We start from the raw sequence: 57,428 nt of genomic DNA on the forward strand, positions 1-57,428 counted from the left end.
AACGGGGTCGTATTGCGTTGTCCGAAATGGCATCAGGCCGGGTACGCGCGCTGCAGCAGCGCGGCGACGTCGATCGTGTGCGGATCGAAGCCGCCCGCGATGCGGCCCCAGTCGGGCGCGGCGAGCCGCGTCGCGATGAATGCGTCGGCAACGGGCGCCGGCGCATCGCGGTGCAGCAGGCAGGCTTGCGCGACCACCGCGAGCCGCTGCGCGACCACGCGGCCCGATGCCTCGAGCGTGTCGGCCGGCGCCGCGAGCATCGCGCGCAGCGCATCGAGCGCCGCGCGGATGCGCGGTTCGCCCGCGCCGAGATCGGCGAGTTCGGCAAACAGCGCAGCGGCCGCGTCGGGCTCGCGCGATATCGCGCGCAGCACGTCGAGGCACATCACGTTGCCCGAGCCTTCCCAGATCGAGTTGACGGGCGCCTCGCGGAACAGCCGCGCGATCGGGCCATCGTCGACGTAGCCGTTGCCGCCGAACACTTCCATCACCTCGCCGGTCAGCTCGACCGCGCGCTTGCACACCCAGAATTTCGCGGCCGGCGTGACGATGCGCTTCCATGCGCGTTCGCGCGGCGAGTCGTCGCGCTCGAACGCGTCGGCGAGACGCATCGACAGCGACAGCGCCGCTTCGCTTTCGAGCGCGAGATCGGCAAGCACGGTGCGCATCAGCGGCTGCTCGGCGAGCGCGCGGCCGAACGCGTGGCGCTGGCGCGTGTACGCGATCGCCTGCACGACGCCCTGGCGCAGCATCGCCGCGCTGCCGAGCACGCAGTTCAGCCGCGTGTAGGTGGCCATCTCGATGATGGTCGGAATGCCGCGGCCTTCGTCGCCGAGCATGATGCCCCACGCGTCGTTCAGCTCGATCTCGCTGCTCGAGTTGCTGCGGTTGCCGACCTTGTCCTTCAGCCGCTGGATCTCGACCGCGTTCTTCGTGCCGTCCGGCCGCCAGCGCGGTACGTAGAAGCACGAAGGGCTGCCGGCTTCGGTGCGCGCGACGACGAGATGCGCGTCGCACATCGGCGCCGAGAAAAACCACTTGTGGCCGCGCAGCCGGTATTCGCCGCCGCGGCCGCCCGCGCCGACGGCGGTCGCGAGCGTCGTGTTCGCGCGCACGTCGGAGCCGCCCTGTTTCTCGGTCATGCCCATGCCGAACCAGATCGAGCGCTTGTCGGCGACCGGCACGTCGCGCGGATCGTAGTCGTCGCTGTAGAGCTTGTCGCGCAGCAGGTCCCACAGCGCGGGCTCCTTCTGCAGTACGGGAATCGCGGCCTGCGTCATCGTCGCCGGGCACAGCGTGCCGGCCTCGATCTGGCCGTGCAGGTAGAAGCCGGCGGCCGTCGCGGCCCAGCGGCCGCGGCGCGTGTCGCGGAACGCGAGCGACACGAAGCCTTCGTGGCGGTACTGGCCGAGCAGCGTGTGCCAGGCCGGGTGGAAGTCGACGCGGTCGATGCGCCGGCCGCGCCGGTCGAAAGTGTGCAGTTCCGGCGTGTGGTGGTTCGCTTCGTCGGCGAGCCGTGCGGTGTCGGCGCTGCCGAGCCGCGCGCCGTAGGCGTCGAGCTGCGGCACGGCCCAGTCGGCGCCCGCGCGGGTGAGCGCGTCGCGCAGCGCGATGTCCGTCGTGAAGAGGTTATAGTCGACCAGTTCGTCGAACTGGTTCGTGACGGCGTGAGTCGATTCGGTCATCGAGGTGTCTCCGGTCTCATGCTTCGCGGGCGGCCGGCGTCATGCCGCACGGATGACGCTTCGGCGCCGGCTCCGGCCCCCGGTAAAACGCATGCCCTGCTGATTTCCAGAGTAGCAAATATGCCGCCGCGACATGTTCAGGTTCCGGCGCCGCCCGGCCAGCCGGCGGCGCAACCCGCGCCCGCCTTGCGCCGCCGGCCGCGCCAGTCGCGCGCGCAGGCGAGTTCCGACGCGCTGCAGCAGGCGTTCGTTCAGCTTTTGCTCGAACGCGGCTACGCGAAGGCGACGATCCGCGAGATCGCGGCGGTCGCGGGCGTGAGCATCGGCACCTTCTACGAATATTTCGGCGACAAGCAGAGCCTCGCGGCGCTCTGCATCCACCGGCACGTGCTGGTCTTGGCCGACCGGCTGCGCGACACCGTGGCGCGGCTGCACGGCGCGCCACGGGCCGAACTGGCGGCCGCGCTCGTCGACCTGCAGGTCGAGGCGATCGGCGCCGACGCGGCGCTGTGGGGCGCGCTCTTCGCGCTGGAGCGGCAGGTGTCGCCGCTCACCGCCTACCGTCGGCATTACGACGCGTACGTCGCGCTGTGGCGCGACGCGCTCGCGCACGCGGCCGATCCGCCGCCGGCCGCGCGGCTCGATGGGCTCGCGCGGATGGCGCACGCGATCTGCTACGGCGGCCTTTCGCAGGCGTTGCTGACGCTCGGGCCCGCGTTCGACATCGCCGCGCTGCGCGACGAACTGCGGGCCGTGCTGCTCGCCTACCTGGCGGCGGCCGGCCGGTAGCATTCCTAGGGGAAATGCCTGATTCGCATGTCGCTCCGGCAGGCTTGCCTTGCCGCTGCGTACTCCTCGCGGCGAGCCATGAGAAAAATGCATGGTCGCCATGACGAACTTTCGATTGTCCGCCGATATTGGCTCGGGCTAAATCGTGCGACGGATGCAGGCCGTGCGCGTCGCGCGCGGCCGCCCGAAGGACATCAGAAGGAGGAGTCATGCGAAGCGCCACCGCGCCCCGCTCGAAATTGCCCGACGTCGGGACGACGATCTTCACGGTGATCGGCCAACTGGCTGCCCGCCACGACGCGTTGAACCTGTCGCAAGGGGCGCCGAATTTCGCGCCCGATCCGGCGCTCGTCGAAGGCGTTGCACGCGCGATGCGCGACGGGCACAACCAGTACGCGCCCATGGCCGGCGTCATGGCGCTGCGCGAGCGGCTCGCCGAGAAGACCGAGGCGCTGTACGGCACGCACTACGACCCGGCCACCGAGATCACGGTGATCGCCAGCGCGAGCGAAGGGCTCTACGCGGCGATCAGCGCGCTCGTGCATCCGGGCGACGAGGCGATCTACTTCGAGCCGTCGTTCGACAGCTATGCGCCGATCGTGCGGCTGCAGGGCGCGACGCCGGTGGCGATCAAGTTGTCGCCCGAGCATTTCCGCGTGAACTGGGATGAAGTCGCCGCGGCGATCAACCCGCGCACGCGGATGATCATCGTCAACACGCCGCACAACCCGACCGCGACCGTGTTCTCGGCCGACGATCTCGAACGGCTCGCGCAGCTCACGCGCGATACCGGCATCGTGATCCTGTCCGACGAGGTCTACGAGCACGTCGTGTTCGACGGCGCGCAGCACCAGAGCATGGCGCGCCATCGCGAGCTGGCCGAGCGCAGTGTGATCGTGTCGTCGTTCGGCAAGTCGTTCCACGTGACGGGCTGGCGGGTCGGCTATTGCCTTGCGCCGGCCGAGCTGATGGACGAGATCCGCAAGGTGCACCAGTTCATGGTGTTCGCGGCCGACACGCCGATGCAGGTCGCGTTCGCGGAGATCCTCGCGCGGCCGGACAGCTACCTCGGCCTGTCGGCGTTCTACCAGGCCAAGCGCGACCTGCTCGCGCGAGAGCTGGCCGATTCGCGTTTCGAGCTGCTGCCGAGCGAAGGCTCGTTCTTCATGCTCGCGCGCTTCCGGCACTTCTCGGACGAAAGCGACAGCGATTTCGTGCTGCGCCTGATCCGCGACGCGCGCGTCGCGACGATTCCGTTGTCGGCGTTCTACACCGACGGCACCGACGCCGGTGTGATCCGGCTCAGTTTTTCGAAGGACGACGCGACGCTGATCGAAGGCGCGCGGCGGCTGCGTTCGCTGTAAGGCCCGTACGGAAATAGGCGACGGGCATCCGGCGACGGGAACGTCGCACCGACCAGACACAGGAGATCACGATGAAGCACACGGCCCCCTTGAAACTCGCGTTCGCACTCGCGTGCGCCATCGGCTCGGGCGCGGCGCTCGCCGAAGCGCAGACACTGCGCTTCGGCCTCGAGGCGCAATACCCGCCGTTCGAATCGAAAGCGCCGAACGGCGACCTGCAGGGCTTCGACGTCGACGTCGGCAATGCCGTCTGCCAGACGGCGAAGCTGTCGTGCAAATGGATCGAGACGTCGTTCGACGGCCTGATTCCCGCGCTGCAGGGCCGCAAGTTCGACGCCATCAACTCGGCGATGAACGCGACCGAGCAGCGGCGCCAGGCGATCGACTTCACGACGATCATCTATCGCGTGCCGACCCAGCTGATCGCCCGCACCGGCAGCGGCCTGCTGCCGACGCCGGAATCGCTGAAGGGCAAGCGCGTCGGCGTGCTGCAGGCGTCGATCCAGGAAACCTTCGCGAAGGCGCACTGGGAGCCGGCCGGCGTTACGGTCGTCGCGTATCAGGACCAGAACCAGGCGTACGCGGACCTCGTGTCCGGGCGCCTCGACGCGACGCTCGTGCTCGCACCGTCCGGCCAGCGCGGTTTCCTGTCGCGTCCGGACGGCAAGGGCTTCTCGTTCGTCGGCCAGCCGGTGCGCGACGACAAGATCCTCGGCAACGGCATCGCATTCGGGCTGCGTAAAGGCGACAGCGCGCTGAAGGCGAAACTCGATGCGGCGATCGACAAGCTGAAGGCGGACGGGACGGTGAAGACGCTCGGCCTGAAGTATTTCGGCGACATCGACATCTCGGCGAAGTAAGCGGGCCGCGCGATGCAGAACCGGAACACGGCCGCCACGGGTAGCGATCGGGGCGGCGCGCCGCTGCCGGGTGACGGGCTCGAAGCCGTGCTCGTCGCCGAACTGGGCGATGCGCTCGTCACGCGCTCGGCCGACATCGATCCGCGTTATTTCACCGCGTACAACGAGCCGGCCGGCGCGCGGCCGCGTGCGCTGGTGCGCCCGCGCAGCATCGACGACGTGTCGTGCACGCTCGCGCTGTGCACGCGTCTCGGCCAGCCGGTCGTGCCGCAGGGCGGCCTGACGGGGCTCGCGCGCGGTGCGGTCGCGCTGGGCGGCGAGGTGGTGCTGTCGATGGAACGCTTCGCGGGCATCGAGGCGCTCGACGCGGCGGCCGGCACGATGACCGTGCGCGCCGGGACGCCGTTGCAGACGGTGCAGGAAGCCGCGGAAGCGGCGGGTTTCACGTTCGGCGTCGATCTCGGTGCACGCGGCTCATGCCAGATCGGCGGCATGCTCGCGACCAACGCGGGCGGCACGCGGGCGATCCGCTACGGGATGATGCGCGAGCAGGTGCTCGGGCTCGAGGCGGTGCTCGCGGACGGCACGGTCGTGTCGTCGATGAACCGGATGCTGAAGAACAACGCGGGCTACGACCTCAAGCAGCTGTTCATCGGCAGCGAAGGGACGCTCGGCGTCGTCACGCGTGCGGTGCTGCGGCTGCATCCGTTGCTGGCCGCACCGGCCACGGCGCTCTGCCGCGTGCGCGACTACGACGCGGTGGTCGCGCTGTGGAACCGCGTGCGCATGTTGCCGGAGGTCGTCAGTTTCGAGGCGATGTGGCCGGCGTTCTACGACTACGTCGCGCGTCATACGCCGGGCGTTTCGGCGCCGTTCGTCGGCGACGACGGCTTCGCGGTACTGGTCGAATGCGCGACGAGCGCGCCGGGCGGTGACGCGCACCAGGCGCTGGAAACCGGTCTCGCGGCGGTGTTCGACGCGGGGCTCGTGGAGGATGCGGTGCTCGCGACGTCGGAGCGGCAGGCGCGCGACTTGTGGACGCTGCGCGAAGGCCTCGCGATCGACGCGCTGCCGCATCTCGTCAATTTCGACGTGAGCCTGCCGACGGGCGAGCTCGGCGTGTTCGCCGAGCGCTGCGAGGCGGCGTTGCGGGCGCGCTGGCCGGACGTCACGTGCCTGTTCTTCGGCCATGTCGGGGACGGCAATGTGCATATCGGCGTGTCGCTGGCGGGGATGACCGACGCGGACCTCGATGCACTCGATCACTGCGTGTACGCGGTGGTGCGCGACATGGGCGGGTCGGTGTCGGCCGAACACGGGATCGGCGTGCTCAAGCGCGCTTATCTCGCGCATACGCGCAGCGACGCGGAAATCGGATTGATGCGACGCCTGAAGGCCGCGCTGGATCCGCTCGGCATCCTGAATCCCGGCAAGGTGCTTTGATCGGTGCGATGCACGTTGCCGGCGGGAGCCGGCCAGCACGACGCGTCAGCCGTCCACCCAGCGCAGCGCGCCGATCTTCAGGTGTTCGACGACGCTGCGCGCCCAGTCGAGTTCGGCATTGAGCAGCACGAGCGCATGCTCGTTCTGCAGCAGGAACAGGCGCGGCACCTGGTCGGCCTGTGCGGTGGCGCGCAGCGTTTCGAGGCGCTCGCGCTCCGCGTCGAGCCGCGTGATTCGAAGCTCGAGCTGGTGGCGGGCATCTTCGGCGTCGAGCAGCGGCAGGAACGCGAGACCGGCGCCGAACGCCGGGAATTCACGCGCGGGCTCCGCGAGCAACGCATGCAGCCACGCCTGCCCAGCCGTGTGCCCGGCCTCGGTCAGCGCATACAGCGTGCGCTCCGGAAACGCACCGTCGCGCTCGGTGTCGTGCACGGCAATCATCCCGTCGCGCAGCAGCCGGTCGATCGTCTGGTAAAGGCTGGTGCGCTGGCGCACGTTGACGACTTCGTCGTACCCGCGAGCCTTCAGTTGCTGCAGCATCCCGTAGGGATGCATCGGCGTTTCGGTAAGCGTCGCGAGGACGGCCAGCGCGAGCGGGGACGGACGACTAATGGACATGAATAGTTATTCAAGATCTAGTAAGAATATAACTATTCTCAACCAGACTATCATATTTCACAAGGATTTCAGCCGAGGTGAGAGCGCTTCGCAGCCGGGGCGACGGTTTCCATCGTCGCGAGACCGTGCACGATGCCGCAATCCTCGACCGAATGTTCGCCGACGCACTGGCGGCGCAATTCGGTGAGCTGGTCGCGCAGATGCGTGAGTTCCGCGAGGCGCGCATCGACGTGTCCGATGTGCTCGTCGAGCAGCGAATTGATCGAATCGCAGGGGTCGGCCGGCGTGTCGGTGAGCTGCAGCAGCGCGCGGATTTCGTCGTGCGCCATATCGAGCGCACGGCAGTTGCGGATGAAGCGGAGCCGTTCGACGTGCACGTCGGTGTAGTTGCGGTAGTTCGAGTCGGTGCGCTCCGCATCCGGCATCAGACCCTCTTTCTCGTAGAAACGGATCGTCTCGGGTGTGCAGCGGGCCGCTTTGGCCAGTTCGCCGATCTTCATGCCTTTCTCCCGTGTAAGGGTTGACCTTGTAGTGGCTTCAGGGTGTTAACTCTACACCGTTAGCCATTGAGGAGGTTGTCATGACCGACGCCCAGCGTACCCACGACCCACGACACCGTCATGCCGGCGGCGCCGCTCCGTGCTGCGCCGACGCGCACGATACGGATACGGCCACCGTCGCCGAGGCGGCGCCGACGGCCGGCGAGCACGCGCATGGCAAGGCCGCCGCAGCGCGCGGCGCGCAGTCGCATGCCCACAGCCACGACCACGACCATGATCATGATCATGATCACGCGCATGCGGTTCGTGAAGAGGGCCATGCCCACGGCGCCGGTTGCAACCACGGCAGCGGCAAGGAACACGATCACGACCAGGGTCATGGCCCTGCGCACGAGCACGGCGACGGGCATGTCCATGGCACCGCCTGTGCACACGGCAGCGCCGCGCACGACCATGCCGGCCACGACCACGACCACGACCACGACCACGACCACGACCACGACCACGACCACGACCACGACCACGCGGCCGGCGATTGCTGCGCGCCTGCCGCGCTGACGCTCGCGCCGCTGCCGGTCGCGCAGGCGACCGCGTCGGGCCACGTGCGCTCCGCGTTCCGGATCATGCAGATGGACTGCCCGACCGAGGAAACGCTGATCCGCAAGAAGCTCGGCGGGATGAGCGAAGTGTCGGCGCTCGAATTCAACCTGATGCAGCGGATGCTGACCGTCGAGCACGTGCCGGATGCCCAGCCCGCGATCGAAAGCGCGATCCGCTCGCTCGGGATGACGCCCGAGGCGGCAACGGCAGGCGCACCGGCCGCCCGCGCCGCCGACGCGCCCGCGAAGCCGTGGTGGCCGCTGGCGCTGGCCGGCGTTGCTGCGATCGCGTCCGAGGGCGCGACCTGGGCGGGCCTGCCCGTGTGGCTCGCGGCGGCGCTCGCGCTCGCGGCGGTGCTCGCGTGCGGGCTCACCACGTACAAGAAGGGCTGGATCGCGATCCGCAACGGCAACCTGAACATCAACGCGCTGATGAGCATCGCGGTGACGGGCGCGATGGCGATCGGCCAGTGGCCGGAAGCAGCGATGGTGATGGTGTTGTTCACGATCGCCGAGCTGATCGAAGCGAAGTCGCTCGACCGCGCACGCAATGCGATCCAGGGCCTGATGCAGCTCGCGCCGGATACCGCGACCGTGCAGGACGCCGACGGGTCGTGGCGCACGATCGAGGCCGCACAGGTGGCGCTCGGTGCAGTCGTGCGCGTGAAGCCGGGCGAGCGGATCGGGCTGGACGGCGAAGTCGTCGCCGGCCGCTCGACGGTGAACCAGGCGCCGATCACCGGCGAGAGCCTGCCCGTCGAAAAGACGACCGGCGACGCCGTGTACGCGGGCACGATCAACGAATCGGGTTCGTTCGACTATCGCGTGACGGCCGTCGCGGCGAACTCGACGCTCGCGCGGATCATTCACGCGGTCGAGGAAGCCCAAGGTGCGAAGGCGCCGACACAGCGCTTCGTCGACCAGTTCGCACGCGTCTACACGCCGATCGTGTTCGCGGTCGCGCTGCTGGTCGCGGTGGTGCCGCCGATCGTCATGGGCGGTGCATGGCACGACTGGATCTACCGCGCGCTGGTGCTGCTGGTGATCGCGTGCCCGTGCGCACTGGTGATCTCGACGCCGGTGACGATCGTGTCGGGCCTCGCGGCCGCGGCGCGACGCGGGATTCTCGTGAAGGGCGGCGTGTACCTGGAAGAAGGGCGCAAGCTCGCGTGGCTCGCGCTCGACAAGACCGGCACGATCACGCACGGCAAGCCGGTGCAGACCGACTTCGACCTGCATGCGACCGACGCCGATGCGGCACGTGTGCGGCACCTCGGCGCGAGCCTGGCGGCGCGCTCCGATCATCCGGTGTCGCAGGCGATCGCAACTGCAGCGCGCGACGCCGGCACGACGGCATTCGCCGATGTGCAGGACTTCGAAGCGATCGTCGGGCGCGGCGTGCAGGGCACGATCGACGGCACGCGCTACTGGCTCGGCAACCACCGGCTCGTCGAGGAGCTCGAGCGCTGCTCGCCGGCGCTCGAAGCGAAGCTCGATGCGCTCGAGCGGCAGGGCAAGAGCGTCGTGGTGCTGGTCGACGAAGCGCGCGTGCTCGGCATCTTCGCGGTGGCCGACACGATCAAGGACACGAGCCGTGAAGCGATCGCCGATCTGCATGCGCTCGGCATCCGCACCGCGATGCTGACCGGCGACAACCCGCATACCGCGCAGGCGATCGCGCAGCAGGCCGGCATCGACGATGCGCGCGGCAACCAGTTGCCGGAAGACAAGCTCGCGGCGGTCGAGGAACTGTCGGCCGGCGGCACGGGCGCGGTCGGGATGGTCGGCGACGGGATCAACGACGCACCGGCGCTCGCGCGCGCCGACATCGGCTTCGCGATGGGTGCGATGGGCACCGACACCGCAATCGAGACGGCCGACGTCGCGCTGATGGACGACGACCTGCGCAAGATTCCCGCGTTCGTGCGGCTGTCGCGTGCGACGCATCGCGTACTGGTGCAGAACATCGGCTTCGCGCTCGGCGTGAAGATCGTGTTCCTCGGCCTTACGGTCGCGGGGCTCGGCACGATGTGGATGGCGGTCTTCGCCGACGCGGGCGCAAGCCTGATCGTCGTGGCCAACGGTTTGCGGCTGCTGTCGTCCTCGGGGGCGTTCGGCAGCGCGCAGGCCAAGCGTTGAGGAGCAGGCGATGAGCTTTCTGAAACGAATCCTGGGCGGCCATGGCGGCGGACATGGCAACAACAGCGGCCATGGCGGCGGGCATCACGGCGGGCAGCGCCAGGACGGCCACGGCGGCCACGGTGGCCACGGCGGCCACGAGGCGCGCGGCCGCGATCGTTACGGCTGGGGCTGGCAGGCGCCGGCCGACAGTCGAAGCGGCCAAAGCGGCGGCAACGTGCCGCTGAGTCAGGTTGCCTGCGCGGGCTGTGGTGCGCTCAACGCGTCGGATGCGCGTTTCTGCGCGCAGTGCGGCGCCGCGCAACGCGGCAAGTCCTGCAGCCGCTGCCACTCGGCACTGGCGGCCGACGCGCGGTTCTGTCCCGGGTGCGGGACGCAGGCTGCTTGAGTCGGTTGGTCAGCGCATTCGCGCTGGCGGCGTGCGAACGCCGGCCGGCGCGCTTCGTTTCAGGGCCGGGGCTGTCGCCACCGGCCTTTCGATCAGCGCAGCGGCAGGTAGATCTCGGTGCGCAGGTCGGCCGGCGCCGCGTCCATCGGCGTATTGAGGTACAGCTCGAACGGCGGCGCATCGGCGGCTTCACGGCCCGAATGCCGCAGCCAGTCGCCGTAGAGCCACTGGTAGGCCGTCTTCAGGTCCGCATACGGCCCCGTATGCAGCAGCACCGCGTATTCGCCGCCCGCCACCGTTACGCGCTCCACCGGCGGCGCGGGTTCGATGTCCGGCGCACCATCGGCCGGCATGAAGCACGCTTTCGCGCGCAACTGCGCTTCGGGCGTGGTGTCCGGATCGTCGTAAAAGATGCCGATCATCTTCGCGCCCGGCCCGATCAGCCCGCGCGGACCGACCCACGCGCCGATCCGGGCGAACGCGTCCCCCACCTTCAAGTACGAACCGGTGTGCGCCACCGCATAGCCGTGTAATTCCGGCAGCCGCCGGATCTCGACTTCATGCTTGAACATGTCTTCCTCTCCTCGTTGTAACGGATAGATGGGCCGGTGGCTGCCCGTGCGCCGGTGCTGCGCAGGCGGCACGCCGTACGCGTCGCGAAACGCCCGCGCGAACGCATGCGTCGAACCGTAGCCCGCGCGCCGCGCGATCTCGTCGATCGGCCGCGCCGTGCACACGAGATCCTCGGACGCGCGCACGATCCGCATCCGCCGCACCGTCAGCACGATCGACTCGCCGTACAGCGCGCGATAGACGCGCTGCCAGTGATACGGCGACAGGCACGCGACTTCGGCGAGCCGGTTCAGGTCGAGCGGGCCGTCGAGGTGCGCGCGGATGTACTCGTGGACGCGCGCCACGCTCGCTGCGTAGCGGATCCAGGCGGGCGGGTCGGGTCTCGTTTCGATGGTCATCGGCGTGTCAGGGCAGGAACCGATGCCACGGTAGCACGGCCCGATTTGATAAATCTTGCGGAAATGCACAGGAGGCCGACAAATCGAGCCCCATTTTATTTTGACGAAATGGGGTCTTGCCCCTCCCGGATCTAGAACTAAAGTTAAAGACGGTGAAATCGGGTGATCGCGTCATTTTTCTCGGGTAAGTTGCTCAGTCGGGGCAGCACGTTTTTCGAAGTACGCAGGTAGTTCGTCGATGTTCAATCGCAACACCACGTTTTCGGGAGAAGAAGAAATGGATGCTTCCAGCTTCATCACGTCGCTGCAGACCACGCTAGGGGGGTATCTGCCAAAGATCGCCGGCGCGATTGGCATCCTGGTGATCGGCTGGCTGATCGCCGTCGTGGTGCGGGCCGGCGCGCTGCGCCTGCTCAGCGCGCTGAAGGTCGACCAGCGGATCAACGAAAGCACCGGCCAGGGCGCCTGCGTCGAGCGCATCATCGCCGGCGGCCTGTTCTGGCTTGTGCTGCTGATCACCGCGGTCGGCATCTTCAACGTGCTCAACCTGTACGCGGTGTCCAACCCGTTCTCGCTGCTCGTCACGCACATCGTCAACTACCTGCCGAACCTGATCGGCGGCGGGGCGCTGACGCTGATCGCGTGGCTGATCGCGTCGATGCTGCGCAGCCTCGCGAACCGCGCGCTGAAGGCGAGCAAGATCGACGACAAGCTGTCCGAAGGCGCCGGCATGCGGCCGATGAGCGGCTATCTCGGCGACGTGCTGTTCTGGCTCGTGATCCTGATGTTCCTGCCGGCGATCCTCGCGTCGTTCGCGCTGTCGGGGCTGCTGTCGCCCGTGCAGGGGATGGTCGACAAGCTGCTCGCGATCGTGCCGAACGTCTTCGCGGCCGCGGTGATCGGCTTCGTCGGCTGGATCGTCGCGCGCGTGCTGCGCGGCCTCGTGACGAACCTGCTCGTCGCCGCCGGCGCCGACCGTCTCACGCAGGGCATCGACAGCCCGACACCCGTGCGCGTGTCGAGCCTGGTCGGCACGATCGTCTACGTGTTCGTGTTCGTGCCGACGCTGATCTCCGCGCTCGACGCGCTGAAGATCGATGCGATCTCGATCCCCGCGACCAACATGCTGAACCAGTTCCTCGGCGCGGTGCCGGACATCGTCGCGGCGATCGTGATCGTGCTGGTGACGTTCTACTTCGCGCGCTTCGTCGCGTCGCTCGCGCAGAAGCTGCTGGAAGCCGCGGGCGTCGACGGGCTGCCGGCCGTGCTCGGCGTCGAGCGCGTGTTTTCCGGGATCCTGCAGCCGTCGGTGCTGGTCGCGCGGCTGATCGTGTTCTTCGCGATGCTGTTCGCGTCGGTCGAAGCGGCGAACCGGCTTGGCTTCTCGCAGGTGCGCGACGTCGTCACGCTGTTCATCGAATTCGGCGGCCACGTGCTGATGGGTGGCGTGATCCTCGTGATCGGCGTGTGGCTCGCGGGCCTCGCGCGCCGCGTGATCGAGCAGGCCGACCGCGAGCACAGCGTGCTGTTCGCGCGCATCGCGCAATTCGCGATCCTGGGCCTCGTGTTCGCGATGGGGCTGCGCGCGATGGGCATCGCCAACGAGATCGTCCAGCTCGCGTTCGGCCTCGTGCTCGGCGCGATCGCGGTGGCGGTGGCGCTGTCGTTCGGTCTCGGCGGTCGCGAAGCGGCCGGCAAGCTGCTCGACCGCTGGTTCAACCAGCGCGGCGGCGGCCAGTAAGGCCACCGTCGAGTATCCGTCCGGCCGCGCGGCTTGGCCGGGCGGCGCTGCGGCAGCAGGTGTATCCAGCCGGCGAGAACGGCACGCGACGGCGTGCGCTCGCGCGGCGCCGCAGGCGGCCGGCTGTCGGCAGATGGCTGCCGCTGTGCCGCCTGTGGCGTGTCGGTTTCGTCAGCCGTTCCGCGCCTGCATTTCTGCAAGCGAAATGTCAGCCGCGATCTTTGCCGAATTTCGATAACACGTCGTTTAATGACTCTCTAGCATCGATTCTCAGTCGCGCAGGCCGGCAGGCACGGCGCCTTTGAGGAGAGAGTCCGATGAAAGCAGAGTCGAATGGCCGGCCCGCCGCCGGCGCCAAGTCGTCCGGCCAGCCCGCGCTGCAGCAGACGCTCGGGACCTGGCAACTGTGGGGCATTGCGGTCGGCCTCGTGATTTCCGGCGAGTACTTCGGCTGGAGCTACGGCTGGGCGAGCGCCGGCACGCTGGGTTTCGTCGTCACCGCGCTGTTCGTCGCGGCGATGTACACCACCTTCATTTTCAGTTTCACCGAGCTGACGACGTCGATCCCGCACGCGGGAGGCCCGTTCGCGTATGCGCGCCGTGCGTTCGGCCCGACCGGCGGCTATCTCGCCGGCGCGGCGACACTCGTCGAGTTCGTGTTCGCGCCGCCCGCGATCGCGCTCGCGATCGGCGCGTACCTGCACGTGCAGTTCCCGGGCCTCGAGCCCAAGCATGCGGCGATGGGCGCGTATCTCGTGTTCATGGCGCTGAACATCGTCGGCGTGCAGATCGCGGCGACCTTCGAGCTGGTCGTCACGCTGCTTGCGATCTTCGAGCTGCTGGTATTCATGGGCGTCGTGTCGCCGGGCTTCGCGTGGAGCAACTTCATGAAGGGCGGCTGGTCGGGCGCCGATCATTTCAGCGTGGGCGCGTTCCACGGAATGTTCGCGGCGATCCCGTTCGCGATCTGGTTCTTCCTCGCGATCGAAGGCGTCGCAATGGCCGCCGAGGAAGCGAAGAACCCGAAGCGCTCGATCCCGATCGCGTACGTGGCCGGGATCCTGACCCTCGTGGCACTGGCGATCGGCGTGATGGTGTTCGCCGGCGGCGCGGGCGACTGGACGAAGCTCGCGAACATCAACGACCCGCTGCCGCAGGCAATGAAGTACATCGTCGGCGCGAACAGCGGCTGGATGCACATGCTCGTGTGGCTGGGGCTGTTCGGGCTGGTCGCGTCGTTCCACGGGATCATCCTCGGCTATTCGCGCCAGATCTTCGCGCTGGCCCGCGAAGGCTACCTGCCGGAATGGCTCGGGAAGGTGCATCCGCGCTTCAAGACGCCCCATCGCGCGATTCTCGCGGGCGGCGTGGTCGGGATCGCGGCGATCTACAGCGACGAGCTGATCCAGTTCGGCGGGCAGACGCTCACCGCGAATATCGTGACGATGTCGGTATTCGGTGCGATCGTGATGTATATCGTGAGCATGGCGTCGCTGTTCAAGCTGCGCCGCTCGCAGCCGAACATGGCGCGGCCGTTCCGCGCGCCGCTGTACCCGATCTTCCCGGCATTCGCGATCCTGGCCGCGCTCGTCTGTCTCGGTACGATGATTTACTTCAACGGGCTGGTCGCGCTGGTGTTCCTCGGCTTCCTCGCGTTCGGCTACGCGTACTTCCTCGCGACGCGTTCGCAGCGTGCGAGTGCGCCGGGCGACGTGCTGCTGGAGGAGTGAGCAGGGTGAAGTTGAACGGCCGTTCCTGACGGCATCCGGCGCGCCCCGTCTAACGGGCGCGCCGTCGGCTTTAGGCAAGGAGATTCGCAGATGTCCTATACGGAGACGATCGGTCCGCGCACGTACCGCTTCGCGGACCTGAAGACGCTGCTCGCGAAGGCGAGCCCGCTGCGTTCCGGCGACCAGCTCGCCGGTGTCGCGGCGGCGAGCGAGGAGGAGCGCGTCGCCGCGAAGATCGCGCTCGCGGGCGTGCCGCTGAAGGCGTTCCTGAACGAAGCGGTGATCCCGTATGAAGACGACGAGGTCACGCGCCTCATCGTCGACGATCACGATGCGGCTGCCTTCGCGGAAATCTCGCACCTCACCGTCGGCGATTTCCGCAACTGGCTGCTGTCGCCGGCCGCCGACGGCGCCGCGCTCGAACGGATCGCGCCCGGCCTCACGCCCGAGATGGTCGCGGCCGTGTCGAAGCTGATGCGCAACCAGGACCTGATCGCGGCGGCGAGGAAGCGCCGCGTCGTCACGCGCTTTCGCAACACGGTCGGGTTGCCCGGCCGGATGTCGGTGCGGCTGCAGCCGAACCACCCGACCGACGACGTGAAAGGCATCGCCGCGTCGATGCTCGACGGGCTGATGTACGGCTGCGGCGACGCGATGATCGGCATCAACCCGGCCACCGACAGCCTCGCGGCGATCGTGAAGCTGCTCGCGATGATCGACGGCTTTCGCGAACGCTACGGCGTGCCGACGCAGTCGTGCGTGCTCACGCACGTGACCAACACGATCGCGGCGGTCGAGAAGGGCGCGCCGGTCGACCTCGTGTTCCAGTCGATCGCGGGCACCGAGAAGGCGAACACGAGCTTCGGGATCTCGCTCGCGCTGCTCGCCGAGGCGCGCGAGGCCGCGTTGTCGCTCAAGCGCGGCACGGTCGGCAACAACCTGATGTACTTCGAGACGGGGCAAGGCAGCGCGCTGTCGGCGAACGCGCACTTCGGCGTCGACCAGCAGACCTGCGAAGTGCGCGCGTATGCGGTGGCGCGCAAGTTCGAGCCGTTCCTCGTGAACACGGTGGTCGGCTTCATCGGGCCGGAATACCTGTACGACGGCAAGCAGATCATCCGCGCGGGGCTCGAGGATCACTTCTGCGGGAAGCTGCTCGGCGTGCCGATGGGCTGCGACATCTGCTACACGAACCACGCGGAAGCCGACCAGGACGACATGGACACGCTGCTGACGCTGCTCGGCGCGGCCGGCATCAACTTCATCATGGGGATTCCGGGCGCGGACGACGTGATGCTGAACTACCAGAGCACGTCGTTCCACGACCAGTTGTACGTGCGCGAGGTGCTCGGCCTGCGCCGCGCGCCGGAATTCGAGGAGTGGCTGGAGACGATGGAGATCGCCGACGCGCACGGCGCGTTGCGTGCGGCGACGTCGCGCGTGCCGCTGCTCGCGGGCGCGAACGACTGGATGGGGATTTCGGCATGAGCGACGCCGTCGAAAAGAACCCGTGGGCGCAGTTGAAGTCGTTCACGAATGCGCGGATCGCGCTCGGCCGCGCGGGCAACAGCCTGCCGACGGCGCCGCTGCTCGCGTTCAACCTGTCGCATGCGCAGGCGCGCGACGCGGTGCACCAGCCGCTCGACGTGGGCGCGCTGCGGCGGGAGATCGAGGCGGCCGGCCTGCTGCCGACGCTCGGTGTGCAGAGCGCCGCGCCGGACCGCGATCACTATCTGCGCCGGCCCGATCTCGGCCGCAAGCTGTCGGACGACAGCCGCGGCCTGCTTGCCGGCTACGGCGCGGCGCTCGATGATGCGCCCGACGTCGTGTTCGTGGTCGGCGACGGGCTGTCGGCGTTCGCGGCCGCCAAACAGGCGCTGCCGTTGCTGCAGGCCGTGCGGCCGCGGCTCGACGCGGACGGCTGGCGGATCGGCCCGGTGGTGGTCGCGACGCAGGCGCGCGTCGCGCTCGGCGACGAGATCGGCGAGCTGCTGCGCGCGAAGGTCGTCGCGATGCTGATCGGCGAACGGCCGGGGCTCAGCTCGCCGGACAGCCTCGGCGTGTACCTGACGTGGGCGCCGAAGGTCGGCTGCCACGATGCGTTGCGCAACTGCATCTCGAACGTGCGGCCTGAAGGGCTGCCGTACGCGGGGGCCGCGCACAAGCTGCATTACCTGATGACGCACGCGCGACGGCTCGGGCTGACGGGCGTCGGGCTGAAGGACGACAGTGATGCGTTGCTGCCGCAGGCGCAGGCGGAACGGATCGGGGCTGCTTGAATAGCCACTCGCATCGAAAGTCGATAAACACCCGCAGCTTCTGCGACAACTACCGGCTCGGCGCAACACGTCGATTGCTTGCCGCACGCGGGACGGCGGGAGCGACGCACGTGCCGCGCATCTTCATTGCTGCGCTCCGTCTCGGTCAGTCCGTCGAATAGGTTTCGCACACCAGGCAAACCACTACCTCGATCGTTGGTACGGCTTCCGGGTTCATCGGCCCTGAAAGCGCGCGATTACTGGCGCATTTGTCGCTGGTCGGCGCGCTTGAAAATTCGCATTGCGAATTTCGAATTCGTCTGATTGATTCATCTTTCTCATTCGCGCAAATTTCGTGTGGCGCAACCATCACCGATTTGGCGAGAAGGAGACCCGATGAGTGACGAGTCGAACGTACCGCCCCATCTTTCCTTCACCAGCAGCTCACTTGCTGCACGCGTGACCAAGGCCAGCAGCACCATGCGGTTGATGCCAAGGCGAAAGCGACTGTTGGATTGACGCACGATTCAATCGGATGGGTTGATTCGGTTGGCCTCATTTCATTTGTTGCGGATTTTCCGCAATGGTTTGTCCATGGATAGCGGCCGCGTTTCGATGTGATATGGCTGGCGCCCGATATAACGAGGATAAGAATGGCGGAATTCGATCGCGTGACAAATTATTTGACGGGGCGGCAATCCGCGCATCTGACGCTGATGCGGCGCAAGTCGAAGCGCGATCCGGAGACGGGCGAACTGCCTCCCATGCCCATGGTGTCGGTCGTATCGTGGGTCGTGCGCGAGGCGATCTGTGAGCCGTACAGCGTCAAGGCGGTAGTTGCCGCACCGATTGCGATTCCGAGAAAGACGGTGCTCGGGCAACTCGCGAAATTTTCGGTTCGACCCGAGGACGGACGCGCCAAGCGCGAATTTGCCGGCTTCGTGACGCAGTTCGACTCCGTATCGGAATCTCGTGATGGTTACACCTACCGTATTGTGATGCGCCAGCATCTGGCCGTCATGGACGGCCCGAGCAATTGCGCCACGTACCAGGGAATGGCCTCGTGGGAAATCATCAAGGAGATTTTGGCGCGTTACGACCTCCGCTTCTGGATACAGGTCGAATTCAATCTGCGCCGCGAGCATCCCAGGCATCCATTCCGCTTCCAGTACAACATGGGCGACTGGGACTACATCAAGCTCGAGATGGAGCAAGCGGGCCTGTACTGCTACACAAGGACCGGCGAGCACGGCGACGTGCTGGTGATCGCGGACGACGTTGACGGCTATATGCGCCCCGCAATACCTGTACTGGATCGTTCCACTGCCGGGCTGACGACCTTCGAGGAATCGATTTTTTCCTTCAAGGTCCGCTCGCGCGTCGTGCCGGAATCCTATGTGGTCGCCGACTACAACCCCGAGCAGGCGTGGGAGCGCTTCCGTGCCGAGGACCGCGCCGTATCGGACGACGAAACCATGGTCGGCAAGCCCTATGTCTGGGGCACCCATCACGACGACGCAAAAGGGGCCAAACGCGAGGCGCAGTTGCGGCATGAAGCGGCACGCGCCAGCCAGATTCGTTACTCGGTGGAGTCGACCGTGCTGGCGATCCGGCCTGGCAGCATCGTGCAGTCTGATCGGGCGCTCGAGGATGCCGGCGCGGCAATGCTCGTGACAGCGGTCGTGCATCGCGGCGCGCGGAATGCGAGCTACGTGAACAGCTTCACGACGATTCCGGCCGATCGCCCGTACCGGCGGGAAATTGACGAGCGTCGGTGGCCGAAAATTCCCGGCACGCTAGGCGCGACCATTACGTCGCCTGACAAGTACAGATTCGCCTACCTGACCGACAAAGGCGAGTACGTTGCGCGGTTTCACTGCGACTTCGGCAACTGGCCCAAGGGCGGGGAAAGCGTTCCGTTACGGCTCGCCAAGCCGTTCGCAGGCAGGAACCATACGGGCATGCACATGCCCGCGTTGGACGGCGACGAAGCGCTGATCGGCTTTCGCGAAGGCAATCCGAACAAGCCCTTTATTGCGGCCTTTATCCACAATAGCGAGCGCCCCGACCTGATTAATTCATCACGACGGCGCATGTCGCGCAACGAGATCCGAACGCAATCCGGCAACACGTTCTGGATGGACGATTGGGACAATCAGGAAGGCATCGAACTCGGTACGGAGCACTCCGGTCGCTCGCAACTCCATCTCGGCCATATGGTGGACCGCGCACTGAACCAGCGAGGCGCGGGTGCCGAACTGCGGACTTCAGGGCATGCGGTTGCGCGAGGCGGCGCAGGTGTGATGGTGACGGCCTACGACCGGCCGGGCGGCGCGGGCAAGCAGCTTGATATGGCCGAGACGATCGCGCAACTCAAGGAAATGTTGGCGCTAGCCGAATCGCTGGCGAAGTCGGCCGAGGCGTCGAAGGCATCGCCTGCGGATACCCAGGCCCAAAAGGCGATCAGCGACGGGCTGAACGAATTGAAAAGGCCGGGCGCGGTCGTGACTGCACCGGGACCGGTGGGCGTGGTCTCCGGCGACGGCGTGCAACTCGCCGCCGAGGGTTCGATCATCGGGACCGCGAAGAAAGGAGTCCACTTCAGCGCGCTCAAGAGGATCACCGCTTCTGCGGGCGGTCTGTTGTCACTGTTCGCGCGGAAGGGCATGAGCCTGGTCGCGTCGGCCGGCGAGGTCATTGTGCAGGCCCAGCGAGGCCGCATGCAGCTTGCGGCGCAGGAAGACATGACGGTCGAAACGGTCAATGGCGTTTTGCACGTGAAGTCGCCGAAGGAAATCCTGCTCAGCGTCGGCGGCTCGTATATCCGCGTGAATCCGGAAGGGATCGAGATGGGCTCGCGCGGCCGTGTGCACTTCAGGACAAGTGGCTTGAAGAAGACCGGGCCGGCTCAACTGGACCTGAGCGGCGCGGCGTTCGCGCCGGCTTTCGTGCCGTTCAAGACGGAGTGTGAGGTCTGGCGTACCAACCCGAATTTTGTACAAGCGCCGGCCTTGGCACCTGAGCCAGATCCGTCTCAGTGGGAATCGTTGGGTAACACAGGCGCTGTAGCGCAGGCATCTTCGCCAGACAGTGCGGGAAATGTCGCTCCTTCACCGTTTAGTGATTTTCTGTCTAGGATGTTTGATCGTGGTCCCTTGCATGTAAATGACCCGGATAACGCACCAAAAAACCAGACAAATCAAACTCCTGAGTTGATCAAGCTTGAAAGCCCAGCTCCATGTGACTGGAAACTAGCAAGTCTGTTAAGCGAGCGCTCAGATCAAACAGAAACTGGTCAATATTTAGGGGTATTGCAAAATCGCGCACCATGGACGGACGCGAGTGGTAAGCAATATACGGCTGGCGGGGTGCGATCTTCAAAATTCGAATTGAAGTACATAGAGAGCGAAAAGACACTTGTATGTACAGTTCGCGTGAGATTGGTCCCGGTAGACATATATCCCGTCGATTCGTCCGGGAATTTCGATAAAGCTGCCAAAGTAAAATCAATCCCCTACAGCTACGATCTTCATCGCTCAATGGAGATTGGCGACGTTCTGAACGGTCAAAAGATGGACTACCGAGAAAGAGTGGGGGAAGGATATAGCCTCGAGCACGTTATGCGGAAAATAGAAGCAGTATTCAATCGGGGTGATCATAAGTTGATACTGGATGGATGCGCGAAAGGCGGGGCGTGTGGATGTCGCGTTAAAGTGATATTCAAGACTGATATTCGGATTTCAATAAAAAACAAGCCTATTGTCGATTTTAATGAGCATGTTCTGCTTCATTTATTCCCGTACGTCAGTCGTGCAGACACGTCGGCTTGGGGGGAGCATTTGAGGTACACGACCGAGAGCGGGAAAATGGTAGATGTCCCGGAAAACAACTATGAGGCTCATGAACATGGTCATTACTTTAACTTCCCTGACGAGTATTACGATCGGGGTGGTTTCGTTCATATCTCGTACATCAAGGATAGGGAGATAGACTTTGGAAAATTGGATGCAATGATCGGAAAGATGGTTTGGCAGGGAGATTCAAAGAAGAACCTTATGGGTTTCGGTGCTGTGCAGGCGCATCAATCAAATTCGATTACTGCATTCAGTGAACCATATTATCTCGAATATGCAAGGCGTCATTTTTATGATGTGACAGGTAAGGTATGGAGAATCGGCTATGTGGTGTAAATCTATGAGTGTTGGTATATGGATGTCTCTGCTTCCGGTAATGTTCGGTGTTTATGTGGGGAAAGTTGCTGCTAATGAATTGGAGGTGAGTGTGATGAGTTTTGGAATTACTACAAATGGAGGTGGTGATTACGGCAACAATGAAATCTCTGTTTCGGAAGATGGGTGGCTGCGTGTCGCGGTAGGCGATACAGTGTCAAACGAGAAAATTTCTGGCATTGGTTTGTATGAGACCAGACTTGATAAGGAGAGTTCTGGTGTGGTTGCTGAAATAAAGCATCTTTTATGTGCGAGTGATGCGCCGACGCCGGATGAGAGATATAACGAGCTATTTAATGCGAAATGTGAAATCGATGGGAAAGTCGTTGAGCGAAGCTCAAATCTTGGAGGTCTTGGCAGAGATCGCGCAAAAAAGGTGATGCAAGGTTTTGAGAAATTAAAAAAATTTGGCCTCGATAATGGCCGGGCAATCGTAAAGCTTGATGCATCAGTTAAATTAATTGTTCGTAATGAAAAAGGGATATTGGTCACCGTTAGATTTTCAAATAATGGGGAGTATCCAATTTCCTTTGAAATTCCGGAGAAGTGGGGGAGTGGACGTAATCGAGAAATTCTTGGTGTAAATGGTTCGCTTGTAACATCTGATGATGTCACTATTGGATTTGCGCTTGCGGGGCGCTCATTGTTGAATAAGGAAAATTTCCCGAATGAAAGGGTTGCAATTGCTCCGTTTAATGCGGTTGATTTGACGGTGAAGGGCGATAGCGATGATAAGTTCCCTGCGGGCGTCTATGAAGTTAATGCTGTTGTTCACGCAAATATAAAAGTCGATGGAATTAAAAATAATTTGAATTACGTCGATTTTCATTCGGACTACAAAAATCCGGCCCGGGTCACCTTTGACCGAGACTATCCATCGACGCCTCAGGAGCGCGAGCAGTGGGAATCCACGCATCGTGTCAGCATGTCGTACAAGCCGGTGAAGCCGGGTGAAACATTTGTTGAAGATGGCCTGTATCGAGCAGTACGTCTGAATGCCGGTGGCAGTTACCGCAGCTTGCAGGTGATGCCATTCAAGGCCGGCGACATCGCTACGACCGACAGCGTGAAGATGCCGATGGAGTCCGGAGACGGCGTCCATCTCGATGGGCCGGTGCAATGGGTATGGGAAGGTAGCGCCCCGATCCCCACGAAGCCATTCTCGTCCGCCTACGTCGAGGGCACGGAGCAGTTCAGCTTGCCCGGCGCGGCGTGTCCGCGTGGCGGTCGATGGGTGGCGCGCGTGCGCGCGAATGCGGACTACTCGACGCCGGAATATCGCTATGACCTGTCCCGCATCGTGACGATGCGGCGCGGCCAGCCGATGTCGTCGATTTCGAACGACGCCGGCAACGCTGAATGGGAATGGGTGGGAGTCTGAGATACGCGAGTTCACCTGTCTCAATAAATAGGCGGTGCGGGGTTGACTATGATTAGTAATTTATGGCGCATTGCATTGGGAATCCTTGCAATCTCTCCGGTTGTTCTGATGGAGTGTGCAAACGGCGAGGCTATGAATTTGAAGGGTCAAGCAATGCAATTTAGCTACACGACGAATGGTGGTGCAGATGGGAGTGTCAATTCATATGGAAACAACGAGGTTTCAGTCTCTGGAGATGTGCTGTCTGTTCAAATTGGTGATTCGGCCGGAAATAAGAATGTTCACGGAATCGGGGCATACAAACTGAAGTTGCAGGGCGAAAATCTGGAATCCGCCAGAAAGCTTGCCGCGTTGCTGTGCTCCCCGAAAGATCCGAAAAGCGATGTGCCAATCTCCGATCTTTACAATGCGAAGTGCAGCGACGGAATGAGAGGTGGTCCGGTCAGAGAATTTAGTCGACCTGTTGCAATCAAAGTTGCCGATCTGGTGAATTCGCTCAGAAATGCAGGGATTCATGATGGACGGAAAGCTGTGAAATTCGATGCTTTGCTTGTGTCGATTGACCGTGCCAAGGCCGGATTCCTGGTTTCTGTCAGATTCGACAACACTGGCGATTATCCTATCAAGTTCAAGACGCCTGATAAATGGGATGCCGGAATTGGCAGGAATATGGATATCTTGGGCGTAAACGGCTACCGAATTGGATCACATGATTCTAAATTTGGACTCGGATTGGCGGGTAAGTCGCTTGAAAATTCGGGCGAATTTCCCGATGGCGAGGTCAGTCTTGCGCCACACAGTTCGGTAACTTTCAAGATAAAAACAACATCCGTCAGTAAGTTCGTCGCGGGTAGCTACGATCTCAATGTTGGCGTGTTTATGAACATCGAGGTTCCGGGAATCCAGTCCAGTCTGGTGCGGGTCGATTTCCATTCGGACCACAAGAATCCGACCCGCGTTACCTTTGACCGCGATTATCCCTCGACGCCGCAGGAGCGCGAGCAGTGGGAAGCGTACCAGCGGACTCGCCTGTCACATTTTCCGATCAACCCCGGTGAGACGTTCGCCGAGGACGGCCTGTATCGAGCAGTGCGTCTGAATGCCGGCGGCAGCTACCGCAGCTTGCAGGTGATGCCATTCAAGGCCGGCGACATCGCTACGACCGACAGCGTGAAGATGCCGATGGAGTCCGGAGACGGCGTCCATCTCGATGGGCCGGTGCAATGGGTATGGGAAGGTAGCGCCCCGATCCCCACGAAGCCATTCTCGTCCGCCTACGTCGAAGGCACAGAGCAGTTCAGCTTGCCCGGCGCGGCGTGTCCGCGTGGCGGCCGATGGGTGGCGCGCGTGCGCGCGAATGCGGACTACTCGACGCCGGAATATCGCTATGACTTGTCCCGCATCGTCGCGATGCGGCGCGGCCAGCCGATGCCGTCGATTTCGAACGACGCTGGCGCTGAATGGGAATGGGTGGGGGGCTGAGATACGCGAGCTCACCTGTCTCAATAAATAGGCAGTGTGGGGTTGACTATGATTAGTAATTTTTGGCGTATTGCATTGAGAATTCTTGCTTACCTCGAATACATCCGTAGGTGGTTCTCCGCTCATACCAACAATTTGTGGAGGGTCGGCTATGATGCGCCTGTCAAGGAAGCGTGAACAGATAACGAAAGACGAGCCCCAAATATGGGGGCTACTCTTGTCGGGCAGGAGTGGTTTGCAGTTTTCTAACGCAGTTCGAAAGCTGGCTCTGTTGATAATTCTTGTATGGATGGGGGATGGATTCGTTATGGCGAATGATTTCGGCAACAGTGCCATGAAGCCTGGTGCATTTTCCCTTTCGTGGTCTGGTGGCCTTGAATATGGTTCGAGAGAAATGACTTTTGATGGCGAAGGAAGGTTTTATTTTGCCAAAGGGGATACTGTCAATGACAAATCACAAACGGGTGTGGGTGTTTTCGTTCTCAGTCTGCAGAATAAAGATGCGCAGCAACTGAAAGACGTAGCTCACACTTTGTGTGACAAAGATATTCAGTCCGGCGGACCAGAAACCCATGATCCTGCCGCAACGTTTAGCGTTATCTGCCAAGACGAAGGCAAAGCCGTCCGGATATCAGGTTCATTACGCCTGATTCCAGAGCGCTTCAGGCGTCGGGTTTTTGATGCACCTCTTAGGCTATCCGAGCAGGCGCGCTCGGATGGTCAAAAGATCATCAAGTTGGATTTCGAGACGGTGAGTATCGAGCATAAGGGCGATCATTGCAACGTGTCGATTAGATTTATCAATTCCGGAAATCGATGGATCAAATTTAAAACGCCAGATCTATTGCCTGGTAATACTCGGGGTGGAGGGCTTGCCGTTGCGCCGTTTAGTGAGCTTGGGAAGATGCGGCCTCGCGATGATTGGGGATTTAATTTGGCTGGTAAAACACTGATAAATAAAAATGAATTTCCAGATGGATTTGTTGTGCTCAATCCTGGTGAAAGTAGGATTTTGAAGATCGAGGCTGTTCCGGATAATAAAATTTTAAAAGGTGTGTACGAGCTTTCCGGTGTGGCTTTTATGAAAATAGAATACGAGGGCTATGGCTGGGGGCTGTCAACGCACGTCGATTTCAGTCCGATTAAAAGCCAAATAACTTTCGACCAAGACTATCCCTCGACGCCTCAGGAGCGCGAGCAGTGGGAATCCACGCATCGTGCCAGCATGTCGTACAAGCCGGTGCAGCCGGGTGAAACATTTGTTGAAGATGGCCTGTATCGAGCAGTGCGTCTGAATGCCGGCGGCAGCTACCGCAGCTTGCAAGTGATGCCATTCAAGGCCGGCGACATCGCTACGACCGACAGCGTGAAGATGCCGATGGAGTCCGGAGACGGCGTCCATCTCGATGGGCCGGTGCAATGGGTATGGGAAGGCAGCGCCCCGATCCCCACGAAGCCATTCTCGTCCGCCTACGTCGAAGGCACGGAGCAGTTCAGCTTGCCCGGCGCGGCGTGTCCGCGTGGCGGCCGATGGGTGGCGCGCGTGCGCGCGAATGCGAACTACTCGACGCCGGAATATCGCTATGACCTGTCCCGCATCGTGACGATGCGGCGTGGCCAGCCGATGCCGTCGATTTCGAACGATGTCGGCAACGCTGAATGGGAATGGGTGGGTGTCTGAAATGCGAGAACGTGCGCTGATCTATCAGCATGACCGGACGACGGCGAACGGCGTCGTGCTTGACGGCCTCGACGACGTTGAACTCGACGATCGCAAGTTGAGCCATGTGGGCGCGCGGGTCCAATGTCCCGCGTGCAACACCATTGGCCGGATCGAGCCGGTCGGTGAGCGCTCGGACCATGAACTGAGCGACAAACAGCCCGCGCTCGAAGACGACCTTTGCCGGTGCGCGTGTCATCCATCGCCGCGGCTGATTGCATCGCAGCGCCACTCGATGATCGAAGCGTGACGCGATATTCACGGAGACGCGATGAAATTTCGCTGGGATCAACGCGTGCCGCCCGAGTGGCAGCACCCCAAACCGCCGCCTTTATGGGTCTACCTCGTCTTGTTCCTCGTGATCGAGGGCGTGTGCCTGGCCTATACGGTGATGACGTGGCCGGCGGGCAAACCGGTTGGCTCGCCGGAATTCACGCGCTCCGCGCTGGCGGTCCCGTTTACTTTTTGGCTCACGATCTGCGCCGCGCTTTATTCGTCGTTTTACGACGGCTTGGCGTTTGAGGCAGCAGTCAGGAATGCGGCGCGCTGGCATTTGCTGGTCCGATGGCAGCGACTCAGCCGTGCAGGCATAGCCGTGCTCGACAGTGTCATTCTCACGCCCGAAGCCGACCTGGCGGAACGCATGCTGAAACTGGAAGGCAGTCCACCGGAGAATCCGGGGAAGGTCATGTTGCTCGGCGGTCTCGACGCAACCCACGTCGCGTCACGCGTCAGCAGCCTGCTGGAAACCCTTCTGACGCCACTGGCGGCGCGGCTGGCTGAGGCGTCGCGCAGCAACTCATTCGAAATCGTGATGCAGTGCGACCGGCAGGAATGGTCGACGGACGTCAAGGCTGTATGGGAGCGCCTGAAGTTGCCGGGGCGGCCCCGTGTTCGATGGATCGACAACCACCGCAACGTGAACTTTGCGGAGAACTGGTTCACGGGCAAAAGCGACTCGCCGTTTGCCTCTAGCCACTATGCAGTGGACGGAACTCCGAAGTATCGCCTCGTTGTCGCATGGCATTTGAACGATGACGCCCTGGGCATTGCGCCGGCGACATCGGAAGCCGCGGTTGCGCTTCTGCTCGGTTCGCGCGCGCTCGTACAGGAAAAACCTGAGCTAAAGCGGCAGGCTTGGCTACTTCGTCAGGTCGTCGGGGAAGCCGACCAGGTCGACAGGTCGCTGGCGTTGCTGCTCAACGCGGCGCAGGCGCCACGCGAGCGTATCCGTCACTTCTGGCATAGCCGGCTCAAGGGACTCGCGCAACATGCGACGCTGAGCGCGGTCAGGGATGCCGATCTGAAGATTGAAGCGCATGCGCTTGATCCGGCGATTGGTCCGCAGGCGCCGGTCGCGCGCTGGGTCCTTCAGGCGCTGGCCGGCAAGATGGCGTTATATGGTCAGGGGGCGCAACTTGTCGCACTGCCTCACGAGGAGGGCGTCGCGCTCAATCTAGTCGTCAAGGAACTGCCGAGCGTGGACGCGCCGTGGAAGACAGACTACGAGTACAACCTGTTCCCAGCCGTCGAACTCGTCGGGTGTGTGGCGATGTGGGTATTCGGGATGCTGCTGTCCCCCGACAATGCGTGGGGCACGTTCGAAACGGTGTTCACCAGTGTCATGGTTGTCGTCGTGATCTTGTGCGGTGTCTGGCGCATCCTCGCACAGCGGGTCTATGCCGACGACGTGTGGCGCCAATACGGGTAAGCAGTGATGAAGGCATTTCGGCAATTCAGCATTCCCCGGTTCGTGGCGTTGTGGTGGCTCTCGCTGCTGGCGTGCGCCGTCTGGATGACTGTGAGTTACTGGTATGCGTCGGAAGTACTGGGTACGGCCACCCCTTTGCAATACGCGTTGATCTTTCTGGGCTTCACGGTAGGGCTGATCGCAGACGAACTGTGCGATCGATGGCGATGGCATCTCGCATGCATCCTTCATATTGAGGATGTCGTCGACGGCGTGTGTCCTGACCGGGAACACGAGATTGCGCAGGCGGCGGTGTGGCGCTGGTATGAGCATCGAGGCAAGCCGTGGTGGATCAGTTCACATCGGGAACGGCCCCATGTGCGCACAGCGGATGCGTGGCAGCGTTTTGACGCGTATGACCGTGCGATGAAGCGGCAGATACGCGCGGCCCGAAACGACGAGGTATGACGTCGCATCGGCGTTCCTGATTCCCTGGCGCCGGACTGAGCGCTACCTGAACAACCGCTCGCACAGAAAATCGACGAACACGCGCAGCTTCGGCGACAACTGCCGGCTCGACGGCCACACGATCGAGAATTGCCCCGGCGCGATCCGGTAGTCGTCGAGCACGGTGACGAGTGCGCCGTGTTCGAGCGCGTCGCGCGCGAGGAAGTCGGGCATGTAGCCGATGCCGAGCCCCGCGAGCACGGTGCCGCGCAGCGCCTCCATGTTGTTGCAGGTCAGCGCGGTGCGCAGCTTCAGCGGCGTGCCGTCGTCGGCCGCGAGCGCCCAGTCCTGCAGCTTGCCGGTGGTCGGGAAGCAGTAGCGCACGCATTCGTGCGCTTCGAGATCGCGCGGTGTGCGCGGCGTGCCGGCCTGCGCGAGATACGCGGGCGTCGCGCACAGCACGAACGCGAACGGGCCGAGCCGCCGCGACATCAGGCTCGAATCCGACAGCGGGCCGCTGCGGATCACCGCGTCGAAGCCGCCTTCGACGACATCCACCATCCGGTCGTTGAAATCGAGGTCGAGCTCGACGTCCGGGTAGCGCTGCCGGAATTCGGGCAGCACCGGCAGCAGGAACCGGTAGCCGATCACCGGCAGGCTCACGCGCAGCTTGCCGCGCGGGCGCTGTGCGGAGGCCGTCACGGTTGCTTCCGCGTCGCGGAAATCTTCGAGGATCCGCTGGCAGCGTTCGTAGAAGTGCCGGCCTTCTTCGGTGAGCGTGACGCGCCGGGTCGTGCGGTTGAACAGCCGCACGCCGAGCGACTGCTCGAGTTTCGCGATCGTCTTGCCGACCGCCGACGCCGAGATGCCGAGCGCGCGGCCGGCCGCGACGAAGCTCAATGCTTCGGCGGTGCGGACGAAGGCGACGATGCCGGTCAGGTTGTCCATCGAGTCGAAGGCGTGCGTCGATGCACGTGGCCGAGTGAATTGCGGAATTCTAGTCCGTTATATGCGGAGCTTTGCGTGGTTTTTCGCGGATTGAATCGGATTTATCTTCTGTCGCTCTGACGGCGCATCCGCGCCGGCTTTTCGAGGAGCGATGATGGATCACCCTTTTTCAGGCGCTTCGGACCTGTCGGCACGCCGGCGTGCGTGGGTGCTGGCCGCCGTCTGCATGGCCGCGGTCGCGCTGCCGCTGTCGTTTTCGGGCGGCGCGGTCGCGACGCCCGCGATCGGCCGCGACCTGCACGGCGGGACGGTCGCGATGAACTGGATCACCAATGCGTTCATGCTCGCGTTCGGCAGCTTCCTGATGGCGGCCGGCGCGCTGGCCGACCAGTTCGGCCGCAAGCGCCTGTTCGCGATCGGCGTCGGCGGCTTCACGCTGATGTCGGTCGCGCTCGCGTTCGCGCCGTCGATGCTCGCGGTCGACCTGCTGCGCGCCGCGCAAGGGCTCGCGGCGGCCGCGGCGCTCGCGGGCGGCACGGCCGCGCTCGCGCAGGAATTCGACGGTGCGGCGCGCACGCGCGCATTCAGCCTGCTCGGCACGACCTTCGGCATCGGGCTCGCGTTCGGGCCGGTGCTGGCCGGCGCGCTGATCGGGCATTACGGTTGGCGCGCGATCTTCGTGACGAGCGCGGTGGCCGGCGGGCTGTCGCTCGTATTCGGGCTGCCGCGCATGCACGAGTCGCGCGACCCGCATGCGACAGGGCTCGACTGGCCCGGCACGGCCGCGTTCACCACCGCGCTGACGCTGTTCACGTTCGGCGTGATCGAGGCGCCCGCGCGCGGCTGGTCGAGTCCGCTGGTGATCGCGCTGCTGGCGGGCGCGGCGCTCGGCGCGGGTGCGTTCGTCGCGATCGAGACGCGGGTCGCGCGGCCGATGCTCGACCTGTCGCTGTTCCGGATCACGCGCTTCGTCGGCGTGCAGGTGCTGCCGGTGTCGACCTGCTGCTGCTACATCGTGCTGCTCGTCGTGCTGCCGCTGCGCTTCATCGGCATCGACGGCTTCAGCGAGATCGACGCCGGCTGGCTGATGCTCGCGATTTCCGCGCCGATGCTGGTCGTGCCGTTCATCGCGGCGACGCTCACGCGCTGGCTGTCGGCCGGCGTGATCTCGGGGCTCGGGCTCCTGATCGCGGCAGCCGGGCTCGTGTGGCTGGGCATCGCGCTGCGCGGCGGCGCGGGGGCTGCGGCGATCGCGCCGATGGTGACGATCGGCATCGGGGCCGGCATGCCGTGGGGGCTGATGGACGGGCTGTCGGTGAGCGTCGTGCCGAAGGAACGCGCAGGGATGGCGACCGGAATTTTCAGCACGACGCGCGTGGCCGGCGAGGGGATCGCGCTCGCGATCGTTGGTGCGGTGCTGGCTGGGCTCGCGCGGACCGGCTTGACGCAGGCGGCGGGTGCTGCCGGCACGCCCGACGCGACGCTGCGTGCGGCGGCGCGTCTCGCGACCGGCGATCTCGCGGGTGCGGCGGTAGCGTTGCCGGGTGTCGGGCACGCCGCGCTGCTCGCGAGTTATACGCATGCGTTCGATCGGTTGCTGATCGGGCTGGCGGTCGTGACGGTGCTGTGTGCGGGAGTGGTGTTCGCGTTTCTCGGCGGGCGGCGGGTGGCTACCGAAACGGGCGACGATATCGACGGGCACGCGCATGCCGACGTGCCGGTGCGCAACCGGATCGAAGCCGCGTGTGCGGAGACGCACGGGCGTTGAGCGTTGCGTCATCGCGCATGGGGCGCTTCGGCCTGGACGGCCGGAGCGCCGTTTCCATTGCGTCGGCTGCATTCGCGCGCCGACGAACCGCCATGCCCGTCACACCAGCACCAGCGGCGGCAGTGCCGCGTCCGCCCGTGCCTGCGCATGCTCCACTTCAACCACCACATAGCGCCGCGCATCGGGCCACAGATGCACGCGGCTTCCCGCATCCTCGTCGATCGTCGCGCGGCCTTGCACGAGCCAGGTCGTCTGCCGCACGAAGTCGACGAACAGCAGCGCGATGGCCGGATTCACGAGCAGGTTGCCGATCGTGTTGAACAGGTTGTTGCCCGCGAAGTCGGGCAGCACGAGCGTGCGGCGGTCGGGCATGTCGACGAGCGGCTCGAACGAGCCGTCCGTGCGTGGCTGGCGGCCACGGTACGAGCAGTCGCTGTTGCCGGCCGCGTCGGCGGTCGCGACGATCAGGAATGCCCGCTCGCGGATGAACGCGATGGCGTCGTCGGTCAGGGGGGCGCGGTCGTTCATGGTGTCGGTCGGCGCACGCGCCGTTGCGTGGGAATGCGCAGGGCGCACGCAAGCGACATGCCACGCGGCCCGGCCTGCCTCCGCGCGCGGGTGCGCCTGCGCACTGTGGAGATTTCGAACACCGCCCCGGCGCGCGGCGCAGTCGCGCTGTTCAGATTCGGGACACCCGCCATGCTGCGTCGGTGAACACGGCACGGCGGGGACGCGGGCCGGCCGTGATCGCCGTGCTTGCGTCCTGTTTGGCACGCATGTTGCGTAAACGAGGGCAGCGCGATTCCAACTGGCGCTGTACTCACACAAGCACGATGAACAGGAGACATGTATGAACCCGTTTGACCTGAAACAACTGGGCCTCGACGTCGAATACCCGTACCGTCAGCAATACGACAACTACATCGGCGGCAAGTGGGTTCCGCCGACGAAAGGTGAGTACTTCGAGAACGTGTCGCCGATCAACGGCCAGCCGTTCTGCCGCGTGCCGCGCTCGGGCGCCGACGACATCGAGCTCGCGCTCGACGCCGCGCACGCCGCACGCCGCAAGTGGGGCAAGACGTCGGTGGCCGAGCGCGCGAACCTGCTGCTCGCCGCTGCCGACCGGATGGAAAAGAACCTGAAGCTGCTGGCCGTGGCCGAAACGATCGACAACGGCAAGCCGCTGCGCGAGACGATGGCGGCCGACCTGCCGCTCGCGATCGACCACTTCCGCTACTTCGCGGGCTGCATCCGCGCGCAGGAAGGCGGCATCTCCGAAATCGACGACAACACCGTCGCATACCACTTCCACGAGCCGCTCGGCGTCGTCGGCCAGATCATCCCGTGGAACTTCCCGCTGCTGATGGCCGCATGGAAGCTCGCGCCGGCGCTCGCGGCCGGCTGTTGCGTGGTGATGAAGCCGGCCGAGCAGACGCCCGCGTCGGTGCTGGTGTTGATGGAGCTGATCGGCGACCTGTTCCCGGCCGGCACGATCAACATCGTGAACGGCTTCGGCAAGGAAGCGGGCGAAGCGCTCGCGACCAGCAAGCGCATCGCGAAGATTGCGTTCACGGGTTCGACGCCGGTCGGCAAGCACATCCTGCGCGCCGCGGCCGACAACCTGATCCCGTCGACGGTCGAGCTGGGCGGCAAGAGCCCGAACATCTTCTTCGCCGACGTGCTCGACCAGGACGACGCATTCCTCGACAAGGCGCTCGAGGGGCTCGCGATGTTCGCGCTGAACCAGGGCGAAGTGTGCACGTGCCCGTCGCGGATCCTGATCCAGGAATCGATCTACGAGAAGTTCATCGAGAAGGCGGTCGCGCGGGTCGAGCGCATCAAGGCCGGCCACCCGCTCGACCTGCAGACGATGATCGGCGCGCAGGCTTCGCAGCAGCAGCTCGACAAGATCCTGTCGTACATCGACATCGGCCGCGGCGAAGGCGCGCAATGCCTGACGGGCGGCGAGCGCACGGCGCCGGCCGCCGACCTCGGCACGGGCTACTACGTGAAGCCGACGATGCTGCTCGGCAACAACAAGATGCGCGTGTTCCAGGAAGAGATCTTCGGGCCGGTCGCGTCGGTGATGACGTTCAAGGACGAGCAGGAGGCGATCGAACTCGCGAACGACACGTTCTACGGGCTCGGCGCGGGCGTGTGGACGCGCAACGGCACGCGGGCGTACCGGATGGGCCGCGAGGTCGAGGCCGGCCGCGTGTGGACCAACTGCTACCACCTGTATCCCGCGCATGCGGCGTTCGGTGGCTACAAGCAGTCGGGGATCGGCCGCGAGACGCACAAGATGGCGCTGTCGAACTATCAGCAGACGAAGTGCCTGCTGGTGAGCTACCAGGCCGAGGCGCTCGGGTTCTTCTGATCCGCGCGCGGGCGTCCTGGCCGGCCGGCGGCGCGGTATGCGCCGGCCGGCCGGGGCGCAGGCTTGCGCGGCGAAGCTTCGGATACCGGAGGGTCGTCGGATGCGTGTCGCGCCGGGCGACGGTGGTTGCCTGGCCCACGGGTGCGCGAACGCGTGCCGCGCGACCGACCGGCGATGCGGAGATTGACCGCTTTGACCGTTTCGGCCCGTTCGCATTCGCAACCTGATACCGTCCGCGCATTGTCGCGGCCTTCGCCGGAAACGTTACCGACGGCCGTTCGTTTGCCGCGGAAAATCGAGCCGGCGCGCCGGACGCAAAACCCCATGTCAGAACCGCCTCGAACCTATCCGCGCCATCCCGTGTTCCACGCGGGCGAACTCGACGCGCATCACCGCTTCGGCGTCGCCGACGAAGCCGAGCGGATGAGCGACGTCGTGACGACGCGGCTGAGCATCGGCGTGCGGCAATTCATCGAGACGCAGCCCTTCATGTTCGTCGGCACGGCGTACGGCGGGCAGGCGGGCGTGACCTGCGACATCGTGCAAAGCCGGCGCGACGCGAATGGCGGCCTGCTGCCGGTCGTGCGCGTGATCGATACGAAGACGCTGCGCTTCGTGCTGCCAGTGTACGGCGAGCGCGATGGCGGCCGGATTGACGCGGGGCGGTGCAATGGCAGCGGCGTCGGATTGCTGTTCGTCGATTTCATGCGCGGTATCCGTTACCGGATCAACGGGCGCGCGACGCTGCGTAGGGATCTGTCCGATGCGGACGCGGCGCCGTGGCCGGCCGGCAGCGCGATCGTCGAGTTGGCGGTCGCGCAGGCGTACGGCAATTGCGGCACGCGGGTCGTGCGGCTGCGGCCCGCGAACGGTGGCTGACTCCGGCCTTCGCGCAGCGCCGGCCGGGGGGCGCGCACCGGGTGCGCCGGCGTGGCGCGTGCCGCACCGACGGGGTGCGCGCGACGAGGCGTTCGGGCATGCCCGCATGGCGCGTCCGTGCCGCGCAGCGTCGAATAACGGACTTTGCGTGAGTTGCGCGCAGTTCGGCACGGGACTTGCGTGGCAGGTGCGGTTCCGGGCAGGTAAGGGAGGACACGATGGACCAATACGTGGCGTGCAGCGAAGAACCGACGGCCGAAGACACACGGCGCAACGCACTGGGCGACGATGCGCTGGCCGGGCAGGCGGTCGTCAGCGTCGCGCATGACGCCGACGAGCAGGCACGCAACCTGATCGGCTGGCGCCAGACCTACGACCAGCTCGCGGCCGGCCGCTTCATCGGCACGCTGACCGAGCTGCCGCTCGACACGATGAAGCTGTTTCGCGAATCGACGAGCCACCTGCTGCGCCAGGCGTGCGAGGTGCGCGGCGACGCCTACTGGTTCGGCATCCCGCTCGCCAGCGACGGCACCGCGCGCGTCGATGCGTGCCGCATCGGGCCCGGCGCGCTCGCGTTCCGGCCGGGCAACGTCGAATTCGAACTGGTGACGCCCGCGCAGTTCTCGATCTACGGCGTCGTCGTGCGTGGCGACGTGCTGCGTCACTACGCGGAAGAGGTCGAACGCCGCCCGCTCGACGAGCGGCTGTTTACGCAGCGCGTGATGCAGGTGGGCGATGCGCGTCTCGCGCGTCTGTGCGCGCTGCTCGGCCGACGGCTCGACGGAGCGATGGCGATGGCCGGCCCGCTGCCCGATGCGCAGCGCGACGATCTGCAGGCCGAGGTGCTGGCCGCGCTGTTCGACGTGTGCGCGCAACCGGCGGACGACGCCGGCCGTGCGCCGTCGATGCGCCGCTGGATCGTCGAACAGGCACGTGACTACGTGCTGGCGCACCGCACACGCCCGGTCGGCGTGCCCGAGCTGTGCGAGCAGCTGCACGTGAGCCGGCGCACGCTGCAGTACTGCTTCCAGGACGTGCTTGGCATGGCGCCTGCCACTTATCTGCGTACGCTGCGGCTGAACGGCGCACGGCGTGACCTGTGCGGCCGCGCGGCCGGTTCGGTGCAGGACGTGGCGGAGGCGTGGGGCTTCTGGCATCTCAGCCAGTTCGCGACGGATTACCGGCGGCTGTTCGGCAAGCGGCCCTCGGAGACACTGCGCGATCGCGCGGTGATGGCGGCGGCGGGGTGAGCGTGGAGCGGTAGTCGAAGCGGGTCTGGTTTGGATGCCGGCTTCGGCTCAGGCTCAGGCTCAGGCTGCGCCTACACGCAGCGACGCTTTCGGCCTCGCAACCGGCCGCCGCACCCCGTTTCCCTATTCGGCCGTAGCCGCCGCTTCGCGCGGCGCGGGCCATGCCAGCGAATCCCAGTCGATCGCGCGATAGGCGGCCTCGACCGCCGCAAGATCGGCAGGCTGCTCGCTGCGATGCATCCCGTGCAATTCGGCAGGCACGTCGAGCGCGACCGGCACGCAATGCGGATAGTCGCGCACGCGCAGCGCCGGCCCGATCGACGTGAAGCATGCGAGCGTCGGCACGTCGAAACCGTCGGCGAGATGGAGCGCGGCCGTGTCCGGCGCGAACAGCAGGCTGGCGCCCTTGACCCACGCAATGAACCGGGCCGTATCGTCGGCCGCATCGGCGCTCACGTCGACATAGGCGGGGTGCGCGACAGGCCCGAACCCGGCCACCGGCAACCCGTAGCGCTGCGCAAGCTGATCGACGAACGTTGCCCGCAGCGCGGGCGGCACGCTGCGCAACGCGGTGCTCGCGACTGGACAGAAGAGCACGTACGGACGCCGCCATTGCTCAGGCAACTCCGGCAGCGGCAGCCGCGCGAGCCAGCGGTTGCGCTTGGCCGACGCCGGCACCGACGCGGGTTCCACGCCGAGCGCGTCGAGGAAGAAATCGATCATCGGCAGCCGCGCAAACGCGGGCCAGTACAGGTGATTGCCGACGTCGATGCAGGGCGCATCCGCCGGCAGCGCGTCGGCGCGGTACGGCAGCGCGCGCGACGGTGCGACGAGGTCGGCCGCGAGCGCATATAGCGCCTCGACGTAGCGCGGCGCGCAAGCCGGCCGGTACAGCGTGAAGTGCAGGCCCGGGTGAGCGGTACGCAGCGCGGCGAGAGCGGTGAGCCCGATCACCGAATCGCCGAGCGTGACGCCCATCCCGTTGATCACGTGCACGTGCCGTGCGCGGTCGTAGTCGAGCCGGAACGGCTGGTGCGCGGCGTGCAACAGGCTCCGCGCGGATGCGGCCGGCACGTGGCCGACGGCATGCGCGCCGCCGTGCTCCAGGTCGTACGGCGCGACGAGCGTGCCGTCCGGCGCGAGCAGCGTGCCGGGAAGCGTGAGCGCGTCGTCGTGCGACAACGCGACGTCGGGCGGCGCGGCGTGCGTGTCCATCGTCATCCGCCGCGCGCGCGGCGGCCCTGCTCGCGGATCTGTTCGAGCGTCGCGGCCGGCGTGCTGGCGTCCTGCGGGATGCGGATCTCGATCAGCGCGGGCAGCCCGCAGGTCAGCGCGCGCTCGAGCGCGGGCGCGAAATCGACGGTGCGCTCGACGGTCTCGCCATGCGCGCCGAAGGCGCGCGCATACGCGGCGAAATCGGGATTCGTGAGCCCCGTGCCATGCACGCGCCCCGGGTAGTTGCGCTCCTGATGCATGCGGATCGTGCCGAAATGCCCGTTGTTGACGACGATCACGACGATGTTCAACCCGTACTGCATCGCGGTCGCGAGCTCGTTGCCGGCCATCATGAAGCAGCCGTCGCCCGCGAGCGCGACGACGGCGCGCGACGGGTACAGCGACTTCGCGGCAAGCGCGGCCGGTACGCCGTAGCCCATCGCGCCGCTGGTCGGTGCGAGCTGCGAGCGGAAGTGCCGGTACGCGAAGTGGCGATGCAGCCAGATCGCGTAGTTGCCGGCACCGTTGGTGAGGATCGCGTCATGTGGCAGGCGCTCGCGCAGCTGCACCATCACGTCGCCGAGCTGGACGTCGCCGGGCATCGGCAGCGGCGCATGCCATTCGCGATACGCGCGATGCGCGTCGGCAGCGGTGCCGGCCCACGCGGGGTGCTCGGGCGCCTCGAGCGCGGCGAGCGGCGCGGCGATTTCGGGCATGCCCGACACGATCGGCAGGTCGGCCGCATACACGCGGCCAAGCTCGTCCGCGCCCTGATGAACGTGGATCAGCGTCTGGCGCGTCTTCGGGATGTCGAGCAGCGTGTAGCCGCCGGTCGTCGCTTCGCCGAGGCGCGGCCCGATCACGAGCAGCAGGTCGGCGTCGCGGATGCGCTTCGCGAGCGCGGGGTTGATCCCGAGCCCGACGTCGCCCGCGTAGTTCGGGTGCGCGTTGTCGATCGTGTCCTGGTAGCGGAACGCGCAGGCCACGGGCAACTGCCAGCGCTCGACGAAGGTGCGCAGGTTCGCGCACGCGTCGGGTGTCCAGCCGCTGCCGCCGACGATCGCGAACGGCCGTTCCGCGCGCGCGAGCCGCTCGCGCAGCTCGTCGATCTGCGCGGCCGACGGCGCGGCGGCAACGCGTTTCGCAGCCGGCACGACCGGCTGCGGCGCGCACGCGTCGGACAGCACGTCCTCCGGCAGCGCGAGCACGACCGGGCCGGGGCGGCCGGACGTCGCGACGTGGAACGCATGGCTCAGGTATTCGGGGATGCGGCGCGGGTCGTCGATCTGCGCGACCCATTTCGCCATCTGGCCGAACATCCGCCGGTAGTCGATTTCCTGGAAGGCTTCGCGGTCGAGGTGCTCGCGTGCGCACTGGCCGACGAACAGGATCATCGGCGTCGAATCCTGGAACGCGGTGTGCACGCCGATCGACGCGTGGGTCGCGCCGGGACCGCGTGTGACGAACGCGACGCCGGGGCGGCCGGTGAGCTTGCCGACGGCCTCGGCCATGTTCGCGGCGGCCGCCTCGTGGCGGCAGACGACCGTCTGGATGCGCGCGGTGTCGTCCGCCAGCGCATCGAGTACGGCGAGGAAACTCTCGCCCGGCACGCAGAACACGCGTTCGACGTGATTGGCGAGCAACGCATCGACGAGCAGTCGCGCGCCGGTGGTGGCGGGCTGCTCGAGATCCTTGGAATGCGACATGGGCTGCCGTCTCCCTGGGTAGCGGGACGTACAGCTTACGCCGGTTGGACGGCCGCCGGTGCGCCGGCCGCGGAAAAGTGCCGGAACGCGCAGGGAGGCAGGGCATGCACCGCGGTTTCGGCCGAACGGCCAGCTTGTGCGTGCATCCCCAACGCAGAAGAATTGGACGCTACGAATGCCTGGCCGGCCCGCTTGCCGTGGGCGTGACGGAAGGGGCCCTGTCCGCGATGAAAAGAACGGCGTGCCGGCGTTCGCTTCCGAATCGATCCCGAGGTCAGCGCGGATGTACACACATGGATTTACATCGTCGGGCAAGCGGATATACTGTACATCCACAGTACATCCGGATGTTGGGGGAGACATGCATACGACGAGGGTATTTCGGAACGGCAACTCGCAGGCCGTGCGAATTCCTGCCGACCTTGCCTATGAACGCAGCGATATCGAACTGGAAATCGAGCGCATTGGTGACGAAATCCGCATTCGGCCGGCGCGGCGGCCGTTGACCCGCGTCCTTGAGAAATTCGCTAAATTCGGGCCGGATTTCATGGCGGATGGGCGCGGTGACCACGAGCAGGCCGATCGCGAGGGTTTGTGATGCCGCGCTACATGCTCGACACCAACATGTGCATCTACCTGATGAAGAATCAGCCGGAGCAGGTTGCGAGACGGTTTGCGCAGTGCTACACGGGGGACGTCGTAATGTCGGCGATCACGTACGCCGAGCTCGAGTACGGTGTCGCGGCGTGCGCGAGCCCTGCGCGGGAGCGCGGCAATCTTGCCGCGCTGATCGACGACATTCCCGTTGCGCCGTTCGACGTCGCGGCCGCGCAAGCGTATGGCCCGGTCCGCGAGGCAACCCGGGAGCGGAAGAAGGATCACCTCGACAAGCTGATCGCCGCGCATGCGGTGTCGCTCGATGTCGTACTCGTGACCAACAACGAGCGGGATTTCGTGAGCTATCCGGGACTGCGGCTGGAGAACTGGCTGGACGATTGATCAGGGCACGCAGGGCGCCCGAGGGGCATGCGAGACGTCGGATTGTCCCGCATGACCCTCGGATCCGGCATCAGCACTCGACGATATTCACCGCCAGCCCGCCGCGCGACGTTTCCTTGTACTTCGTCTTCATGTCGGCGCCCGTCTCGCGCATCGTCTTGATCACGGAGTCGAGCGACACGTAGTGCGAGCCGTCGCCGCGCAGCGCCATGCGCGCGGCGTTGACCGCCTTCACCGACGCCATCGCGTTGCGCTCGATGCACGGGATCTGCACCATCCCGCCGACCGGGTCGCAGGTGAGGCCGAGGTTGTGTTCCATGCCGATTTCGGCCGCGTTCTCGACCTGCTGCGGCGTGCCGCCGAGCACGGCCGCGAGCGCGCCGGCCGCCATCGAGCACGCGACGCCCACCTCGCCCTGGCAGCCGACTTCCGCACCGGAGATCGACGCATTCAGCTTGTAAAGAATGCCGATCGCGGCAGCCGTCAGCAGGAAGTCGATCACGCCCTGTTCGTTCGCGCCGGGCGTGAAGCGCGTGTAGTAGTGCAGCACGGCCGGGATGATGCCGGCCGCGCCGTTGGTCGGCGCGGTGACGACGCGGCCGCCGGCCGCGTTTTCCTCGTTGACCGCGATCGCGTACAGGTTGATCCAGTCGATCATCGACAGCGGGTCCTGCAGCGCGCGCTCCGGGCTGCCCGTCAGCGTGCGATACAGCTGCGGCGCGCGGCGCTTGACCTGGAACGGGCCGGGCAGGTTGCCGTCGGCGTCCGGGTTGCCGATTCCGCAGCCGCGCGACACGCACGACTGCATCACGGCCCAGATCTTCAGCAGGCCGTCGCGCGTCTCTTCCTCGGTGTGCCACGCGCGCTCGTTTTCCCACATCAGCTGCGCGATCGACTTGCCGGTCGACCCGGTCAGCGCGAGCAGCTCGGCGCCGGTGCGGAACGGGTGCGTCATCTGCTCGGCCGCGCTCAGCACCTTCGTGTTCGGTGCGCCGGCCGTCACGACGAAGCCGCCGCCGACCGACAGGTAGGTGCGCTCGACCAGCACGTTGCCGCTCGCGTCGGACGCACGCAGTTTCATGCCGTTCGGGTGCTCGGGCAGCGCCTGGCGGTAGAACGCGATGTTCTCCTTCAGCACGAACGGCACCGGATGCGTGCCGAGCAGCGCGAGCTGCTTCGATTTGCGGACGTCTTCCAGCCGCGCGTCGATCGTGTCCGGATCGACGGTGTCGGGCGCGTCGCCGAGCAGGCCGAGCATCACGCCGCGATCGGTGCCGTGGCCCTTGCCGGTCGCGCCGAGCGAGCCGTACAGCTCGACCTTCACGTGGGCCGTGGCGTCGAGTTGCCCGTCACGCTCGAGGCCCTGGACGAACATCAGCGCCGCGCGCATCGGCCCGACCGTATGCGAGCTGGACGGACCGATACCGATCTTGAAGAGGTCAAAGACGCTGACTGCCATTTCGATTCCTGCCTTGCTTTAAGAATATTGCTAGCGCGCCTGCAATGGCAGGCACGCGGCGAGCCATGCGGGCGGCGTTGGGGAAAGTTGCTGCGCGACGCGGGCGTAGCGCCCGTCGAGCCGCGCGGCCAGATGAAAGAGTTCGGTGGCGTTTTTCGGGTCCCACTGCCCCGTGTAGCCGGGCAGACCGGCTTCGCGGCGTTTCGCGTCGAACGGCACCGGCGAATTCACGAATTCCTCGTGGGTTTTCTCGCCGAGCGCGTACGGCACGAGCCAGTCGAGCGCGGCCGCGAGCGTCGCGCCGTTCGCGCCCCGTTCGCGTAGCCAGTTGCGGTTGAAGCGGCGCGCGGCGAGCGCGGCCGTCACCAGCGGCTGCAGGTCGTAGACCGCGTAATGCAGCGCATCGCGTTCCTCGAAATCCCAGGTCTTGCCGTCCGGGCCGATGTTGTCGGCGAGATGTTCGACGAACAGCCGCTGCGCGGCGTTCATCATCTTGCGATCGCCGAGCGTGAACGCGGACAGCGCGATCAGCTTGATCCGGTGGCTCTGCCAGTTGTTGCGCCAGGTGCCGGTGAGCGGGCGCTTCTGCGCGTCGATCTGCGCGACGTAGCCGGCGCCGAGCTTCGCGATGAACGCGGCCGTCGCGTTGCGGGTCTTCACCGGCAGCGCGCTCGCGGTCATGTCGTACGCGACGATCAGGCTTTCGAAACGCGTCTCGTCGATCGGGTTGAAGCTCGGCTGGTAGGTTGCGACCCACGCGGACAGGAAGCGGTCGACGAGCTGCAGGTAGCGCGGCGCGTTCGTCACGCGCCATGCGAGCGCGGCATCGCGCATCAGGTCGAGATCCTTCAGCGCGGCGGCACTCTGGTCGTAGATCCCTTCGTGCGGCAGCGTGCCCTCGGTGTGCACGCGCGCCATCGCCTTCGGCTGCTCGCCGATGCGCGCGTCGACGCTGCGGATCAGCGCCTGGATGCCCGGCTCGGCCTGTGTCGTCTCGCTCGCCTGCAGTGCCGGCGCCGCGCAGAAATTCATCGCCGCGCGCGCGCTGCCGGACGCGCCGAGGCCGGCGGCGGCAAACGACAGCGACGCGACGAGCATCGGCACGACGCGGCGCGCGCGCGGCCGCCCTTGCATTGCACCATGGCCCGGAAACATCGGACGCACCATGCGGAACTCCTTCATTGGCTGGATCGCGTGTGATGTTAGCCGGATTGGCGGACGAACGTGAACCGGTTCGAGCGGCGAACAAAAAAACCGCACGCAACTCCGGGTTGCGTGCGGTGCGGTCGCCATCGGGCGGCTCCTGGCCTGGCGCGCGTTATGCGTATTCCGACATCGGCACGCACGAGCAGAACAGGTTGCGGTCGCCGTAGACGTTGTCCGCGCGGCCGACCGGCGGCCAGTACTTGTTCGTGCCCAGCGACGCGACCGGGTACGCAGCCTGCTCGCGCGAGTACGCGTGCGGCCATTCGTTCGCGGTGACGACGGCCGCCGTGTGCGGTGCGTGACGCAGCGGGTTGTCCTCGCGGTCGGCGCGGCCTTCCTCGACTGCGCGGATTTCATCGCGGATCGCGATCATCGCGGCGATGAAGCGGTCGAGTTCTTCCTGCGACTCCGATTCGGTCGGTTCGACCATCAGCGTGCCCGGCACCGGGAAGCTCATCGTCGGCGCGTGGAAGCCGTAGTCCATCAGGCGTTTCGCGACGTCGTCGACGGTGATGCCGCTCGATTCCTTGATCGGACGCAGGTCGAGAATGCACTCGTGCGCAACCAGCCCGCCCGGGCCCGAATACAGCACCGGGTAGTGCGGCGCGAGGCGCTTCGCGATGTAGTTCGCATTGAGGATCGCGGTTTCCGTCGCGGCGGTCAGGTTCTTCGCGCCCATCATCGCGATGTACATCCACGAGATCGGCAGGATCGACGCCGAGCCGTACGGCGCGGCCGATACCGCGCCGATGCCGTCTTCTTCGCGCGTGTAGCCGGTCGAACGCTGGTTCGGCAGGAACTTCGCGAGGTGCGCGCCGACCGCGACCGGGCCGACGCCCGGGCCGCCGCCGCCGTGCGGGATGCAGAAGGTCTTGTGCAGGTTCAGGTGCGACACGTCGCCGCCGAACTGGCCCGGCGCGGTCAGCCCGACCATCGCGTTCATGTTCGCGCCGTCGACGTACACCTGGCCGCCGTGCGCGTGCACGATTTCGCAGATCTCGCGCACGTTCTGCTCGAACACGCCGTGCGTCGACGGGTACGTGATCATGATCGCCGCGAGATCCTTCGCGTGCTGCTCGGCCTTCGCCTTCAGGTCGGCGATGTCGACGTTGCCCTGCGCGTCGCAGGCGACGACCACGACCTTCATGCCGGCCATGTGCGCGGATGCCGGGTTCGTGCCGTGCGCGGACGCCGGGATCAGGCACACGTCGCGATGGGCTTCGCCGCGCGATGCGTGGTAAGCGTGGATGATCAGCAGGCCCGCGTACTCGCCCTGCGAGCCCGCGTTCGGCTGCAGCGACACGGCCGCGTAGCCGGTGGCCGCGACGAGCATCTGCTCGAGCTGGTCGATCATCTCGCGGTAGCCGACGGTCTGCTCGGCCGGCGCGAACGGGTGGATGCGGCCGAATTCGGGCCACGTGACGGGCAGCATTTCCGACGTCGCGTTCAGCTTCATCGTGCACGAGCCGAGCGGGATCATCGAGCGGTCGAGCGCGAGATCCTTGTCCGACAGGCTGCGCAGGTAGCGCAGCATTTCGGTTTCGGAATGGTGGCGGTTGAACACGTGGTGCGTCAGGTACGCGCTCGTGCGCTCGAGGCCGGCCGGCAGCGCGGGGACGCCGGCTGCGCCCGCGTCCAGCGCGTCGACGGCCGGTGCGGTGCCGCCCGCGGCCTGCGCGAACACGGCGAGGAGATCGGCGAGGTCGTCACGCGTCGTCGTTTCGTCGACCGACACGCCGACTTGCGTGTCGCTCACGCGGCGCAGGTTGATGCGCTTCGCCTTCGCGAATTCGTGAACCTGCGCGGTGCGCGCGCCGGTGTCGATCGTCAGCGTGTCGAAGAACGTGTCGTTGACGGTCGCGAAGCCGAGCTGCTTCACGCCGGCGGCGAGCAGCGCCGCGATGCGGTTCACGCGCAGCGCGATCGTCTTCAGGCCGTGCGGGCCGTGGTAGACCGCGTACATGCTGGCCATGATCGCGAGCAGCGCCTGCGCGGTACACACGTTCGACGTGGCCTTCTCGCGGCGGATGTGCTGTTCGCGCGTCTGCAGCGCGAGGCGCAGCGCGGGCTTGCCCTGCGCGTCGACCGTCACGCCGACGAGGCGGCCCGGCATCTGGCGCTTGAATTCGTCACGCACCGCGAGATACGCGGCGTGCGGGCCGCCGAAGCCCATCGGCACGCCGAAGCGCTGCGTGTTGCCGATCGCGACGTCCGCACCCCAGTCGCCGGGCGGCGTGAGCACGGTCAACGCGAGCAGGTCGGCCGCGACGACCACGTGGCCGCCGGCCGCATGGATCGCTTCGGTGAGCGCGCGGTAGTCGCGCACGTCGCCGTTCACGCCCGGGTACTGCAGCAGCACGCCGAACGCATTCGCTTGCGCGGCGTCGGCGGCCGGGCCGGTCTTGACCTCGATGCCGACCGGCAGCGCGCGCGTGCGGATCACTTCGAGCGTTTGCGGCAGCACGTCGTCGGCGACGTAGAACACGTTCGACGTCGGCTTGCCGGTGCGCTGCAGCAGCGTCATCGCTTCGGCGGCGGCGGTGGCTTCGTCGAGCAGCGACGCGTTCGAGATCGCGAGGCCGGTGAGGTCGGCGACCATCTGCTGGAAGTTCAGGAGCGCCTCGAGGCGACCCTGGGAAATTTCGGGCTGGTACGGCGTGTAGGCCGTGTACCACGCCGGGTTTTCGAGCACGTTGCGCAGGATGACGGCCGGCGTGTGCGTGTCGTGGTAACCCTGACCGATATACGAGCGGAACACCTGGTTCTTGTCCGCGAGAACCCGCAGGGCGGCGAGGGCTTCGGCTTCGCTCTTCGGCTGCGCGAACGGGCCGAGCGGCAGCGTTTCGGCGCGGCGGATCGAGGCCGGGATCACGGCGTCGATCAGGGCGGCGCGCGACGCGAAGCCGAGCGTGTCGAGCATGGCCTGCTGGCTGGCGGCGTCGGGGCCGATGTGGCGTTCGGCGAACGCGTCGTGCGTTTCGAGCGCGGCGAGCGAGAGGGGCGTGCGGTTCATCAGGCGGTCCGGGTGTTCGAGCTTCATGGCGTGACTCTGGTCCCGCGCGGGCCGAGGCCGGCGCCGCGCGGTTCGGGTAGGGAAATTAGTCGATCAGCTTGCTGTACGCGTCGGCGTCGATCAGCTTGTCGGTCGATGCGCCGGCCGCGAGCTTGATCTTGAAGAGCCACACGCCGTACGCGTCGCTGTTCACTTCCTCGGGCGCATCGGTGGCGGCTTCGTTGATGGCGACGATCTCGCCGGACACCGGCGAGTAGATGTCGGATGCCGCCTTCACCGATTCGACGACGCCGACCGCGTCGCCCGCATTCACCGACTTGCCGACTTGCGGCAGTTCGAGGAAGACGATGTCGCCGAGCGTGCTCTGCGCGTGATCGGTGATGCCGACCGTCAGCGTGCCGTCTGCCTCGGTGCGGATCCACTCATGTTCGTCGGTGTATTTCAGCTCGGCCGGGACGTTGCTCATCGGATGCTCCTGATAAAAGGGTTTGTTCGTTCTGCTGGCGCGCCGCCGGGGCGCGCCGGGTAGGGGGTTGCGCCGGGCGCCATTTCCCGGCTTACCGGGAGGCGGGCCTCCCGGCCGTTACGCAGCGAGGACCTTGCCGTTGCGCACGAACGGCAGTTTTACCACGCGCGCGGGAAGATTCTTGTCTCGAATTTGCACCTGGACGGTGTCGCCGATCTGGACGGCCGCCGGCACGCGTGCGAACGCGATCGATTCCTGCATCGACGGCGAGAACGTGCCGCTCGTGATCTCGCCGTCGCCGTGCGGCGTGACGACCTTCTGGTGCGCGCGCAGCACGCCGCCCGCCTTGCCGTTTTCCTTCTGCAGGATCAGGCCGACGAAAGCTGCGCGGGTGCCGTTGGCTTCCAGTGCCGCGCGGCCGACGAAGTCGCGCGGCGTGCTGAGGTCGACCGTCCATGCGAGGCCCGAGTCGAGCGGCGACACGGTGTCGTCCATGTCCTGGCCGTACAGGTTCATGCCGGCCTCGAGGCGCAGCGTGTCGCGCGCGCCGAGCCCGCACGGGCGCACGCCGTTTTGCTGCAGCGCGTTCCACAGCGCTTCGACGTGCACGGCCGGGACGATCACTTCGAAACCGTCTTCGCCGGTGTAGCCGGTGCGCGCGACGGTGAGATCGCCGAACGGCGTGCCGGCGACCTGCGCGGCGTTGAACGGCTTCAGTTCGCTGGTGGCGGCGCGCGCGGCGGGCACCGTCGCCCACGCCTTTTCGCGGGCGTTCGGGCCTTGAACGGCGATGATCGCGAAATCGCGGCGCGGCGCGATCGTGACGCCGAAGCCGCCTTGCTCGTTCAGCTGGTTGAACCACGCGATGTCTTTCTCGGCCGTGCCGGCGTTGACGACGACGCGGAAGAATTCTTCGGTGAAGTAGTAGACGATCAGGTCGTCGATGACGCCGCCCTGCGGATTGAGCAGGCACGAGTAGAGGGCCTTGCCGGGCGTCTTGAGCTTGCCGACGTTGTTCGCGATCGCATGCTCGAAGAATGCGCGCACGCGGCTGCCGGTGAAATCGACGACGCACATGTGCGACACGTCGAACATGCCGGCGTCGGTGCGCACGGCTTCATGTTCTTCGATCTGCGAGCCGTAGTTGACGGGCATGTCCCAGCCGCCGAAGTCGACCATGCGGGCATTGAGCGCGCGGTGCGCGGCGTTGAGCGGGGTGTGATTCAGTGCAGTCATCGAGGCCTCAGGCAAGGCGCTTGCGCGCGGATCAGAACGGCCATGTGCCGACCACCGCGGCCGATGGCCTGCGAGCGATCCGGTACATGCCCCTCTGTCCTCGATACCTGAGAGATTGCGTTGCCGGCCAGGCCTGGCGAACGCGCGCCCCTTCGGTGGGCAGCTTGCCCGCGCAGCGGATGCGCTGCGGGCTACTGCCGCTCTCCAGAGTGCGGGGAGAGTGTGGCCCGCGCAATGCGCGGACGGGATTCCCCGACGCGGTCGGTCCTTTTGCCTGAGAGTTTGCGGGTGTGCCCCTTCGGCGGCGCAACCGGCTGAAACAGCCCGGTCACACGCTCTCCCGACGCGTGCGGGCGACTGTACGCGAGCGGGTGGGCCTTGTCAATTTGAGCAAAAGAATGTCGCTTCGCGACAAGCGGCGGCAACCGGTGCCGCCGCTTTTTCCGCTCCGGCGGGCGCCGGTGCGTTACTCGCCGATCGCGCGCGCGGCCGTGTCGAGTTCCTGGTTCAGCACGCGCTGCTCGTCGCCGGACAGGCCGCCGCTGTGCTGCGCGGACATGTCGTTCGATTCCTGGCGGATCACGTCGAGGCGATGATGAAGCTGCGCGCCGTACGGCGGCGGGTAGTAGCCGCCGTTCACGCGCGCATCGATGCGGCGGTGCAGGTTGTCGATCCGGCCCTGGATCTGCTGCATCCGCTCGTTCGCGACGACCTGCGGATTCGGCCGTGGCGGGGGGGCCGGGCGGACCGGCTGCTGCGGCTGCACGATACAGGCCGCAAGCGAGGAAACCAGGGCACAGCACACTGCTGCGCGAATCAACCGTTGCATCAACATTCTCCTGACGGATTGGTGTCGGATCGACTTTTTTGAGAAACGCATCAGACCAGTCTGCCGCTGACTTTCGTTCCCCCGGCATTTGTAACCGAATGTTCCGGCTGATCCCATGCACCGGCGCCGACCGGCCGCCGCCGGCCGGCGCGCGGTATCAGATCGTGCGGCGCACGAACGGCAGGCGGCGGCCGTCGTGCTCGCTCTGCGCGGCAAGCTCGATGATCGTCATCACGTCGACGGCGTCCTGCGCGGTGACGGGGAACGGCGCGCCGTCGCGGATCGACGCGGCGAGCGCGCGGTAGAACTCCGCGTACTGGCCATCGAGCGTCGGCACCGGGCGCTCGACCTCGACTTCGCCGTCGAGCACGCGCAGCAGGCCGGGCGGGTTGCCGCCGCCGAATTCGACGTCGTCGGCGGTGAGGCCGGCCTTGAGCTGGTCTTCCTGCGTGTCGAGTCCGAACTTCTGGTAGCTGCCGCGCGTGCCGTGCAGCGTGAAGCGCGCGGGTTCGATCGCCGACAGCGCGCTCGCATGCAGCGCGATGTCCTTGTCCGGATAGCCGAGCTGCAGGTGCACGAAATCGGGCGCGGTGCCGTTGTCGCGGCGCGTCTTGACGGTCGCGCTCACCGTTTCCGGCAGGCCGAACAGCGCGAGCGCCTGGTCGATCAGGTGCGGGCCGAGGTCGAGCAGCAAGCCGCCGCCGCGGGCCGGCTCCTCGCGCCAGCGCGTGCGCGGCGTCGGGCGGAAGCGGTCGAAGTGCGATTCGAAACAGGTCAGCCGGCCGAGCTCGCCGGATTTGACGATGTCGCGCACGGTGAGGAAATCGCCGTCCCAGCGGCGGTTGTGGAACGGCGCGAACAGCCGGCTGCGCGCGTTCGCGAGCCGCGCGAGTGCGAGCGCCTCGTCGGCGGTGAGCGTGACGGGCTTGTCGACGACCACGTGGCGGCCGGCTTCGAGCACCTGGCGTGCGAGCGCGAAGTGCGTGTCGTTCGGCGTGGCGATCACCACGCACTCGATGTCGTCGAGGCCGAGCAGCGTGTCGAGATCCGGAACGACGCGCGCGCCCGGATACGCCGCCTGCGCGCGATCGGGCTGACCCGTCGCGATCGCGGCGACTTCAGTGCGGCCGCTCGTGGCGATCACGGGCGCGTGGAACGTCGCGCCGGCGAAACCGAAACCCATCAAACCAATCCTGAGCAATGACGACATGGCAATTCCTGGCTGCGAAGGAAACTAAAGGATGGCGCGCCGAGACGGCGCGAAGACGACCGGCTATTTTGGCATGGCGCCGCCGCTTGCACCGGCGCGTTCGGGCGAATTGCACGGTGCGATGCGGCGCTTGCGCAAGGAAAGCCGGCATTTGCGCAGGCCGGCGGCCCGTGCGGGCGGGGTTTGCCCGCCTGCGCGCGTGCAATGAGCGGCTGCCGCAGGGGCGTCGCCCGGCGTCATACGGCTGCCCGCTGCCGCACGGCGGCGGCGACCTGCGCGGCCCACACCGCGCAGGCGGTTGCGCCGGGGTGGAAGCCGTCGGTGGCCATCAGGTGGCGCTCGAGCGGCAGCTCGACGCGCAGGAACGTGCAGTGCGGCTGCGTGGCGGCCCACCCGGCGAGCGCCGTGTTGAGCCGCTTCGCGCGCAGCCCGAGATACCACGCGAGCGGCTGCGGCAGCGCCGGAAAGCGCTCCATCGGCGGCACCGCGGACAGGATCGCGTGCCCGACCCGGAAGCGCGCGGCGAGCAACCGGACGAGCTCGGCCTGCTGCGCCTGCCAGCGGGCCGGCGGCACGCCGCCCGTCACGTCGTTGACGCCGAGCGACGTGACGGCCACGTCGAACGGCTCGGCCGGCTCGGCGGCGAGCCAGTCGACGAGTTCCCGCGTGGTCAGGCCGGTGCGCGCGAGCAGCTTCCAGCTCACGCGGTGGGTGGCCGCGAGCGCGCTCGCCAGCTGCCCGGACAGCGCGTCGCGCTGCGTCGCGACACCGACGCCCGCGGCGGCCGAATCGCCGACCACCAGCACGCGCAGCGGCGGCCCATCGCCCGCCACGCCGTCGCGCGGGCCGGCCGCCTCGGGCAGCCGCGGCGTGACGCGGCGCACGTAGCGCCCCTGCGCGAACAGCAGCGGGCCAAGGGCAGCGGTGGCGAACGGGTATCCCATGATGTCGATCCGGTGGCGGTTCAGGTGACGCAAACGGGTCGGCGCGGGGCGGCGCCGGCGTGGACGTATTGTGGCCGATCGGTGCGCGAACGGGGCCGGATTGGCCGAACGGACAGGGGGCGGCCGGCTGGCCGGCCCGCGCGGCCCCGTCCGGCGGCGCTCCCGAAAAGCGCGCCGCCGACGTGTTAACATGCGCGTCCTGCCCGCGTGTCCGCCTGCTTCGCCAGCCCGCCGCGCACGGCATCCTCCCGGCGTTCCGCCGTCAACCGCAACACCATCCGCCATCATGTCCGCAGGCCTGAATCCCGCCCAGAACGAAGCGGTGCGCTACCTCGACGGTCCCTGTCTCGTGCTCGCCGGCGCGGGCAGCGGCAAGACCCGCGTGATCACGCAGAAGATCGCGCACCTGATCGAAGCGAAAGGCTTCGAGCCGCGCCACATCGCCGCCGTCACGTTCACGAACAAGGCGGCCGCCGAAATGCGCGAGCGCGTGTCGAAGCTGCTCGAGGGCAAGACGCTCACCACGCCCGGCAAGGAAGGCCGCAAGGTGCCCGTCAACCAGCTCACCGTCTGCACCTTCCACTCGCTGGGCGTGCAGATTCTGCGCCAGGAGGCCGAGCACGTCGGCCTGAAGCCGCAGTTCTCGATCATGGATTCGGACGATTGCTTCGGGATGATCCAGGAGCAGATCGGCACGACCGACAAGGGCCTGATCCGCAAGATCCAGAGCACCATCTCGCTGTGGAAGAACGGCCTGATCATGCCCGACGAGGCGATGACGATCGCGGCCAACGAGGACGAGCACCAGGCCGCGCTGGTCTACCGCAACTACGTCGCGACGCTGCACGCGTACCAGGCGGTCGACTTCGACGACCTGATCCGCCTGCCCGCCGAGCTGTTCGCGAAGAACGAACAGGTGCGCGACCGCTGGCAGAACAAGCTGCGCTACCTGCTGATCGACGAGTACCAGGACACCAACGCGTGCCAGTACGAGCTGCTGAAGCTGCTCGCGGGCCCGCGCGCGGCGTTCACGGCGGTGGGCGACGACGACCAGGCGATCTACGGCTGGCGCGGCGCGACGCTCGAGAACCTCGCGCAGCTCGGCAAGGATTTCCCGAAGCTGCACGTGATCAAGCTCGAGCAGAACTACCGGTCGACGGTGCGCATCCTCACTGCCGCGAACAACGTGATCGCGAACAACCCGAAGCTGTTCGAGAAGAAGCTGTGGTCCGAGCACGGGATGGGCGATTCGATCACCGTCACGCCGTGCAATGACGAAGAGCATGAAGCCGAGTCGGTCGTGTTCCGGCTGTCCGCGCACAAGTTCGAGCGGCGCGCGCAGTTCCGCGACTACGCGATCCTGTATCGCGGCAACTTCCAGGCGCGGATCTTCGAACAGGTGCTGCGCCGCGAGCGGATTCCGTACGTGCTGTCCGGCGGCCAGTCGTTCTTCGACAAGGCCGAGATCAAGGATCTGTGCGCGTACCTGCGGCTGATCGCGAACGCCGACGACGATCCCGCGTTCATCCGCGCGGTCACCACGCCGCGTCGCGGGATCGGCAACACGACGCTCGAAGCGCTCGGCTCGTTCGCGGGCCAGGCGAAGGTGTCGCTGTTCGAGGCCGTGTACATGGGCGGGATCGAGGCACGGCTGTCCGCGCGCCAGGTCGAGCCGCTGCGGATGTTCTGCGACTTCATCCAGCGCCTGACCGAGCGCGCGGACAAGGATCCGGCCACCGCCGTGCTCGACGACATGATGGAGGCGATCCACTACGAGGCGTACCTGTACGATGCGTTCGACGAACGGCAGGCGCAATCGAAGTGGCAGAACGTGCTCGAATTCCTCGAATGGCTGAAGCGCAAGGGCACCAAGCCCGAGACGGAAGCGGTCGACGGCGAGGCGGAAGGCTTCCACAACGCGGACGGCCTCGCCGATACGGGCAAGAACCTGCTCGGCCTGATCCAGACCGTCGCGCTGATGTCGATGCTCGAGGGCAAGGACGAAGACCCGGACGCCGTGCGGTTGTCGACCGTCCACGCGTCGAAGGGGCTCGAGTATCCGCACGTGTTCCTGGTCGGCGTCGAGGAAGGCATCATGCCGCACCGCGGCGGCTCCGAGGACGACGGCCCGATCGACAACGAGCGGATCGAGGAGGAGCGCCGGCTGATGTACGTGGCGATCACGCGCGCGCAGCGCAGCCTGCACCTGAACTGGTGCAAGAAGCGCAAGCGGGCGCGCGAGACGGTCGTGTGCGAACCGTCACGCTTCATCCCGGAGATGGGGCTCGACGACGCGCCGCCGCCGACGCCGGAAGAGGCGCCGATGTCGCCGAAGGACCGGCTCGCGAGCCTGAAGGCGCTGCTGCAGAAGTGACGCCGGGCGTTCCGGCTGAGCGCCCGCAAAACAAAACCCCCGCGAGGCGTGAGCGTCGCGGGGGTTTTTTACTGACGGCCGGGCGGGTTACTTCGACGCGTTGACCATGTAGTCGACGGCCGCCTTCACGTCGGCGTCCGACGCGTTCGACCCGCCCTTCGCCGGCATCGCGCCCTTGCCGTGCAGCGCGTAGTTGTAGACCGTATCCATCGAGTCCTTCAGGCGCGGCGCCCAGTCTTCCTTGCTGCCGAACTTCGGTGCGCCGAGCACGCCCGCCGCGTGGCAGGCCTGGCAGGTCGACGTGTACAGCGCCTTGCCGGCGTCGGCGCCGGCCGGGGCGGCCGCGGCTGCGGGCGCTTCACCGGCCTTCGGGATCGCGGCGATCGCGGCCTGGGCCGCGGCGACTTGCGCGCTCGCGGCGTCGGCCGCGCCCGACGCGGCTGCGGCGCCGCTGGCGGGTTGCGCCGCGTTGGCGGCCGGCGCGGCCGGTTCGGGGAAGTTCGCGCCGTCGTTGTTCGCCATGTAGACGATCGCACGGGCGATTTCATAGTCGCTGACGTCGTCGGGGCTCGTGCCGCCGCGCGGCGGCATCGCGCCCTTGCCGGCCAGTGCCGTCTTCAGCAGCGTGTCGAAGCCTTGCGAGATGCGCGGCGCCCAGTCGTCCTTGCTGCCGAACTTCGGCGCGCCGGCGGCGCCCGTGCCGTGGCAGGTCACGCAGACGGCCTTGTAGACTTCCTCGCCGGTCTTGTACGTGCGGGGCGCGTTGGCGTCCTTCACGTCGACCTTCGCGAGCGGGGCGACGCGTGCGGCGACCTGTTCGTCGGATAACGCGTCCGTGCCGGCGCCGGAACGGAACGCATGGTTCGCATAGTTGGCGAACAGGACGATCAGGATGATCGGAATCGCGAACGACGCGATGATGACGGCAATCAGCTGCCCGGGGGTTTTGACGGGAGATTCGTGGGGTGCTTCGCTCATGCTTGCCTCGTCTCCGTGAATAGGAATTGTGAGCGCGGTGCAACGGCAAATGGCAGTCCAATGAAGCCCGGTCGATTATAGACGGAACGTTTACATCACGGCGAGCGGTGCGATGGCGCGTGTTTACCCGCACGCAGCGCGGCCCGGCGGGGATTCGTCGGGCAAGGTGGACGCGTCATGGGAAACCGGGTATCCTTGCCGTCTTGCCAATCGTGGGCGGCCTGTATATTGGGGTCGCTTCACTGTCACAAGCGCCCGTAGCTCAATGGATAGAGTACTGCCCTCCGAAGGCAGGGGTTGCTGGTTCGATCCCAGCCGGGCGCGCCAAGCCTAGTAAGGCTCTCAGCGGTTTTCTCCCTGTGGAGTTAATCAATTAATGTCGTTTTCGACACGAATTGGTTGTTTTTCCATAGATATCAGTCCATAGCTGGACGGTTTTCCTGTCGTCGTCTCCGACGGCCTCCGCTCTTACGGCCACCCGCCCCGCTGCGGGCATCGACGCCTGCAAGGCAACGCACTCGCTCAAGGAAGATGCCGGCTTGCTTGTACCGAAAGCTCAAACCGGTCCTTTCGAAAACGTCCTGCTGTACTCGACGTCTTACGGGCTTTTCCCGTTTCGCGACAATAGCGTCGAACGATTTCCGAAACTCGTGGAACTTTAAATCTTCCAATTCCCTTGCAGTGCGGCGCACACGCTCCTGCCCGGCATCCACGAGTTGCTGGTTCAGCGTGGGCGAGAGCGAACGCAGAAATTTGGTCGAGACGTCCAATAGGTCTGCGGCCTCGCGCGCGGAAGACGCTCGCCCTGATTCGACTATCTGCTCAAACTCCTGCCGAAGTTCATTCCGCGGCCGGCGAGCCCCTTTCCGTTTGCGGACGCAAAGCTGAGTCGGCCGAGCCGGAGCCGGGCGTTTGAACAGCATCACCTTGTTCCCGAGAATCACGTCCGAGATAGCGGCGCCACAACAGAACGCAATGAGCGCCAGACGCGGGAGGCTCGGGCGCGTTTTTCCCGATGTCCACTCGTGAAGCGCTCCTTTGCTTACGCCGAGATGCTGGGCGAAATGGGAGAGGTTGCCAGCGAAGAGCACCTCGGTTGCATAACGGAGGAAGTTCGTCGGCGCACCGACGTCGTGAAATTCATGTGGGTGATGATGCAGGTCGTCGACTAAATCGGCGACGAGCCGTGCGAACTGGACGTCCTCCTCATTCGCTGGCTTTCCAACGTCGCTCGCCAGACTGCGTCCGTTGACTCTTGAGATTCCGGGCAGCCAGAAACTGCTCGCATTGGCGCGCTTTCCTTGTCTGTGGAGCCAGAAGAGGTTGTCGTTGTTGCGATTCGATTTATCAACTGCTTGAAGCTGGACGCAGTGCAGCGGGCAAGCGGCGACGCAATCAATCGCCCATAGCAGACGGTTATATTTTGGCCGCTCCGAACTCTCATCCTGCGTGTAGCAAATCGGACAGAACCGTTCGATTGGCGACAACAGCTTGGTCGGCGGGACAACCGCCTTCAAAGGAACGAGGGTGTGGAGTTGGAGGTCGTTGCGGCCCGTCGCGTGGTTGAGCGCTTTGGCCCAACTGTCGGCCAACTCTGTCACTCCAGACGTCGCCAGCCCGTAGCAGTAGCACGCCATCTTCGCACGCCATCCTGTCGACCCTGACCCAATTAACGGCACGACTGAGCGAAAGGCTAGCGTCCACGGAAGCATGCAATGGTCCTCGCTCAGACGACGGAAGTAGCTGGCGAGGTCTTCCAGGTCGTCACCGCTGTGACCCTCGGGGTTCAGCGAAAACAATGCCGACCGTGGCGGCGCATCTTCCGGCCAGCCGCCGGGTCTGCATGCAGTACTCGTCAACTCTGTCATCCGTGCATCCTCCCGTTGATTTTGCGTCGCGTCTGCTCCTCGAGCAGCAATACGTTCCGAATATCCTGCTCGGTGGCGTAGTCGTGTTCACGCTCCATCTGGAGGAACGGTTGGACCTCCGCCTCGCCCACCATCGTGTCTCGAGCAATCTTCCGCTGAGCTTCTTTCGACGGCATGCTCTTCAGGAGGCACGCATCGCTCCATACTTTCCTTTTACTTTCGCAGCATCGGCCTGCAGCGCCCGTTAGCACATCAACTGTGGCTCCAGGCAATCCGAATGTGCCGGCGAAGAGGTACTCGAGCCGGTTCTCGATGTCGATATCGAACCCATACGGAAGGTGGGCAAGCAGTGACTTCACGAAGGTGCAGTATTCGGTGAAATCTCGGTCAGTCTGGAAGTATCTGGGATAGTGAACAACGCCGATGCGCCGCGCTAACTGCGCCGACGCGAGCACGAGCTGTTCGCATCCGTATGCCCCGAGTAGAAGCAGGTTGAACCCAGACCGATTCGACAATGACTTCAGCAAATTTCCGTACTGCAGTGGGTCAGTCAGAGAGTTGGTGAAATGCACCGCCTCGTCGAGTATCAGGTGCTTTACCTCGCGGCGCCTAAGCGCCCGTTCAAACATCATCCGGCTATTTCGAACGGGGTCGGCGGGCTCGCTGACATTCTCGAGCAACACGGGTCCATCCAAAGAGCTGGGCGCCATCAGGTCGGCACAGAGGCGGTTGTAGAGAAGGTTGAAATTGAATTCGCCTCTGTCAGCGGCATCGACCTCGCTCATCACGGCCGGAATGATGTGACGCTTCTCCTGAAGCTGTACCGGATACCTGGACAAGAGGCTTTGCAACTGTTTGCGGCCAAAGGTCGTCTTCCCCACTCCAGGCGGGCCCACGACCAGCGTTATGGAAAGACCGGCACCTGCAGTCATGCGGCTGCGCACTTCATGCATCACCGCATCGAGATTTCGGTGCGGAACGCAGGTTGCCTTCATGTATGCGGCCTTGTCCTCGGGCGAGCCGGTGATGGCCTGTTCGCGGGTAATCATGGTCGACCTTTAGTTCAATTAAATAGGATTCCTTACAGGTAGATGGGAGTAGTCGATTTTGAAGCGACCGAAAGTGCGAGGTGGGTTCGGACGTGGCGCGTCGTTAGCCCGACGCCGATAATTCGTCACTAGCGCTTCGTCAACACGCTCTTCATCGTGCGGTGCCGACGCGCTGTTTTCCGTCGAGGCGTCGACGTGGTCAGTGCCTGAAACTTCAGCAACCTCCTCTGCGCTTTCGATTTCTGTCAGATGGGGCTTGCCATAGATGAGCCGCGTAGCGCCAGTCACATCGGCAGCCACAGGGACATTGTGCTCGGCAAGCACATCACGCAGAACACTCTCAAAGCTACCCTCGGGCGCAGCGCGTAGGCGCAGGCGCACCTCATACACGGCGTACCGGAGTTCAATCTGAGTTAGGTGTCGGTACTGCATAAGGAGCTTAGAGACGCATTTGACCCAATGACCGTCGATGCAGGCATAGGCGACGCAAACGTTCCACATGTCTACGCGAACTTCAACCTTCTTTCTGTTACGACGAGCGGCAAATTCATCGGCCCAATACCAGATACGCCCGACCTGGATACCCATCTGGTTGTCGATTTCCCGAGTACCGCCGCGGCTGACAGGTATCAAGGTCTGAAGCATGAAGCGCTCGTCATAGGGCCTCAGACGTGTCAGCCGGCGCCCGGTCACCATGAACCGGTTTTTCATGTATTCGTCGGGTGTGTGGTCATGCGCGGGGTGCCGCCATTCGCGGTTGTACTCGACGAAGAAAAAGTAATCGAGAAGCCCGTGCAGTTCGACGAACGAGAGATGGTCCGCTCGCATAGGGTCAACGGACCGTGTCAGCGTTCTCACGTGCTGCGTGGCCTTGGTGTTTCCGGCCAACTGATGAATCAGCAACTGATTGGTCGTGCCGAATAGGCGCTCTATTACGCTGCCGAATCGAGATTCATGTGCCGGACGAAACTCAAGCGTGATGTCGTTCAGGTCGCAAAAATTGTCGAAGGCGTTCGAGTGGAACTCCTTCCCGTTGTCGCAGACCAGGAAGTCAGGAACGCGCTTATGCAGGGCAACCATGGCACGCATTGCCATCATGCAGCTGACAGTGCTCGGTGGATGCGCCGCAAGGTAGAACGCGAGAACCGCACGAGTTTCGGCATCAATCACAGTGGTGAGCCATGGCCTTAGTCTGTAAGTCCTGCCGCCGTGGCCGCGGGCTTTGATGATGATGTCGAGCTTGGTGTGGTCGATATGGGCTCGATGGAACGGCCGGCCCCCATGTATCTTGTCACCGCGGCGCAGGTACCAAACGGCTGGCTCCTTGTTATAAGCCCTACGGTCGCCTTCGCGTGAGCGAACGTCACGAAAAACTGCGGAACGCTGATAGAAAGTATTGGGCGAGCATGGCTTGACGCCACGCTCACGGCAGAGGCGAACGAAGGCATCGTATGAGTGCCTTCCGGAAGGATTCGTTGGATTGTTCGCCCCAAGCGCAACCTCGCGAATTAGCGCAAGCACTTCGTCAAGGATTTGTGGCCCCCTTCCGCCCGGGCGTCGCGGGATGAGCGCTAGCATTTGAAGCGGCCGAGATTCGCCGGCGCTACGAATTTTCTGCTG

The 57,428-nt window shown here is 65.5% G+C and carries 46 protein-coding genes, 1 tRNA gene and 2 riboswitches (1 of these 49 only partly in view); of the genes, 25 read left to right on the forward strand and 22 right to left on the reverse strand.

Features of this window, described 5'->3' with window-relative positions; translation table 11 throughout:
• Positions 1-32: 32 nt before the first annotated feature.
• Positions 33-1,685: an acyl-CoA dehydrogenase family protein gene (locus FFS49_RS16645; RefSeq protein WP_039351408.1), complete on the reverse strand. Its 1,653-nt coding sequence runs from the start codon at positions 1,683-1,685 to the stop codon at positions 33-35.
• 120 nt (positions 1,686-1,805) lie between these two features.
• Between FFS49_RS16645 and FFS49_RS16650 the strand changes: the two genes are divergently transcribed.
• The 4 genes from FFS49_RS16650 (at position 1,806) to FFS49_RS16665 (ending at position 6,141) form a co-directional block, all read left to right on the forward strand.
• Positions 1,806-2,474, forward strand: a complete 669-nt coding sequence (locus FFS49_RS16650; protein WP_105815463.1) for a TetR/AcrR family transcriptional regulator — start codon at positions 1,806-1,808, stop codon at positions 2,472-2,474.
• A gap of 209 nt (positions 2,475-2,683) precedes the next feature.
• Positions 2,684-3,838: a pyridoxal phosphate-dependent aminotransferase gene (locus FFS49_RS16655; protein ID WP_105815464.1), complete on the forward strand. Its 1,155-nt coding sequence runs from the start codon at positions 2,684-2,686 to the stop codon at positions 3,836-3,838.
• 71 nt (positions 3,839-3,909) lie between these two features.
• A complete protein-coding gene (locus FFS49_RS16660) occupies positions 3,910-4,698 on the forward strand; it encodes an ABC transporter substrate-binding protein (protein WP_071335388.1) in 789 nt (262 codons plus the stop codon).
• A 12-nt stretch (positions 4,699-4,710) separates the two neighbouring features.
• The gene (locus FFS49_RS16665; RefSeq protein WP_105815465.1) at positions 4,711-6,141 is read left to right on the forward strand and encodes an FAD-binding oxidoreductase; all 1,431 of its coding nucleotides are present in this window, start codon (positions 4,711-4,713) and stop codon (positions 6,139-6,141) included.
• 45 nt (positions 6,142-6,186) lie between these two features.
• Here the strand turns inward: FFS49_RS16665 and FFS49_RS16670 are convergent, their stop codons facing one another.
• The 3 genes from FFS49_RS16670 to FFS49_RS42590 form a co-directional block, all read right to left on the reverse strand.
• Positions 6,187-6,759 (reverse strand): PadR family transcriptional regulator, encoded by a 573-nt coding sequence (locus FFS49_RS16670; protein ID WP_105815466.1) that lies wholly within the window; start codon positions 6,757-6,759, stop codon positions 6,187-6,189.
• A gap of 68 nt (positions 6,760-6,827) precedes the next feature.
• Complete coding sequence (gene cadR, locus FFS49_RS16675; RefSeq protein ID WP_011350541.1) at positions 6,828-7,259, reverse strand: Cd(II)/Pb(II)-responsive transcriptional regulator; 432 nt, start codon at positions 7,257-7,259, stop codon at positions 6,828-6,830.
• 59 nt (positions 7,260-7,318) lie between these two features.
• On the reverse strand, positions 7,319-7,861 hold the full coding sequence (locus FFS49_RS42590) for a hypothetical protein (RefSeq protein WP_226285478.1): 543 nt from the start codon (positions 7,859-7,861) through the stop codon (positions 7,319-7,321).
• Between the two features lie 27 nt (positions 7,862-7,888).
• Between FFS49_RS42590 and FFS49_RS16680 the strand changes: the two genes are divergently transcribed.
• Both FFS49_RS16680 and FFS49_RS16685 read left to right on the forward strand, forming a co-directional pair.
• Complete coding sequence (locus FFS49_RS16680) at positions 7,889-9,997, forward strand: heavy metal translocating P-type ATPase (RefSeq protein WP_224755989.1); 2,109 nt, start codon at positions 7,889-7,891, stop codon at positions 9,995-9,997.
• Positions 9,998-10,007: 10 nt separating this feature from the next.
• Positions 10,008-10,385 carry a zinc ribbon domain-containing protein gene (locus tag FFS49_RS16685; RefSeq protein WP_105815468.1) on the forward strand — a complete coding sequence of 126 codons (378 nt, stop codon included), beginning with the start codon at positions 10,008-10,010 and terminating at the stop codon, positions 10,383-10,385.
• Between the two features lie 92 nt (positions 10,386-10,477).
• Here the strand turns inward: FFS49_RS16685 and FFS49_RS16690 are convergent, their stop codons facing one another.
• Positions 10,478-11,356: an AraC family transcriptional regulator gene (locus FFS49_RS16690; RefSeq protein WP_105815495.1), complete on the reverse strand. Its 879-nt coding sequence runs from the start codon at positions 11,354-11,356 to the stop codon at positions 10,478-10,480.
• Positions 11,357-11,633: 277 nt separating this feature from the next.
• Between FFS49_RS16690 and FFS49_RS16695 the strand changes: the two genes are divergently transcribed.
• From FFS49_RS16695 to eutC, 4 genes are all read left to right on the forward strand, one after another.
• The gene (locus tag FFS49_RS16695) at positions 11,634-13,097 is read left to right on the forward strand and encodes a mechanosensitive ion channel (protein ID WP_039352195.1); all 1,464 of its coding nucleotides are present in this window, start codon (positions 11,634-11,636) and stop codon (positions 13,095-13,097) included.
• Between the two features lie 317 nt (positions 13,098-13,414).
• The gene (gene eat, locus FFS49_RS16700) at positions 13,415-14,827 is read left to right on the forward strand and encodes an ethanolamine permease (RefSeq protein WP_039351387.1); all 1,413 of its coding nucleotides are present in this window, start codon (positions 13,415-13,417) and stop codon (positions 14,825-14,827) included.
• A 90-nt stretch (positions 14,828-14,917) separates the two neighbouring features.
• A complete protein-coding gene (locus FFS49_RS16705) occupies positions 14,918-16,315 on the forward strand; it encodes an ethanolamine ammonia-lyase subunit EutB (protein ID WP_039351384.1) in 1,398 nt (465 codons plus the stop codon).
• A complete protein-coding gene (gene eutC / locus FFS49_RS16710) occupies positions 16,312-17,106 on the forward strand; it encodes an ethanolamine ammonia-lyase subunit EutC (protein WP_046547489.1) in 795 nt (264 codons plus the stop codon). Before FFS49_RS16705 ends, eutC begins: the two co-directional genes overlap by 4 nt.
• Before the next feature lie 317 nt (positions 17,107-17,423).
• On the opposite strand, the gene FFS49_RS16715 is transcribed toward eutC, so the two are convergent.
• Positions 17,424-17,609 carry a hypothetical protein gene (locus FFS49_RS16715; RefSeq protein WP_137910033.1) on the reverse strand — a complete coding sequence of 62 codons (186 nt, stop codon included), beginning with the start codon at positions 17,607-17,609 and terminating at the stop codon, positions 17,424-17,426.
• 129 nt (positions 17,610-17,738) lie between these two features.
• Here FFS49_RS16715 and FFS49_RS16720 point away from each other — a divergent pair, with 129 nt between their 5' ends.
• From FFS49_RS16720 to FFS49_RS16750, 7 genes are all read left to right on the forward strand, one after another.
• Positions 17,739-21,275: a type VI secretion system Vgr family protein gene (locus FFS49_RS16720; RefSeq protein WP_105815469.1), complete on the forward strand. Its 3,537-nt coding sequence runs from the start codon at positions 17,739-17,741 to the stop codon at positions 21,273-21,275.
• Positions 21,276-21,297: 22 nt separating this feature from the next.
• The gene (locus FFS49_RS16725; protein ID WP_137910034.1) at positions 21,298-22,695 is read left to right on the forward strand and encodes a hypothetical protein; all 1,398 of its coding nucleotides are present in this window, start codon (positions 21,298-21,300) and stop codon (positions 22,693-22,695) included.
• A gap of 153 nt (positions 22,696-22,848) precedes the next feature.
• Positions 22,849-24,177, forward strand: a complete 1,329-nt coding sequence (locus FFS49_RS16730) for a hypothetical protein (protein WP_137910035.1) — start codon at positions 22,849-22,851, stop codon at positions 24,175-24,177.
• A 307-nt stretch (positions 24,178-24,484) separates the two neighbouring features.
• The gene (locus FFS49_RS16735; protein WP_137910036.1) at positions 24,485-25,858 is read left to right on the forward strand and encodes a hypothetical protein; all 1,374 of its coding nucleotides are present in this window, start codon (positions 24,485-24,487) and stop codon (positions 25,856-25,858) included.
• Positions 25,821-26,147: a PAAR domain-containing protein gene (locus tag FFS49_RS16740; protein ID WP_224755990.1), complete on the forward strand. Its 327-nt coding sequence runs from the start codon at positions 25,821-25,823 to the stop codon at positions 26,145-26,147. Before FFS49_RS16735 ends, FFS49_RS16740 begins: the two co-directional genes overlap by 38 nt.
• Before the next feature lie 21 nt (positions 26,148-26,168).
• Positions 26,169-27,608 (forward strand): hypothetical protein, encoded by a 1,440-nt coding sequence (locus FFS49_RS16745; protein WP_105815474.1) that lies wholly within the window; start codon positions 26,169-26,171, stop codon positions 27,606-27,608.
• Between the two features lie 3 nt (positions 27,609-27,611).
• Complete coding sequence (locus FFS49_RS16750; RefSeq protein WP_124648838.1) at positions 27,612-28,055, forward strand: hypothetical protein; 444 nt, start codon at positions 27,612-27,614, stop codon at positions 28,053-28,055.
• A 42-nt stretch (positions 28,056-28,097) separates the two neighbouring features.
• Here the strand turns inward: FFS49_RS16750 and FFS49_RS16755 are convergent, their stop codons facing one another.
• Positions 28,098-28,982: a LysR family transcriptional regulator gene (locus FFS49_RS16755; protein ID WP_039351377.1), complete on the reverse strand. Its 885-nt coding sequence runs from the start codon at positions 28,980-28,982 to the stop codon at positions 28,098-28,100.
• Between the two features lie 154 nt (positions 28,983-29,136).
• On the opposite strand from FFS49_RS16755, the gene FFS49_RS16760 reads away from it, so the two are divergent.
• On the forward strand, positions 29,137-30,750 hold the full coding sequence (locus FFS49_RS16760; RefSeq protein ID WP_105815476.1) for an MFS transporter: 1,614 nt from the start codon (positions 29,137-29,139) through the stop codon (positions 30,748-30,750).
• Between the two features lie 99 nt (positions 30,751-30,849).
• On the opposite strand, the gene FFS49_RS16765 is transcribed toward FFS49_RS16760, so the two are convergent.
• Positions 30,850-31,326: a pyridoxamine 5'-phosphate oxidase family protein gene (locus FFS49_RS16765; protein ID WP_105815477.1), complete on the reverse strand. Its 477-nt coding sequence runs from the start codon at positions 31,324-31,326 to the stop codon at positions 30,850-30,852.
• A 274-nt stretch (positions 31,327-31,600) separates the two neighbouring features.
• Here FFS49_RS16765 and FFS49_RS16770 point away from each other — a divergent pair, with 274 nt between their 5' ends.
• The 3 genes from FFS49_RS16770 to FFS49_RS16780 all read left to right on the forward strand — a co-directional run bounded on the left by FFS49_RS16770 (position 31,601) and on the right by FFS49_RS16780 (position 35,256).
• Positions 31,601-33,127 (forward strand): aldehyde dehydrogenase family protein, encoded by a 1,527-nt coding sequence (locus tag FFS49_RS16770; RefSeq protein ID WP_039351370.1) that lies wholly within the window; start codon positions 31,601-31,603, stop codon positions 33,125-33,127.
• 324 nt (positions 33,128-33,451) lie between these two features.
• Positions 33,452-34,006 carry a hypothetical protein gene (locus tag FFS49_RS16775; RefSeq protein ID WP_105815478.1) on the forward strand — a complete coding sequence of 185 codons (555 nt, stop codon included), beginning with the start codon at positions 33,452-33,454 and terminating at the stop codon, positions 34,004-34,006.
• Positions 34,007-34,224: 218 nt separating this feature from the next.
• Positions 34,225-35,256, forward strand: coding sequence for a helix-turn-helix domain-containing protein (locus FFS49_RS16780; protein ID WP_105815479.1), 1,032 nt, complete (start codon positions 34,225-34,227; stop codon positions 35,254-35,256).
• A gap of 123 nt (positions 35,257-35,379) precedes the next feature.
• Here the strand turns inward: FFS49_RS16780 and FFS49_RS16785 are convergent, their stop codons facing one another.
• Positions 35,380-36,477 (reverse strand): ADP-heptose--LPS heptosyltransferase, encoded by a 1,098-nt coding sequence (locus FFS49_RS16785; RefSeq protein ID WP_105815480.1) that lies wholly within the window; start codon positions 36,475-36,477, stop codon positions 35,380-35,382.
• Positions 36,474-38,177 (reverse strand): thiamine pyrophosphate-binding protein, encoded by a 1,704-nt coding sequence (locus tag FFS49_RS16790; protein ID WP_105815481.1) that lies wholly within the window; start codon positions 38,175-38,177, stop codon positions 36,474-36,476. The genes FFS49_RS16785 and FFS49_RS16790 overlap by 4 nt, the downstream gene beginning before the upstream one ends.
• A 361-nt stretch (positions 38,178-38,538) precedes the next feature.
• Between FFS49_RS16790 and vapB the strand changes: the two genes are divergently transcribed.
• The gene (vapB, locus tag FFS49_RS16800; protein WP_039351357.1) at positions 38,539-38,775 is read left to right on the forward strand and encodes a type II toxin-antitoxin system VapB family antitoxin; all 237 of its coding nucleotides are present in this window, start codon (positions 38,539-38,541) and stop codon (positions 38,773-38,775) included.
• On the forward strand, positions 38,775-39,176 hold the full coding sequence (locus FFS49_RS16805) for a type II toxin-antitoxin system VapC family toxin (protein WP_039351354.1): 402 nt from the start codon (positions 38,775-38,777) through the stop codon (positions 39,174-39,176). Before vapB ends, FFS49_RS16805 begins: the two co-directional genes overlap by 1 nt.
• A gap of 70 nt (positions 39,177-39,246) precedes the next feature.
• Here the strand turns inward: FFS49_RS16805 and FFS49_RS16810 are convergent, their stop codons facing one another.
• From FFS49_RS16810 to FFS49_RS16845, 8 genes are all read right to left on the reverse strand, one after another.
• Complete coding sequence (locus FFS49_RS16810) at positions 39,247-40,635, reverse strand: L-serine ammonia-lyase (protein ID WP_105815482.1); 1,389 nt, start codon at positions 40,633-40,635, stop codon at positions 39,247-39,249.
• Between the two features lie 30 nt (positions 40,636-40,665).
• The gene (locus tag FFS49_RS16815) at positions 40,666-41,802 is read right to left on the reverse strand and encodes an alginate lyase family protein (protein ID WP_071335544.1); all 1,137 of its coding nucleotides are present in this window, start codon (positions 41,800-41,802) and stop codon (positions 40,666-40,668) included.
• Between the two features lie 151 nt (positions 41,803-41,953).
• Positions 41,954-44,881, reverse strand: coding sequence for an aminomethyl-transferring glycine dehydrogenase (gene gcvP / locus FFS49_RS16820; protein WP_105815483.1), 2,928 nt, complete (start codon positions 44,879-44,881; stop codon positions 41,954-41,956).
• Positions 44,882-44,939: 58 nt separating this feature from the next.
• Positions 44,940-45,320, reverse strand: a complete 381-nt coding sequence (gene gcvH / locus FFS49_RS16825; RefSeq protein WP_039351343.1) for a glycine cleavage system protein GcvH — start codon at positions 45,318-45,320, stop codon at positions 44,940-44,942.
• Positions 45,321-45,437: 117 nt separating this feature from the next.
• Positions 45,438-46,556 carry a glycine cleavage system aminomethyltransferase GcvT gene (gene gcvT, locus FFS49_RS16830; RefSeq protein WP_105815484.1) on the reverse strand — a complete coding sequence of 373 codons (1,119 nt, stop codon included), beginning with the start codon at positions 46,554-46,556 and terminating at the stop codon, positions 45,438-45,440.
• A gap of 84 nt (positions 46,557-46,640) precedes the next feature.
• Positions 46,641-46,774, reverse strand: a riboswitch (glycine riboswitch).
• Positions 46,775-46,807: 33 nt separating this feature from the next.
• Positions 46,808-46,909, reverse strand: a riboswitch (glycine riboswitch).
• A gap of 113 nt (positions 46,910-47,022) precedes the next feature.
• Positions 47,023-47,385 carry a hypothetical protein gene (locus FFS49_RS16835; RefSeq protein ID WP_039351336.1) on the reverse strand — a complete coding sequence of 121 codons (363 nt, stop codon included), beginning with the start codon at positions 47,383-47,385 and terminating at the stop codon, positions 47,023-47,025.
• A gap of 157 nt (positions 47,386-47,542) precedes the next feature.
• The gene (locus tag FFS49_RS16840; protein WP_105815485.1) at positions 47,543-48,595 is read right to left on the reverse strand and encodes an oxidoreductase; all 1,053 of its coding nucleotides are present in this window, start codon (positions 48,593-48,595) and stop codon (positions 47,543-47,545) included.
• A 236-nt stretch (positions 48,596-48,831) separates the two neighbouring features.
• Positions 48,832-49,539, reverse strand: coding sequence for an SGNH/GDSL hydrolase family protein (locus FFS49_RS16845; RefSeq protein WP_071335543.1), 708 nt, complete (start codon positions 49,537-49,539; stop codon positions 48,832-48,834).
• A 286-nt stretch (positions 49,540-49,825) separates the two neighbouring features.
• Between FFS49_RS16845 and FFS49_RS16850 the strand changes: the two genes are divergently transcribed.
• Positions 49,826-51,913, forward strand: coding sequence for a UvrD-helicase domain-containing protein (locus FFS49_RS16850; RefSeq protein ID WP_071335374.1), 2,088 nt, complete (start codon positions 49,826-49,828; stop codon positions 51,911-51,913).
• An 87-nt stretch (positions 51,914-52,000) separates the two neighbouring features.
• On the opposite strand, the gene FFS49_RS16855 is transcribed toward FFS49_RS16850, so the two are convergent.
• Complete coding sequence (locus FFS49_RS16855) at positions 52,001-52,891, reverse strand: c-type cytochrome (RefSeq protein WP_105815486.1); 891 nt, start codon at positions 52,889-52,891, stop codon at positions 52,001-52,003.
• Between the two features lie 251 nt (positions 52,892-53,142).
• Between FFS49_RS16855 and FFS49_RS16860 the strand changes: the two genes are divergently transcribed.
• Positions 53,143-53,218: transfer RNA gene (locus FFS49_RS16860), tRNA-Arg, on the forward strand.
• Between the two features lie 89 nt (positions 53,219-53,307).
• Here FFS49_RS16860 and FFS49_RS16865 read toward each other — a convergent pair.
• The 3 genes in view from FFS49_RS16865 to FFS49_RS16875 are tightly spaced (at most 18 nt apart) and all read right to left on the reverse strand, a layout consistent with a single transcriptional unit that may run on beyond the window.
• Positions 53,308-54,759, reverse strand: a complete 1,452-nt coding sequence (locus FFS49_RS16865; protein ID WP_224756087.1) for a TniQ family protein — start codon at positions 54,757-54,759, stop codon at positions 53,308-53,310.
• Complete coding sequence (locus FFS49_RS16870) at positions 54,756-55,808, reverse strand: ATP-binding protein (RefSeq protein ID WP_105815487.1); 1,053 nt, start codon at positions 55,806-55,808, stop codon at positions 54,756-54,758. The genes FFS49_RS16865 and FFS49_RS16870 overlap by 4 nt, the downstream gene beginning before the upstream one ends.
• A gap of 18 nt (positions 55,809-55,826) precedes the next feature.
• Positions 55,827-57,428: the 3' portion of a DDE-type integrase/transposase/recombinase gene (locus tag FFS49_RS16875; protein WP_105815488.1), read on the reverse strand. 1,329 nt of this gene lie beyond the right edge of the window; only the last 1,602 of its 2,931 coding nucleotides appear in the window; the start codon falls outside the window, past its right edge — the gene reads right to left on this strand; the stop codon is at positions 55,827-55,829.

This window comes from Burkholderia sp. 4NA327C6 (genome assembly GCF_005502655.1).
Lineage (GTDB): Bacteria > Pseudomonadota > Gammaproteobacteria > Burkholderiales > Burkholderiaceae > Burkholderia > Burkholderia contaminans.

What these genes read in the sequence shown, in the direction of transcription:
- FFS49_RS16645 (WP_039351408.1), bottom strand. Translation starts at nt 1,685, where the DNA reads ATGACCGAATCGACTCACGCCGTCACGAACCAGTTCGACGAACTGGTC.
- FFS49_RS16650 (WP_105815463.1), top strand. Translation starts at nt 1,806, where the DNA reads ATGCCGCCGCGACATGTTCAGGTTCCGGCGCCGCCCGGCCAGCCGGCG.
- FFS49_RS16655 (WP_105815464.1), top strand. Translation starts at nt 2,684, where the DNA reads ATGCGAAGCGCCACCGCGCCCCGCTCGAAATTGCCCGACGTCGGGACG.
- FFS49_RS16660 (WP_071335388.1), top strand. Translation starts at nt 3,910, where the DNA reads ATGAAGCACACGGCCCCCTTGAAACTCGCGTTCGCACTCGCGTGCGCC.
- FFS49_RS16665 (WP_105815465.1), top strand. Translation starts at nt 4,711, where the DNA reads ATGCAGAACCGGAACACGGCCGCCACGGGTAGCGATCGGGGCGGCGCG.
- FFS49_RS16670 (WP_105815466.1), bottom strand. Translation starts at nt 6,759, where the DNA reads ATGTCCATTAGTCGTCCGTCCCCGCTCGCGCTGGCCGTCCTCGCGACG.
- cadR (WP_011350541.1), bottom strand. Translation starts at nt 7,259, where the DNA reads ATGAAGATCGGCGAACTGGCCAAAGCGGCCCGCTGCACACCCGAGACG.
- FFS49_RS16680 (WP_224755989.1), top strand. Translation starts at nt 7,889, where the DNA reads ATGGACTGCCCGACCGAGGAAACGCTGATCCGCAAGAAGCTCGGCGGG.
- FFS49_RS16685 (WP_105815468.1), top strand. Translation starts at nt 10,008, where the DNA reads ATGAGCTTTCTGAAACGAATCCTGGGCGGCCATGGCGGCGGACATGGC.
- FFS49_RS16690 (WP_105815495.1), bottom strand. Translation starts at nt 11,356, where the DNA reads ATGACCATCGAAACGAGACCCGACCCGCCCGCCTGGATCCGCTACGCA.
- FFS49_RS16695 (WP_039352195.1), top strand. Translation starts at nt 11,634, where the DNA reads ATGGATGCTTCCAGCTTCATCACGTCGCTGCAGACCACGCTAGGGGGG.
- eat (WP_039351387.1), top strand. Translation starts at nt 13,415, where the DNA reads ATGAAAGCAGAGTCGAATGGCCGGCCCGCCGCCGGCGCCAAGTCGTCC.
- FFS49_RS16705 (WP_039351384.1), top strand. Translation starts at nt 14,918, where the DNA reads ATGTCCTATACGGAGACGATCGGTCCGCGCACGTACCGCTTCGCGGAC.
- eutC (WP_046547489.1), top strand. Translation starts at nt 16,312, where the DNA reads ATGAGCGACGCCGTCGAAAAGAACCCGTGGGCGCAGTTGAAGTCGTTC.
- FFS49_RS16720 (WP_105815469.1), top strand. Translation starts at nt 17,739, where the DNA reads ATGGCGGAATTCGATCGCGTGACAAATTATTTGACGGGGCGGCAATCC.
- FFS49_RS16725 (WP_137910034.1), top strand. Translation starts at nt 21,298, where the DNA reads ATGTCTCTGCTTCCGGTAATGTTCGGTGTTTATGTGGGGAAAGTTGCT.
- FFS49_RS16730 (WP_137910035.1), top strand. Translation starts at nt 22,849, where the DNA reads ATGCAATTTAGCTACACGACGAATGGTGGTGCAGATGGGAGTGTCAAT.
- FFS49_RS16735 (WP_137910036.1), top strand. Translation starts at nt 24,485, where the DNA reads ATGGCGAATGATTTCGGCAACAGTGCCATGAAGCCTGGTGCATTTTCC.
- FFS49_RS16740 (WP_224755990.1), top strand. Translation starts at nt 25,821, where the DNA reads ATGTCGGCAACGCTGAATGGGAATGGGTGGGTGTCTGAAATGCGAGAA.
- FFS49_RS16745 (WP_105815474.1), top strand. Translation starts at nt 26,169, where the DNA reads ATGAAATTTCGCTGGGATCAACGCGTGCCGCCCGAGTGGCAGCACCCC.
- FFS49_RS16755 (WP_039351377.1), bottom strand. Translation starts at nt 28,982, where the DNA reads ATGGACAACCTGACCGGCATCGTCGCCTTCGTCCGCACCGCCGAAGCA.
- FFS49_RS16760 (WP_105815476.1), top strand. Translation starts at nt 29,137, where the DNA reads ATGGATCACCCTTTTTCAGGCGCTTCGGACCTGTCGGCACGCCGGCGT.
- FFS49_RS16770 (WP_039351370.1), top strand. Translation starts at nt 31,601, where the DNA reads ATGAACCCGTTTGACCTGAAACAACTGGGCCTCGACGTCGAATACCCG.
- FFS49_RS16775 (WP_105815478.1), top strand. Translation starts at nt 33,452, where the DNA reads ATGTCAGAACCGCCTCGAACCTATCCGCGCCATCCCGTGTTCCACGCG.
- FFS49_RS16780 (WP_105815479.1), top strand. Translation starts at nt 34,225, where the DNA reads ATGGACCAATACGTGGCGTGCAGCGAAGAACCGACGGCCGAAGACACA.
- FFS49_RS16785 (WP_105815480.1), bottom strand. Translation starts at nt 36,477, where the DNA reads ATGACGATGGACACGCACGCCGCGCCGCCCGACGTCGCGTTGTCGCAC.
- FFS49_RS16790 (WP_105815481.1), bottom strand. Translation starts at nt 38,177, where the DNA reads ATGTCGCATTCCAAGGATCTCGAGCAGCCCGCCACCACCGGCGCGCGA.
- vapB (WP_039351357.1), top strand. Translation starts at nt 38,539, where the DNA reads ATGCATACGACGAGGGTATTTCGGAACGGCAACTCGCAGGCCGTGCGA.
- FFS49_RS16805 (WP_039351354.1), top strand. Translation starts at nt 38,775, where the DNA reads ATGCCGCGCTACATGCTCGACACCAACATGTGCATCTACCTGATGAAG.
- FFS49_RS16810 (WP_105815482.1), bottom strand. Translation starts at nt 40,635, where the DNA reads ATGGCAGTCAGCGTCTTTGACCTCTTCAAGATCGGTATCGGTCCGTCC.
- FFS49_RS16815 (WP_071335544.1), bottom strand. Translation starts at nt 41,802, where the DNA reads ATGGTGCGTCCGATGTTTCCGGGCCATGGTGCAATGCAAGGGCGGCCG.
- gcvP (WP_105815483.1), bottom strand. Translation starts at nt 44,881, where the DNA reads ATGAAGCTCGAACACCCGGACCGCCTGATGAACCGCACGCCCCTCTCG.
- gcvH (WP_039351343.1), bottom strand. Translation starts at nt 45,320, where the DNA reads ATGAGCAACGTCCCGGCCGAGCTGAAATACACCGACGAACATGAGTGG.
- gcvT (WP_105815484.1), bottom strand. Translation starts at nt 46,556, where the DNA reads ATGACTGCACTGAATCACACCCCGCTCAACGCCGCGCACCGCGCGCTC.
- FFS49_RS16835 (WP_039351336.1), bottom strand. Translation starts at nt 47,385, where the DNA reads ATGCAACGGTTGATTCGCGCAGCAGTGTGCTGTGCCCTGGTTTCCTCG.
- FFS49_RS16840 (WP_105815485.1), bottom strand. Translation starts at nt 48,595, where the DNA reads ATGTCGTCATTGCTCAGGATTGGTTTGATGGGTTTCGGTTTCGCCGGC.
- FFS49_RS16845 (WP_071335543.1), bottom strand. Translation starts at nt 49,539, where the DNA reads ATGGGATACCCGTTCGCCACCGCTGCCCTTGGCCCGCTGCTGTTCGCG.
- FFS49_RS16850 (WP_071335374.1), top strand. Translation starts at nt 49,826, where the DNA reads ATGTCCGCAGGCCTGAATCCCGCCCAGAACGAAGCGGTGCGCTACCTC.
- FFS49_RS16855 (WP_105815486.1), bottom strand. Translation starts at nt 52,891, where the DNA reads ATGAGCGAAGCACCCCACGAATCTCCCGTCAAAACCCCCGGGCAGCTG.
- FFS49_RS16865 (WP_224756087.1), bottom strand. Translation starts at nt 54,759, where the DNA reads ATGACAGAGTTGACGAGTACTGCATGCAGACCCGGCGGCTGGCCGGAA.
- FFS49_RS16870 (WP_105815487.1), bottom strand. Translation starts at nt 55,808, where the DNA reads ATGATTACCCGCGAACAGGCCATCACCGGCTCGCCCGAGGACAAGGCC.